This window comes from Ekhidna sp. ABH4_415 (assembly GCF_056161305.1).
In genome coordinates this window covers 345,014-401,683 of sequence record NZ_JBSWYW010000005.1, presented here as the reverse complement: position 1 = coordinate 401,683, position 56,670 = coordinate 345,014, and the positions used below count along the sequence as shown (strand labels likewise).

At 41.8% G+C, this 56,670-nt stretch carries 62 protein-coding genes (2 of these 62 only partly in view); 28 read left to right on the top strand and 34 right to left on the bottom strand.

Annotated features, from left to right (window positions below):
- The 3 genes in view from ACXAH9_RS11170 to ACXAH9_RS11160 are tightly spaced (at most 39 nt apart) and all read right to left on the bottom strand, a layout consistent with a single transcriptional unit that may run on beyond the window.
- Positions 1-133, bottom strand: partial view of a co-chaperone GroES gene (locus ACXAH9_RS11170; protein ID WP_474894941.1) — the start only. It extends 245 nt beyond the left edge of the window; only the first 133 of its 378 coding nucleotides appear in the window; its start codon is at positions 131-133; the stop codon falls past the left edge of the window.
- Between the two features lie 28 nt (positions 134-161).
- On the bottom strand, positions 162-1,511 hold the full coding sequence (locus tag ACXAH9_RS11165; RefSeq protein WP_474894940.1) for a DNA recombination protein RmuC: 1,350 nt from the start codon (positions 1,509-1,511) through the stop codon (positions 162-164).
- 39 nt (positions 1,512-1,550) lie between these two features.
- The gene (locus tag ACXAH9_RS11160; RefSeq protein ID WP_474894939.1) at positions 1,551-2,267 is read right to left on the bottom strand and encodes a pyridoxine 5'-phosphate synthase; all 717 of its coding nucleotides are present in this window, start codon (positions 2,265-2,267) and stop codon (positions 1,551-1,553) included.
- Between the two features lie 50 nt (positions 2,268-2,317).
- Here ACXAH9_RS11160 and ACXAH9_RS11155 point away from each other — a divergent pair, with 50 nt between their 5' ends.
- The 10 genes from ACXAH9_RS11155 (at position 2,318) to ACXAH9_RS11110 (ending at position 11,428) form a co-directional block, all read left to right on the top strand.
- A complete protein-coding gene (locus tag ACXAH9_RS11155) occupies positions 2,318-2,767 on the top strand; it encodes a GatB/YqeY domain-containing protein (RefSeq protein ID WP_474894938.1) in 450 nt (149 codons plus the stop codon).
- Complete coding sequence (locus tag ACXAH9_RS11150; protein ID WP_474894937.1) at positions 2,768-3,337, top strand: CvpA family protein; 570 nt, start codon at positions 2,768-2,770, stop codon at positions 3,335-3,337. It begins immediately after the preceding gene.
- Positions 3,334-4,011: a CBS domain-containing protein gene (locus tag ACXAH9_RS11145; RefSeq protein WP_474894936.1), complete on the top strand. Its 678-nt coding sequence runs from the start codon at positions 3,334-3,336 to the stop codon at positions 4,009-4,011. The genes ACXAH9_RS11150 and ACXAH9_RS11145 overlap by 4 nt, the downstream gene beginning before the upstream one ends.
- A gap of 5 nt (positions 4,012-4,016) precedes the next feature.
- On the top strand, positions 4,017-4,883 hold the full coding sequence (locus ACXAH9_RS11140) for an NAD kinase (protein ID WP_474894935.1): 867 nt from the start codon (positions 4,017-4,019) through the stop codon (positions 4,881-4,883).
- A gap of 157 nt (positions 4,884-5,040) precedes the next feature.
- On the top strand, positions 5,041-6,129 hold the full coding sequence (locus ACXAH9_RS11135; protein WP_474894934.1) for a hypothetical protein: 1,089 nt from the start codon (positions 5,041-5,043) through the stop codon (positions 6,127-6,129).
- A 3-nt stretch (positions 6,130-6,132) separates the two neighbouring features.
- Entirely contained in the window at positions 6,133-6,822 is a 690-nt protein-coding gene (porG, locus tag ACXAH9_RS11130; protein ID WP_474894933.1) for a type IX secretion system protein PorG, read from the top strand.
- 69 nt (positions 6,823-6,891) lie between these two features.
- Positions 6,892-7,626 (top strand): isoprenyl transferase, encoded by a 735-nt coding sequence (locus tag ACXAH9_RS11125; protein WP_474894932.1) that lies wholly within the window; start codon positions 6,892-6,894, stop codon positions 7,624-7,626.
- Complete coding sequence (locus ACXAH9_RS11120; protein ID WP_474894931.1) at positions 7,623-10,274, top strand: BamA/OMP85 family outer membrane protein; 2,652 nt, start codon at positions 7,623-7,625, stop codon at positions 10,272-10,274. Before ACXAH9_RS11125 ends, ACXAH9_RS11120 begins: the two co-directional genes overlap by 4 nt.
- A gap of 25 nt (positions 10,275-10,299) precedes the next feature.
- Entirely contained in the window at positions 10,300-10,833 is a 534-nt protein-coding gene (locus tag ACXAH9_RS11115) for an OmpH/Skp family outer membrane protein (RefSeq protein WP_349565865.1), read from the top strand.
- A 67-nt stretch (positions 10,834-10,900) separates the two neighbouring features.
- On the top strand, positions 10,901-11,428 hold the full coding sequence (locus tag ACXAH9_RS11110) for an OmpH/Skp family outer membrane protein (RefSeq protein ID WP_474894930.1): 528 nt from the start codon (positions 10,901-10,903) through the stop codon (positions 11,426-11,428).
- 49 nt (positions 11,429-11,477) lie between these two features.
- Here ACXAH9_RS11110 and chrA read toward each other — a convergent pair whose 3' ends face one another.
- The 6 genes from chrA to ACXAH9_RS11080 are packed head-to-tail and all read right to left on the bottom strand — an operon-like array spanning position 11,478 to position 17,378.
- Positions 11,478-12,659 carry a chromate efflux transporter gene (gene chrA / locus ACXAH9_RS11105; protein WP_474894929.1) on the bottom strand — a complete coding sequence of 394 codons (1,182 nt, stop codon included), beginning with the start codon at positions 12,657-12,659 and terminating at the stop codon, positions 11,478-11,480.
- Between the two features lie 2 nt (positions 12,660-12,661).
- Positions 12,662-13,624 carry an isopenicillin N synthase family dioxygenase gene (locus ACXAH9_RS11100; protein ID WP_474894928.1) on the bottom strand — a complete coding sequence of 321 codons (963 nt, stop codon included), beginning with the start codon at positions 13,622-13,624 and terminating at the stop codon, positions 12,662-12,664.
- A 50-nt stretch (positions 13,625-13,674) separates the two neighbouring features.
- Positions 13,675-14,352: a DNA repair protein RecO gene (gene recO, locus ACXAH9_RS11095; protein WP_474894927.1), complete on the bottom strand. Its 678-nt coding sequence runs from the start codon at positions 14,350-14,352 to the stop codon at positions 13,675-13,677.
- Positions 14,352-16,520 carry a type IX secretion system anionic LPS delivery protein PorZ gene (gene porZ, locus ACXAH9_RS11090; protein ID WP_474894926.1) on the bottom strand — a complete coding sequence of 723 codons (2,169 nt, stop codon included), beginning with the start codon at positions 16,518-16,520 and terminating at the stop codon, positions 14,352-14,354. The genes recO and porZ overlap by 1 nt, the downstream gene beginning before the upstream one ends.
- Entirely contained in the window at positions 16,471-17,058 is a 588-nt protein-coding gene (locus tag ACXAH9_RS11085) for a thymidine kinase (protein WP_474894925.1), read from the bottom strand. Before ACXAH9_RS11085 ends, porZ begins: the two co-directional genes overlap by 50 nt.
- Positions 17,058-17,378 carry a 2Fe-2S iron-sulfur cluster-binding protein gene (locus tag ACXAH9_RS11080; protein ID WP_474894924.1) on the bottom strand — a complete coding sequence of 107 codons (321 nt, stop codon included), beginning with the start codon at positions 17,376-17,378 and terminating at the stop codon, positions 17,058-17,060. The genes ACXAH9_RS11085 and ACXAH9_RS11080 overlap by 1 nt, the downstream gene beginning before the upstream one ends.
- A gap of 18 nt (positions 17,379-17,396) precedes the next feature.
- On the opposite strand from ACXAH9_RS11080, the gene ACXAH9_RS11075 reads away from it, so the two are divergent.
- Genes ACXAH9_RS11075 through ACXAH9_RS11065 form a run of 3 tightly spaced genes read left to right on the top strand, consistent with a single transcriptional unit; the run spans position 17,397 to position 20,045 of the window.
- On the top strand, positions 17,397-18,677 hold the full coding sequence (locus tag ACXAH9_RS11075) for a hypothetical protein (protein WP_474894923.1): 1,281 nt from the start codon (positions 17,397-17,399) through the stop codon (positions 18,675-18,677).
- A gap of 4 nt (positions 18,678-18,681) precedes the next feature.
- Complete coding sequence (locus tag ACXAH9_RS11070; RefSeq protein ID WP_474894922.1) at positions 18,682-19,236, top strand: RNA polymerase sigma factor; 555 nt, start codon at positions 18,682-18,684, stop codon at positions 19,234-19,236.
- Positions 19,233-20,045, top strand: a complete 813-nt coding sequence (locus ACXAH9_RS11065) for an anti-sigma factor (protein ID WP_474894921.1) — start codon at positions 19,233-19,235, stop codon at positions 20,043-20,045. The genes ACXAH9_RS11070 and ACXAH9_RS11065 overlap by 4 nt, the downstream gene beginning before the upstream one ends.
- A gap of 221 nt (positions 20,046-20,266) precedes the next feature.
- On the opposite strand, the gene ACXAH9_RS11060 is transcribed toward ACXAH9_RS11065, so the two are convergent.
- The 3 genes from ACXAH9_RS11060 to ACXAH9_RS11050 all read right to left on the bottom strand — a co-directional run bounded on the left by ACXAH9_RS11060 (position 20,267) and on the right by ACXAH9_RS11050 (position 24,638).
- Positions 20,267-20,548, bottom strand: coding sequence for a hypothetical protein (locus ACXAH9_RS11060; RefSeq protein ID WP_474894920.1), 282 nt, complete (start codon positions 20,546-20,548; stop codon positions 20,267-20,269).
- A 60-nt stretch (positions 20,549-20,608) separates the two neighbouring features.
- Complete coding sequence (locus ACXAH9_RS11055; protein ID WP_474894919.1) at positions 20,609-24,100, bottom strand: G8 domain-containing protein; 3,492 nt, start codon at positions 24,098-24,100, stop codon at positions 20,609-20,611.
- A 100-nt stretch (positions 24,101-24,200) separates the two neighbouring features.
- On the bottom strand, positions 24,201-24,638 hold the full coding sequence (locus tag ACXAH9_RS11050) for a hypothetical protein (protein WP_474894918.1): 438 nt from the start codon (positions 24,636-24,638) through the stop codon (positions 24,201-24,203).
- 58 nt (positions 24,639-24,696) lie between these two features.
- Here ACXAH9_RS11050 and ACXAH9_RS11045 point away from each other — a divergent pair, with 58 nt between their 5' ends.
- Positions 24,697-24,993: a hypothetical protein gene (locus ACXAH9_RS11045; RefSeq protein WP_474894917.1), complete on the top strand. Its 297-nt coding sequence runs from the start codon at positions 24,697-24,699 to the stop codon at positions 24,991-24,993.
- 173 nt (positions 24,994-25,166) lie between these two features.
- On the opposite strand, the gene ACXAH9_RS11040 is transcribed toward ACXAH9_RS11045, so the two are convergent.
- Positions 25,167-25,754 carry a DUF6992 family protein gene (locus ACXAH9_RS11040; protein WP_474894916.1) on the bottom strand — a complete coding sequence of 196 codons (588 nt, stop codon included), beginning with the start codon at positions 25,752-25,754 and terminating at the stop codon, positions 25,167-25,169.
- A complete protein-coding gene (locus ACXAH9_RS11035) occupies positions 25,747-27,651 on the bottom strand; it encodes an AAA domain-containing protein (RefSeq protein ID WP_474894915.1) in 1,905 nt (634 codons plus the stop codon). Before ACXAH9_RS11035 ends, ACXAH9_RS11040 begins: the two co-directional genes overlap by 8 nt.
- A gap of 42 nt (positions 27,652-27,693) precedes the next feature.
- Here ACXAH9_RS11035 and ACXAH9_RS11030 point away from each other — a divergent pair, with 42 nt between their 5' ends.
- Genes ACXAH9_RS11030 through ACXAH9_RS11020 form a run of 3 tightly spaced genes read left to right on the top strand, consistent with a single transcriptional unit; the run spans position 27,694 to position 29,775 of the window.
- Complete coding sequence (locus ACXAH9_RS11030; protein WP_474894914.1) at positions 27,694-28,947, top strand: NAD(P)/FAD-dependent oxidoreductase; 1,254 nt, start codon at positions 27,694-27,696, stop codon at positions 28,945-28,947.
- Positions 28,944-29,264: a hypothetical protein gene (locus tag ACXAH9_RS11025; protein WP_474894913.1), complete on the top strand. Its 321-nt coding sequence runs from the start codon at positions 28,944-28,946 to the stop codon at positions 29,262-29,264. Before ACXAH9_RS11030 ends, ACXAH9_RS11025 begins: the two co-directional genes overlap by 4 nt.
- Positions 29,265-29,268: 4 nt before the next feature.
- Positions 29,269-29,775, top strand: a complete 507-nt coding sequence (locus ACXAH9_RS11020) for a hypothetical protein (RefSeq protein ID WP_474894912.1) — start codon at positions 29,269-29,271, stop codon at positions 29,773-29,775.
- Between the two features lie 208 nt (positions 29,776-29,983).
- Here the strand turns inward: ACXAH9_RS11020 and ACXAH9_RS11015 are convergent, their stop codons facing one another.
- Entirely contained in the window at positions 29,984-30,448 is a 465-nt protein-coding gene (locus ACXAH9_RS11015; RefSeq protein ID WP_474894911.1) for a heme-binding domain-containing protein, read from the bottom strand.
- A gap of 99 nt (positions 30,449-30,547) precedes the next feature.
- On the opposite strand from ACXAH9_RS11015, the gene ACXAH9_RS11010 reads away from it, so the two are divergent.
- Positions 30,548-30,700 (top strand): hypothetical protein, encoded by a 153-nt coding sequence (locus ACXAH9_RS11010; protein ID WP_474894910.1) that lies wholly within the window; start codon positions 30,548-30,550, stop codon positions 30,698-30,700.
- A 170-nt stretch (positions 30,701-30,870) separates the two neighbouring features.
- On the opposite strand, the gene ACXAH9_RS11005 is transcribed toward ACXAH9_RS11010, so the two are convergent.
- From ACXAH9_RS11005 to ACXAH9_RS10940, 14 genes are all read right to left on the bottom strand, one after another.
- Entirely contained in the window at positions 30,871-31,404 is a 534-nt protein-coding gene (locus tag ACXAH9_RS11005) for a hypothetical protein (RefSeq protein ID WP_474894909.1), read from the bottom strand.
- A gap of 1 nt (position 31,405) precedes the next feature.
- Positions 31,406-31,960, bottom strand: coding sequence for an RNA polymerase sigma factor (locus ACXAH9_RS11000; RefSeq protein WP_474894908.1), 555 nt, complete (start codon positions 31,958-31,960; stop codon positions 31,406-31,408).
- The gene (locus ACXAH9_RS10995) at positions 31,960-33,903 is read right to left on the bottom strand and encodes a formylglycine-generating enzyme family protein (RefSeq protein WP_474894907.1); all 1,944 of its coding nucleotides are present in this window, start codon (positions 33,901-33,903) and stop codon (positions 31,960-31,962) included. Before ACXAH9_RS10995 ends, ACXAH9_RS11000 begins: the two co-directional genes overlap by 1 nt.
- 83 nt (positions 33,904-33,986) lie before the next feature.
- Positions 33,987-34,205, bottom strand: a complete 219-nt coding sequence (locus ACXAH9_RS10990; protein WP_474894906.1) for a hypothetical protein — start codon at positions 34,203-34,205, stop codon at positions 33,987-33,989.
- Entirely contained in the window at positions 34,198-34,515 is a 318-nt protein-coding gene (locus ACXAH9_RS10985; RefSeq protein WP_474894905.1) for a rhodanese-like domain-containing protein, read from the bottom strand. The genes ACXAH9_RS10990 and ACXAH9_RS10985 overlap by 8 nt, the downstream gene beginning before the upstream one ends.
- 194 nt (positions 34,516-34,709) lie before the next feature.
- The gene (locus tag ACXAH9_RS10980; RefSeq protein WP_474894904.1) at positions 34,710-35,831 is read right to left on the bottom strand and encodes a DUF4249 family protein; all 1,122 of its coding nucleotides are present in this window, start codon (positions 35,829-35,831) and stop codon (positions 34,710-34,712) included.
- The gene (locus ACXAH9_RS10975) at positions 35,831-38,245 is read right to left on the bottom strand and encodes a TonB-dependent receptor (RefSeq protein WP_474894903.1); all 2,415 of its coding nucleotides are present in this window, start codon (positions 38,243-38,245) and stop codon (positions 35,831-35,833) included. The genes ACXAH9_RS10980 and ACXAH9_RS10975 overlap by 1 nt, the downstream gene beginning before the upstream one ends.
- A gap of 124 nt (positions 38,246-38,369) precedes the next feature.
- Positions 38,370-38,870 (bottom strand): thiol peroxidase, encoded by a 501-nt coding sequence (gene tpx, locus ACXAH9_RS10970; protein ID WP_474894902.1) that lies wholly within the window; start codon positions 38,868-38,870, stop codon positions 38,370-38,372.
- Positions 38,863-39,429 carry a 5-formyltetrahydrofolate cyclo-ligase gene (locus tag ACXAH9_RS10965; protein WP_474894901.1) on the bottom strand — a complete coding sequence of 189 codons (567 nt, stop codon included), beginning with the start codon at positions 39,427-39,429 and terminating at the stop codon, positions 38,863-38,865. Before ACXAH9_RS10965 ends, tpx begins: the two co-directional genes overlap by 8 nt.
- A 2-nt stretch (positions 39,430-39,431) precedes the next feature.
- Complete coding sequence (locus ACXAH9_RS10960; protein ID WP_474894900.1) at positions 39,432-39,650, bottom strand: hypothetical protein; 219 nt, start codon at positions 39,648-39,650, stop codon at positions 39,432-39,434.
- 7 nt (positions 39,651-39,657) lie between these two features.
- Positions 39,658-39,879, bottom strand: coding sequence for a helix-turn-helix transcriptional regulator (locus ACXAH9_RS10955; protein ID WP_474894899.1), 222 nt, complete (start codon positions 39,877-39,879; stop codon positions 39,658-39,660).
- Position 39,880: 1 nt separating this feature from the next.
- Positions 39,881-40,327, bottom strand: coding sequence for a hypothetical protein (locus ACXAH9_RS10950; protein ID WP_474894898.1), 447 nt, complete (start codon positions 40,325-40,327; stop codon positions 39,881-39,883).
- Between the two features lie 93 nt (positions 40,328-40,420).
- Positions 40,421-42,991: an ABC transporter permease gene (locus tag ACXAH9_RS10945; protein WP_474894897.1), complete on the bottom strand. Its 2,571-nt coding sequence runs from the start codon at positions 42,989-42,991 to the stop codon at positions 40,421-40,423.
- Positions 42,988-43,326, bottom strand: a complete 339-nt coding sequence (locus tag ACXAH9_RS10940; RefSeq protein ID WP_474894896.1) for a PadR family transcriptional regulator — start codon at positions 43,324-43,326, stop codon at positions 42,988-42,990. Before ACXAH9_RS10940 ends, ACXAH9_RS10945 begins: the two co-directional genes overlap by 4 nt.
- Positions 43,327-43,615: 289 nt before the next feature.
- On the opposite strand from ACXAH9_RS10940, the gene ACXAH9_RS10935 reads away from it, so the two are divergent.
- From ACXAH9_RS10935 to ACXAH9_RS10925, 3 genes are read left to right on the top strand one after another with little or no spacing between them, the layout of a single operon-like run.
- A complete protein-coding gene (locus ACXAH9_RS10935; RefSeq protein WP_474894895.1) occupies positions 43,616-43,942 on the top strand; it encodes a PadR family transcriptional regulator in 327 nt (108 codons plus the stop codon).
- Positions 43,939-46,506, top strand: a complete 2,568-nt coding sequence (locus tag ACXAH9_RS10930) for an FtsX-like permease family protein (RefSeq protein WP_474894894.1) — start codon at positions 43,939-43,941, stop codon at positions 46,504-46,506. The genes ACXAH9_RS10935 and ACXAH9_RS10930 overlap by 4 nt, the downstream gene beginning before the upstream one ends.
- Positions 46,503-46,919: a DUF2141 domain-containing protein gene (locus tag ACXAH9_RS10925; protein ID WP_474894893.1), complete on the top strand. Its 417-nt coding sequence runs from the start codon at positions 46,503-46,505 to the stop codon at positions 46,917-46,919. Before ACXAH9_RS10930 ends, ACXAH9_RS10925 begins: the two co-directional genes overlap by 4 nt.
- A gap of 5 nt (positions 46,920-46,924) precedes the next feature.
- On the opposite strand, the gene ACXAH9_RS10920 is transcribed toward ACXAH9_RS10925, so the two are convergent.
- The 5 genes from ACXAH9_RS10920 to ACXAH9_RS10900 all read right to left on the bottom strand — a co-directional run bounded on the left by ACXAH9_RS10920 (position 46,925) and on the right by ACXAH9_RS10900 (position 51,917).
- The gene (locus ACXAH9_RS10920; protein WP_474894892.1) at positions 46,925-47,551 is read right to left on the bottom strand and encodes a hypothetical protein; all 627 of its coding nucleotides are present in this window, start codon (positions 47,549-47,551) and stop codon (positions 46,925-46,927) included.
- An 81-nt stretch (positions 47,552-47,632) separates the two neighbouring features.
- Complete coding sequence (locus ACXAH9_RS10915; protein WP_474894891.1) at positions 47,633-48,163, bottom strand: Crp/Fnr family transcriptional regulator; 531 nt, start codon at positions 48,161-48,163, stop codon at positions 47,633-47,635.
- An 11-nt stretch (positions 48,164-48,174) separates the two neighbouring features.
- Entirely contained in the window at positions 48,175-49,713 is a 1,539-nt protein-coding gene (locus ACXAH9_RS10910; protein ID WP_474894890.1) for a YifB family Mg chelatase-like AAA ATPase, read from the bottom strand.
- Between the two features lie 81 nt (positions 49,714-49,794).
- Positions 49,795-50,166 carry a hypothetical protein gene (locus ACXAH9_RS10905; protein ID WP_474894889.1) on the bottom strand — a complete coding sequence of 124 codons (372 nt, stop codon included), beginning with the start codon at positions 50,164-50,166 and terminating at the stop codon, positions 49,795-49,797.
- 110 nt (positions 50,167-50,276) lie between these two features.
- Positions 50,277-51,917 (bottom strand): hypothetical protein, encoded by a 1,641-nt coding sequence (locus ACXAH9_RS10900; RefSeq protein WP_474894888.1) that lies wholly within the window; start codon positions 51,915-51,917, stop codon positions 50,277-50,279.
- A 97-nt stretch (positions 51,918-52,014) separates the two neighbouring features.
- Between ACXAH9_RS10900 and ACXAH9_RS10895 the strand changes: the two genes are divergently transcribed.
- The 7 genes from ACXAH9_RS10895 to ACXAH9_RS10865 all read left to right on the top strand — a co-directional run.
- Positions 52,015-52,260 (top strand): type B 50S ribosomal protein L31, encoded by a 246-nt coding sequence (locus ACXAH9_RS10895; RefSeq protein WP_349566598.1) that lies wholly within the window; start codon positions 52,015-52,017, stop codon positions 52,258-52,260.
- A gap of 90 nt (positions 52,261-52,350) precedes the next feature.
- Positions 52,351-53,532: a GlmU family protein gene (locus ACXAH9_RS10890; protein ID WP_474894887.1), complete on the top strand. Its 1,182-nt coding sequence runs from the start codon at positions 52,351-52,353 to the stop codon at positions 53,530-53,532.
- A gap of 3 nt (positions 53,533-53,535) precedes the next feature.
- Positions 53,536-54,651 (top strand): DNA polymerase III subunit, encoded by a 1,116-nt coding sequence (locus ACXAH9_RS10885; RefSeq protein WP_474894886.1) that lies wholly within the window; start codon positions 53,536-53,538, stop codon positions 54,649-54,651.
- On the top strand, positions 54,644-55,069 hold the full coding sequence (locus ACXAH9_RS10880) for an ATP-dependent zinc protease family protein (protein ID WP_474894885.1): 426 nt from the start codon (positions 54,644-54,646) through the stop codon (positions 55,067-55,069). The genes ACXAH9_RS10885 and ACXAH9_RS10880 overlap by 8 nt, the downstream gene beginning before the upstream one ends.
- Before the next feature lie 12 nt (positions 55,070-55,081).
- Positions 55,082-55,996: a hydroxymethylbilane synthase gene (hemC, locus tag ACXAH9_RS10875; RefSeq protein WP_474894884.1), complete on the top strand. Its 915-nt coding sequence runs from the start codon at positions 55,082-55,084 to the stop codon at positions 55,994-55,996.
- Positions 55,997-56,072: 76 nt separating this feature from the next.
- Positions 56,073-56,516, top strand: a complete 444-nt coding sequence (locus ACXAH9_RS10870) for a nuclear transport factor 2 family protein (protein WP_474894883.1) — start codon at positions 56,073-56,075, stop codon at positions 56,514-56,516.
- A 64-nt stretch (positions 56,517-56,580) separates the two neighbouring features.
- Positions 56,581-56,670 carry the 5' portion of a peptidylprolyl isomerase gene (locus tag ACXAH9_RS10865; protein ID WP_474894882.1) on the top strand. 765 nt of this gene lie beyond the right edge of the window, so 90 of the gene's 855 nt are visible here — the first part of the coding sequence; it begins with the start codon at positions 56,581-56,583; its stop codon lies beyond the right edge, outside the window.

Here is a 56,670-nt window from a genome sequence, read left to right as displayed (position 1 = left end):
TTTCCTTTTCATGCACACCTGGTGGAAGGTAAATTCCGCTTGACGTTTTTTGTGGCTCTTTAATAGGCTTGATAAGTACACGATCACCTACCACAATGATATTTTTCAGCTTATTGTCTGCAGTCAGTTCCATCTCGCAAAATTAAGGTGCAAAATTACGATTAAAACAGTTTAGGAGTATCCTCATCATCCTTCGCTCCTGCACGACGAAGGAGTTTATCATCCAGCGACTTTGATGTCTTGGAGCCCAGTTCTTTTAGACGCTCTGTTTTTCGTATGAGGTTATCCTTTCCTTCTACCAGTTTGTTCATTGCCTGGCCATATTGCTGCTTCGACTTATCCAGAGACTTGCCTACTTCGATTAAATCATCAACAAAAGCCTTGAATTTATCATAAAGAGCTCCACCCTGTCTTGCGATCTCTAGGGCATTTCTGTTTTGATATTCATGCTTCCATATGCTTGAAACGGTACGAAGTGTAGCCACTAAAGTAGCCGGACTCACAATGATGATACTCTTTTCATGTGCTTCATTATAAAGCTCTCCGCCGTGCTGAACGACTAAAGAAAATGCTGACTCGATAGGGACAAACATCAGCACGTAATCCAGTGAGCCACCATCAAACAACTGGTGATAATTTTTTTCAGCTAGTCCCTTCACATGTGCTTTTACGGAAAGAATGTGCTCTTTCAGATATTGTTCTTTTTTAGACTCGTCCTCCTCATTCATGTATTTCTCATAGGCAATGAGAGACATTTTCGCGTCAATGACCAAGTTTTTATTGTCAGGTAGTTTGATGATCACATCTGGACGTAATCTCCTGCCAGCTTCTGAATGAAGTGTTTCCTGAATAAAGTATTCCCGGTCTTTTTCCAAGCCTGATTTTTCCAGGATTCGCTCAAGGATCACTTCGCCCCAATTACCCTGCATTTTCACGTCTCCCTTCAGCGCTTTGGTCAGGTTCTCAGCCTCTTTGGTCATTCGATCATTTAACTCACGTAATCCAATGATCTGTTCTCTTAAAGCAGTACTTCGCTCAAGACTTTCCTTATTTGTCTGCTCTACCTTCTTCTCAAACTCGGTCAATTTCTGACCAAGTGGATTTAGTAGTTCGTGTAGATTCGTCTTATTTTGATCCGTGAATTTCTTGCTCTTCTCTTCAAAAATTTCATTGGCCAGGTTTTTAAACTCTGTAGTGAATTTTTCCTGCAACTGACCCAACTCTCCTTTTTGCTCCTCGAGACGTGTTTGAAGGTTTTGATAGTTAGCTTTTAAGGTAGAATTCTGATTGTTTAGGTGGATTACTTCTTCACGTTCTCGTCTCAGTTCTTCATTCAACTGTTGTAATTCCTCCGCCAGTTTTTTGGATCGCTCCATTTCCAGCTTAAGCTGAATTTTCAGCTCATCACTTTCCGGAACGCTCCGATTGCCTTTTACTCTATAAACCAACCATCCCATTGGTACACCAATGGCCAGACCCACCACCAAAAAAATCAAGCTCGAAATTTCCATCAATCAAAAATAAGCATTTTACTAAAATGTTTAGCAAAATTAATTGTTCAACTCTCGTAAATACATCTGGATCGTATTTTCCAATCCGTAATAAAGCGCATCACAAACCAGTGCATGTCCAATTGAAACTTCTTCAAGATACGGTATTTGCTGCTTTAAATAGTTAAGATTTTTTAAGTCCAGGTCATGGCCGGCATTCAAACCTAATCCAATCTCATGCGCATGTTTAGATGATCGCACATAATCTGCAATGGCTTGCTTCTTGTCAGCATGATAAGCAGAAGCATACATCTCCGTGTACAATTCCACTCTATCAGTACCGCACTTCTTAGCGCCATCCATCAGCTTATTTTCAGGCTCAATAAAAATAGACGTTCGAACACCCCAGCTCTTTATTTGACTGATTATTTCACTCAGCATTTTTTCATTATTGATCGTATCCCAGCCAGCATTGGATGTTAGTACATTGGGTGGATCGGGTACCAGGGTGGCCTGTGCTGGACGGACTTCTTCAATGATCTTTAAAAAACGCTCGTCAGGATATCCTTCAATGTTAAATTCGGTGGTAACGACATCTTTCAGCTCATAAACATCCTTTTTCGTAATATGCCTTTCATCTGGTCGGGGGTGAACGGTGATGCCCTGAGCACCAAATCGCTCGCAATCTTTAGCTACCTGAACCACATTTGGGTTGTCGCCACCTCTCGCATTTCTTAGGGTAGCGAACTTGTTGATATTTACACTAAGTTGGGTCATAGCTTAAGAATGTTTTTCTTCGCAAAGTTGTTCATTTAAAAACAATGATTATGAGTTTAAAATCCACAATTGAATCAGAAATAAAACAAGCCATGCTCAATAAAGACAAAGATCGTCTGAGAGCATTGCGGGCTATAAAATCTCAGATCCTCCTTGCAGAGACAGAGAAAGGAGGGGGCGGTGAGCTTTCCGAAGATGCAGAAATGAAGCTCCTAACCAAAGCTGCCAAACAGCGAAAAGACTCCATTGAAGTGTTTGAAAAACAAGGGAGAGATGATTTAGCTGCCACAGAAAAATCAGAACTTGCCGTCATCGAAAGCTTTCTACCCAAACAATTATCAGAGGAAGAGGTTGAAGTTGAAGTGAAGAAAGTCATTGATGAAGTAGGAGCATCCGGCCCACAGGATATGGGAAAAGTGATGGGTGCTGCGACAAAAAAATTAGCCGGAAAGGCAGACGGAAAAATGATTTCTACGTTAGCTAAAAAACTATTGAGCTAATTGAGCACCTTCGACATTATCTTATTGGTTTTTCTGGGATTTGGAGCAGTCAAAGGCTACAGGCATGGCTTTATTGTCGAAATTTTTTCATTCCTGGCTTTCTTCATAGGGCTGTTTTTGGCGCTTGAACTTACCGTTCCTGTTTCCACTAGCCTGTTTGGGGATAGTCGCTTTTTCGACATTGCTGCGATCGTTGTTTTTATCGCATTGTTTATCCTTCTGAGCCTTGCAATTAAGGCTGGAGCCAAAGCATTAAAAAATGCGGTTGATATGACCATTTTTGGTTCGGTTGATAATTTGTTAGGAGCGTTCGCCGGATTATTGAAATGGGCTTTTATACTTAGTATAGTTTTTTGGGTTTTTGACTCTGTGGGTTTTGACATTGAAAACAGGTATGCAGACAATGCTATCATTTTTCCGTATATTGTAGGTATAGGCCCCACAGTGTTTGGTTGGCTGAGTGAGGTTATCCCTTTGGTCCGGGATTTGATAGATTCAATGGATAGCCTCCCTAATGGAAAAGACACATATATGTCTGATTTATTAGCATCAAAAAAATTAATGATTTGAATAATAATACGATGATTGCCGAGCAACTCATAAACTATATGGTGCCACCACTTAAGCCGAGCGATGATATCGCACGTGCTAAACAGTGGATGGATGAATTCAGGGTGAAGGAGCTTCCAGTTGTAGAGAATAACGAATTCAAAGGTTTCGTTTCAGAAGATTTGCTTTATGATTCTGAAATCTTGCATCCTGAGGTAAGTGCATACCCGCTCATAGGGCAATCTTGCGTCATCCCGACAACTAGCCATTATTATGATATTCTTAGGGTGCAGAGCGACCACCAGTTAGAGATGGTCGCTGTTGTTTCTGGTGATGAGTTTAAGGGGGTGGTTTTAATCTCAGATATTCTGAAAGAATTCGCCAAAACTGCCATAGTCAATGCTCAGGGAGCCATCGTTACGCTCCAAACCAGCCTAAATGATTATTCCTTATCAGAAATTGCTCGTGTAGTGGAAATGAACGGCTCAACCATATTAGGCGCTAATGTTAAGCCTGATTTGGATGATCCGTCTTTGATAGAAATCGTGCTGCGCATCAACCATCAGGATGTAAACCAAATTGCTACAGGTCTTTCAAAAAGTGGCTATAAAGTCACTTCTTCATTCAACACTGAAGACAATTCATTTGACGAAAAAGATCGTTTCGGTATGCTAATGAAATTTCTCGATCCATGAGGCCAATGAAAAAAATTGTTTTACATGGCCTTCCAGTACAGCAAGATTCCGAAAAATATCTCACACAAATAATAGACAAGCTCAAAAAAGAGGAAGTTGAGATATGGTATACCTCTCTGTTTCACTCCAGAAACAGCAAATTGCTGGAACATGGTCAAAACGTAACAGACGAAATAACTCCTGAGTATGATGCCGTATTTAGTTTGGGGGGAGATGGAACATTTCTGGAATCACTACTTTGGGTAGGTAAGAGCGAGGTTCCAATATTAGGCATTAACATGGGGCGACTTGGTTTTCTGGCTTCAATTGCCAAAGAGTTTATTAAAGAGTCGCTGTTTTTGCTTTTTCAAGGCAAATATGAAATCGAGAGCAGGTCTCTATTGTCACTCGAAAGTGATCTAAACTTATTCAACGGCAAAACTTATGCATTGAATGAGTGCGCCATCCTCCGAAAGGATACCTCTGCCATGATCATGGTAAAATGCTACATCAACGGACAATACCTAAACACCTACTGGGCTGACGGACTGATGGTTGCTACACCAACCGGATCCACTGGCTACTCACTCAGTTGTGGTGGCCCCTTGATGATGCCCGATTCTAAAGATTTTATTATTACTCCGGTGAGTCCTCACAACCTTAACGTGAGGCCTCTCATTGTATCAGATGATTCAGAGTTAAAATTTGAAATTGAGTCTAGAAATCGAAGCTTTTTGATTTCACTTGATTCAAGATCAGAGACTATCGAAAAAGACGTGAATCTTGTAGTAAAAAAGGCACCATTTCAAGCCAAACTCATCAAAATAGAAGGCATTAATTTTCCCGACACCATACGAAATAAGCTGGGATGGGGCTTTGATAAGAGAAATTAAGCCTTCTTGTTCGCCTCTTTTTGTTGAATCCCCCCTTTTTTAGGATGAAATCGCGCATTCTTTCACTAGTTTTATGCGTTAAGAATTAGATAATTAACCGCCTATCTAAAACTTAAGAATTAACAAAAGCATACTTTTGTATTTTAAAGCATCTCATATGAAGCTAAAAAGTCTTTTATTAGTTATCCTTTCAGTGGCCATGCTGGGGCTAGCGGATAATGCCGAAGCGCAAAGAAAAAATAAGTATAAGAAGAGAAGGCAAACCAATAAAAAGGTATCTCATTACAAAGGTGGACTGAGAGGATACGGTCGATTTGAGCCTTACATTTTTGTAGGTGGTAACATCAATGCTGGTAACTATTTCGGTGACTTAGCTCCCGTTAATAAAGCAGCAAGTACAGATGTTTCTTTCACACGGCCGGGATTTGGCCTCTGGGGAGGCTACAAGTTTCACCACTCCATAGCAGTAACTGCCGGGATCAATTGGGTTCGTGTTTTTGGTGATGATTTTGCATCTGACCCAGCGTCTGAGGACGGTTTTGCACGATATGCAAGGAACCTGAGTTTTCGAAATGATATCAAGGAATTCAGAGTAGCATTACAGTTGTTTCTATTTCCAAATTATGGAGGACCTAACCAAAGACTTCCATTCAATGCATACCTTTCATTAGGGGCAGCAGTATTCCACCATCAACCAAAGGGTAAGGTGCCTGATTTTGACTATCAAACAGAAGGCATAAATGCCACAACAGCAGCTCCACAGGCTGGAGAGTGGGTAAACCTGAAACCTCTTGGTACTGAGGGACAAAATCTGGGTATCGTTGAACCGTACAAAAACATAGAGTTTTCTCTTCCTGTAGCCATAGGCGCACAAATTCGTATACCCAACACCCAATTGACCGGAGGACTTGAATTCGGGATAAGGTATTTGTTTACTGACTACATTGATGATGTAAGCACAAACTATGTAGGTCTTGACCAATTTAATGATGACCTGGCAAGAATCATGTCCGACAGGGCCTCTGTCCCAGTGAGCTCAAAAGGAGAAGCTAGGGAATTGACCAATCTTCGCATCATCAACAATCACGGAGAAGGACACAATTATTATATCGAAGGAAACGTTGGAACGGGTATAGATGGGTCAAAAAGAGGAAATCCGGATGACAATGATATGATCTTTGTAACACAGATCAAAGTGTCTTATGTGTTAGGCAGCACCACCCGTCGAAGGGCTAAATACAGGTAAACCTTGCGAAAAGCACTTTCTTTTACACTCCTAATCGCAACACTCTCAGCATCATCTCAATTCATGGAATTTGGTGGTGGTGTAGGCTCAATGAATTATGCCGGTGATCTGGTAAGGGGCTATAGTTTTAGCACGTCTTCGTTAGCTGGTACGGGCTTCTATCGCATGAATTTTTCTGAGATACTTACTGTGAAGCTAGCGCTAACCGTTGGTAAGGTGCGTGGCTCAGAAACGCCTATCGATGCGTTTGCAGAAGAAAGAGGTCACTCATTTAGTTCCACCGTTCTGGAGGCTTCTGCTGTTTTCGAATATCATTTTCTTGATTTTAAAACAGAAGATTCACCTGTAAATTATTCGCCATACATTTTTGGAGGTATTGGCTTTTTCAATTTTAATGATGCGCCGGAAAATGAAGATGTGGGATCTATTCAGCCTGTCTTGCCGATGGGTATTGGATTTAAATACTTATTCCAAAAAAAATATACAATTGGCATAGAAGCAGGAGCAAGGAAAACATTTTTTGATTATTTAGATGGTATTTCTGATAGTGATCAAACCATCAAAGATTACCAGTATGGTAACCCAAAAGACGATGATTGGTACTTTTTTACGGGCATCACATTCAGTATCACACTCTTCAATATACCATGTCCATTCCCATATAGACCCAACCAGTCAATTCTTTCGCGTTAATAGAAGTTAAATCATTGGTTTACATTCCCTTTAAGTAAAAAAAAGTTCATTTTTGTAGCCTTTTTGAAAATGGCGTTGGAGGAACTAGAAAACCAAATATCGAAGACCAATATCCCAGCTCACATCGCAGTGATAATGGATGGTAATGGACGGTGGGCACAAAAGCAGGGAGTGAAGAGAATCTTTGGTCATCAAAATGCCATTGAGGCCGTGAGAAATGTGACTGAAGGATGTGCAGAGTTAGGCGTTGGGTTTTTGACACTATATGCATTTTCAACAGAAAACTGGGATCGCCCAAAATATGAAGTAGATGGGCTTATGAACTTATTGGTTAACACCATAAAGAATGAGCTGCCCACACTTCAAAAAAATAATATTAAACTGTCTACAATAGGAGAAATATCGGGGTTACCAGAAAGTGCGCAGCAAAAGCTAAAAGAGGCTATTGATGTGACCGCTGACAACAACGGGATGCAATTGGTCTTAGCTCTCAATTATAGTGGGAAGTGGGATTTGGTGTTCGCTATGAATAAGATACTGGAAGAAGGGATAACGTCCATCGAACCTTCTGATATAGAAGCGCATCTATCTACCAAAGGCATTCCGGATCCTGACTTGTTAATACGTACGAGCGGAGAAATGAGAATCAGTAATTTCCTTTTGTGGCAAATGGCATATACCGAATTACATTTTACAGATGTACTTTGGCCCGATTTTAGAAAAAAAGATTTATACGAAGCGATTATTTCCTATCAGCAGCGAGAAAGAAGATTTGGAAAGACGAGTGATCAAGTGAAAGCATGAAGAAAGCATTAATTATAGTATTGGCCATTGTGGCTTTTTATGAAGCACAATCACAGGTGGTGTTTGGACGAAATCAGGGGCAGTCGGGTGGTGTTTCGATCAATTATTCCAGCCCGAAGGAGTATGAAATAGCCGATATTGAAGTGAGAGGGGTTCAGTTTCTGGATAATAATGCGCTTATTTCACTTTCCGGATTAAGGGTTGGCGATAAAATCAAAGTTCCCGGAGATGAAATTACCACAGCTATCAAAAAATTGTGGAATCAGGGGATCATCGGTAACGTATCCATTTATGCCTCTAAAGTAGAAGGTGATAAGATTTGGCTTGTGATTGAGCTGACCGAGCGCCCAAGATTAACCAAGTATATAATCGAGGGGGTAAACAAAACGAAACAGGGTGAAATAGAAGAAAAAATCGGACTTATCCGAGGCAAGGTTTTAACAGATGTGGTGATAAAAAACACGGAACTCGCTGTTCAAAGATATATGGAAAGCAAAGGCTTCCTAAATGCTGAGGTGAACGTGGTTCAACAAACAGATACCGTACTTAGAAACAGTGCCTACCTAAAGATTACAATTGATCAAGGTCAAAAAGTCAAAATAAGAAATATTCGATTCGAGGGGAATGAACAGTACACTTCTGCTAAGCTGAGATCAAAACTAAAAGGCACAGGAATGGTACCGAAATTTTCCTTGCCTACCGAAATTATTGAGACTACCGCCAAACTCCTTTGGCCTCCAAACCTGATCGAATTCGTAAAGGATTCAAAAAAAGTATCTAAAGAAGGAGTAAGAGAGTACATGGCTACTCATGTCAACCTAAACTTCTTTAAGAATGCCAAATTTGTGAAGGAGGATTATGAAGCAGATAAAGATCTGCTAATTGGGTTCTACAACTCAAAAGGATACCGAGATGCGGAGATTTTGGCAGACACTACCTACGACATCTCAAACAAATACATGAATATTGATATCTCCGTAGAAGAAGGTGATAAATACTACTTCAGAGATATATCATGGACTGGAAACTACATCTACAATGATGACCAACTTCAGCGAATCTTAGGGATCGAAAAAGGAGATGTTTATGATTTAGATCTTGTAAACAAAAAACTAAACTTCAACCCGAACGGTCCTGATATCAGCTCACTCTACATGGATGATGGTTATCTGTTCTTCAGCATTACACCGGTTGAAGTAGGGGTAACCCAGGACTCCATCGACCTGGAAATGAGAATCTATGAAGGGGCTCAAGCCACGATTGATAAAGTAATTATTAGTGGAAATGATAAAACCAACGATCATGTAATCCTGAGAGAGTTACGAACCCGTCCAGGAGACAAGTTCAGTCGTGCGGAGCTCATTAGAACACAGAGAGAGCTTTCTCAACTTGGGTATTTTGATCCTGAGCAAGTGAATCCTGTTCCAATCCCGGATCCAATAAATGAAACAGTGGATATTGAATGGCAGCTCGTAGAGCGTTCCAATGACCAGATTGAATTATCCGGTGGATGGGGAGGTGCCTTCGGGTTCGTTGGTACTTTTGGAGTAACTTTTAATAACTTCTCAGTAAGAAACATTACTAAGCCGGAACATTGGAGAGGACTTCCCGTAGGAGACGGTCAAAGCCTATCACTCCGTTTCCAGGCAAACGGTAGAACCTTCCAGAGTTACTCATTCAGCTTTGTGGAGCCATGGCTAGGTGGAAGAAAGCCAAATTCATTTGGGCTTAGTTACAGTAAATCAATCCAGCGATCGATAAACCGATTTACAAATGAGACACTTGGATGGCTTAAAGTAACGGGTATTTCTGCATCACTTGGAAGAAGAGTAAAATGGCCAGATGATTTCTTTACCGTTAGCACAGGAATATCTTATCAACGTTATGACCTGTTCCAGTTTGGTAGCCGTTCTCTTGGTTTCCAAACGGGTGATGCGAATAGCTTCACATTTAACACAACGTTTGCAAGAAATTCGGTCAATCAGCCTATGTATCCTCGAAATGGGTCCAGTATTTCATTAGCTGCATCATTCACGCCTCCATACTCCTTATGGAGAGATTTAGATTATGAAAATGCTGCCCCGGAAGAGAGATATAAATGGCTGGAATACCACAAGTGGAACTTTGATAGTAAATACTATTTAACGTTAACAGGAAAACTTGTGCTTGCAGCAAGAGCACACTTTGGATACCTGGGCACCTATAACAGCAAAACAGGTGTGGGGCCATTCGAAAGATTCCAGCTTGGTGGTGATGGACTTACTGGACAGAACTTCCTGCTGGGTACTGATGTGGTTGGGTTAAGAGGCTATCCGAACAACTCGATTACTCCATTTGATAGAGAAAACAACATTGAAGGGGGTACCCTTTTCAATAAGTACGTGATGGAATTGAGATACCCTATTTCATTGGCACAATCGGCTACCATTTATGCCCTTACTTTCGTAGAAGGAGGAAATAACTGGGATCGATTTGCTGAATTCAATCCTTACAACATAAAAAAATCTGCAGGTATAGGCCTTAGAATCTTTATGCCAGCGTTTGGACTTATGGGGATTGACTGGGCATATGGGTTTGATAGGGTGCCTGGCACGCTTGAAAACGCTGGTCCGCAGTTCCACTTCTCCATTGGCCAACAGATTCGCTAATGGGAGTGTCTAAACAATAACGCTTATGAAAAAGATATCGCTACTGCTTTTTGGACTGTTTTTTACCACGATTACATTTGCGCAAAAATTTGGGTATGTAGATACCCAATACATCTTGGAAAAGATGCCTGAGTATAAAGATGCCCAGGCAGAAATTGAGAAGCTGGCAAAAGGATGGGAAACAGAGATTCAGGAGCTTTATCAGCAAGTGGAAGCAATGGAAGTAGAGTTGAAAGCTGAGGAAGTGCTTTTGACAAAAGAGATGTGGGAGGAGAGAAACGCAGAGATTGAACGGAAGTGGAAGGAAGTGAAAGAGTATCAGCAATCCATTTTTGGATTTGATGGCCTGTATTTCTTGAAAAAGAAAGAACTGGTAAAACCAGTTCAGGATCAAGTGTTTGAAGCGGTAGAACGAGTGGCAAAAAATAACAGACTTCAGATCGTATTTGACAAATCTGGTGATCTTGTCATGATATATACAGATCCCATCCATGATTACACTGATTTTGTACTGGAAGATCTTGGTTTGGTAGAAAATCAGAGTGTCGGAAATAATTAAGCATAATAATTGAACCTAAACAACCATAAGGGTGAAAGCCCAACTATAAAACGAAAAGTTAATTGATATGAAAGCTAGAATTTTACTAAGTACTGCCCTTGCTGTAATCGGTTTCGGAGTAATGGCGCAGTTAAAAATAGGCTATACAAATGTAGAGTACGTTTTGAGCCTAATGCCGGAAGCAAAACAAATTGAAAGTGAGCTTGCTGCTTACGACAAGCAATTATCTGCTCAGCTAGAAGCCAAGTATTCTGACTATCAGGCAAAGGTGGCAGACTACCAACAAAATGCTGAGAGCTATACTGATGTTGTAAGAGCTGACAAAGAAAATGAGATCGTAAACCTTCAGACTTCTATTCAGGAGTTTGAACAAAACGCTCAAACCTCAATGATGAATAAGAGAAACCAGCTTCTACAGCCTGCTTTCGAAAAGATTGGAACGGCAATTGAGCAGGTATCCAAGGAGAATGGCTATTCGCATGTTTTCAACATGACTGCAGGAGGACAAAGCATCCTTCTTTACGCTCGTGAAGAAGACAATGTGACTAACCTGGTACTTAAAAAGCTAGGTATTGATCCGCCAGCTGGCAAATAAAGCTCTAGGACCTTATTAAGAGCCCTGTTGGAATTCCTTCAGGGCTTTTTTATGCGATCACAATTCCAAAAATCAATCCACCAACAATAATAAGCGGGGTGGGGACCTTTGTGAAATGCATCATTCCTACAGTGCCAAAAAGAAGAATAAAATTGATAACCTTCTGTTCCATTGGCATAAAAAGAAGAAACGCTGCGGCGATCACCATCCCGGCACTTACAGCAGTAATCCCTTCTAGTGAGGCCTTCACGATTCGATATTTTTTAAGCTGCTCCCAGAATCTGATAATAAAGAATATCAGAAATGTGCCTGGCAAAAAGATGCCCGCAGCTGCCATGCCTGCCCCAAATAGCTGCCCACCTATGCCTAAGTCTCTAGCACTCAATGCGCCAACATACGCACTAAAAGAAAACACCGGTCCCGGGATGGCCTGAACAAAACCATATCCTGATATAAATTCCTGTGAAGTGAGGTATCCCTTAAACTCAACAAACTCTGTATAAAGAAGCGGAACAAGCACCTGCCCTCCTCCAAAAATCAAACTTCCATTTCGATAGAAGTTCTCAAATAGCTTAATGGGTTGATATTGTGTAACACCCCCCAATACCGCAGCAGCGACCAGGACAGAAATCCATAGGATCAGGTTCGCCCATTTGATATTGATTCGCTCCTTTTCTTCGATCGGTTGACGTTTGTACTTCCATGTGGTGGCAAGCCCACCCAAAATGATCAAGACCGGAAACGCATATGGAGACTTCAAGGCAAAAGAGGCAAACGCAGAAAAAACCATCAACCCAACACCAATTTTCGTATTTACTACCTTGATAGCAATCTTATAAGATGAATATGCGACAATCCCAACTGCAATTGGTTCGATGAAACGCAAAAAACCTAGAGAAATGTCCATTTCTTCCGCTGTGACCATGAAAATACCCAAAGCTGTCATTATGCAAAAGGCCGGAAACATCCACACCAAAAGAGTTAGGTAAGCCAGGTTTGGCCCTCCTATTTTATAGCCAAGTGCGGTAATTGTTTGAGTAGACGTGGGACCCGGGAGAATCTGGCACAGCGCATACAATTCAATCAAATCCTCCTCTGTCAGATATCCTCTTTTAGAAACCAAAAGATCGAGGAACATCCCAAAATGCCCCTGCGGTCCTCCAAATGCAGTTAAGGACAGCACAGACACGTCTTTTAAGAAAATAATATTTCTAACTCGCCTTATCGACATCCTTAGGCCTTAAGACCGATTTCTTTCAATCGTTCATCCAGGAACTCGCCTGCTGTAATATCCTCGAAAGCTTTTGGATGTTCATCGTCGATGCAGTTTTCCAGACAGGTCAGGTCCATTTCAGACACAGGGTGCATAAAAAATGGTATAGAGAACCTGGAGGTATGCATCAATTCTCTTGGAGGATTCACTACCCGGTGAATGGTCGATTTCAATTTTCCATTGGTGTGACGCTCTAGCATATCCCCAACATTCACAACGATTTGCTCTGGAAGTGCCGTGATTGGAATCCACTTTCCATCTCTTCTTAGTACCTGCAAACCATCTGCGCTCGCACCCATGAGGAGTGTGATCAAATTAATGTCGCCATGCTCTGCAGCACGTACGGCATCAGGAGGAAGTGAATCAGGATCTTCAATCGGGAAATAATGAATCGGACGTAAAATACTGTTTCCCTCCTTCACCTTATCGTTAAAATAGTTTTCTGGAAGATCGAGGTATAGAGCGATAGCTCTAAGCATATGCACACCAGCCTGTAGCAAAGTGAGATAGGCCTCTGAGGTGTATTTTTCAAACTCCGGCACTTCTTCTGGCCAAATATTGTCCGGGTAGTCTTCTCTTTGGTTTTTTGGTGGCTGCCCTACATGATAAAATTCCTTGAGGTCTCCGGTATTTCTTCCTTTTGCTTTCTCTCTCCCCTTGCTTATATAGCCTCGCTGACCCGCCAGCTCCACTATTTCATATTTCTTTTTTACATCGTCAGGAAGTCGGAAAAACTTCTCAACTGATTCATAAAGGTTTTTAGTTAGCTCATCCGAAAGTCCGTGGTTTTTTATTGACACAAATCCAATGTTTGTGTACGCTTCTCCAAGCTTCGCTACAAATGCTTTCTTCTGCTCCGGTGTTCCATCGGTAAAATCCGCTAAATCCAGTGATGGTATCTCATCAAATAATATCTCCGTCATGTGTTAGGTCAAATTATGACTTACAATTTAATAATAAAATCTACTGAAAATCAATTCAGGATACTTCGCAACACTTTTAGCGACTTAGGTTTATGAATGTGTGCATGATGCTCGTAATAGTTAAGAATCTCGTCCAACACCTCGTTTCTCGACTCACGTGACATCCCGATTTTAGTTCCGTATGGCTCTTTCATTAATACCTCCATGCGCCCATGAACCTCCGATGAGGGTGCGAGGCGATCTGTAGAGCTGAACAGGTTATCAATTTCATCAATGGCGTATCCAAGAAAAGGACCCACCTTCAAAAGAAACTGCAAATGAAAGTTCGCTACCCCTAATTCTAAAGCATCCAGTACCTTGATTGACTCCTCCGCAAAAGTATAAAGATGTGGATTAGGTGATTGTTCTGACTGAAGCAACTTGGAGAAAACTTCCGTCAAAAAAAGTGTGATTGAACTCTTGATTGGGTCGTGATGAATATAGTGGAGGGGATGATAGCTCTTAAACTCAGATATTCGCTGAAGGTCACGTGTCTCTTTAACATAAAGCACCAAATCCAGTAAAGAAAACGGTTGAAAATAGCCAATGCTCTTTTTTGTCTTTTGACTCCTGATAGCGTTTACAATATAGGATCCGTATCCATTTTCTTCTGTAAACACCCTGGCGATGATAGATGTATCGCCATATTTCATGTAGCTCAAAACGATTCCTTTTGACTTGACTATCATCAGCGGACCACTGCTATTTTACCCACATATGTCTCCTCACCATCTGAAGTAGCACTAAAGAACAAATAGATCCCTGTAGCCACTTTACCTCCGCGAATATCCATTAAGTCCCAGGAGGCGGCCCCTCCATTTGCTTCGACCTCTGCCACCAGGTTCCCATTAATATCTGTCACCTTTACATTGACATTTCTGGCTAATCCTGTAAGACCCACAAGTCCCTGGTATTCTGGCCGTACCGGATTCGGAAAAATATTCACATTGCTATGTCGCGGTAAGCCGAAGGATGAAGCACTTCGATAAGAAACCATGCCCCGATCTGTATAGATGAAAACCTCCCCATTACTTCTGCTGTATTCTAGCCCCAGCACTTTATTCGATGGAAGTGGGCTGTTCGATTCATTAAATACTGCCACCTGCTCAGAGGTATTTTCATCATATATCCAGAGGCCGCTATTGGTGCCAAACCAGATTCGATTTCCACCATCTGTCATTACTGCATTGATGAACTCTCCTTCGAATAAAATTCGATTTTCAAAAGTGGGGAGGACGGCCTCTGAATCAGAGAATATAAAAGAGGCGCTTGGAAATACAGCCGGTCCCTGAGCTGTACCCACCCATGCATTGTCTTCGGTACTGATGTTAATATCAGTAAATGCTGACGGCAACCCATCCGAGGTTGAAATGACGTCAGTATTTCCCTCTCCTGACTCAAAAACGGTGATTGTTCCAGACGAAGATCCCAGCCAGGCCACTCCAGTTTCGGACAGATCGATGCTTATAAATTCATTATCAAAGACTAACGAAGCTGAATAAGATGTCCAGTTGCTTTCACCATCTAGTGTGTGAATAGGATTGGAGTTTGCAAAGCTGGAAACCCACAAGTGTTCTCCTGCAGTCAATGAGGTGATAATCGTATCCGCCTCTGTTGTACTGCCTGGGATATCGGCAATGATTGTTTCTGTGCTTTCTTCAATGAGTCCATCACCAATAGATGCATAATAATAGTTGCCATTAAACCGGGATACATCTGAAACATTCGTAAACCCTGAAATAGATCGCACATCCCATTGTCCCTCGGAGAAAACAGAATATTCGGACTGCTGCTCAGATCCGTCGTAAGTAGACGCGGAAGGAGCATGAAATCCAAACAACTCGTCGGAGACAACTCGAAAATTGGAGAAGGAATCAGAGACAGGTCCATCCGGAGAAAAGGTATTTCCAGAAGGGTCAATCAAACCTTGCAACCCATCTGCGAGATAGAAACTCCCATTTATTTGAACAATGTCATTCAAATCGGTCGCAGAGGATGTGGTCAGTGTTTCAAATGCAACCCCACTCCATTGGTGCAGCGTGCCATTTGCCGCCACAGTGATAAGCATTTCGTTAACGCTAAAAAGCTGATCGGCTCCCGAAGGTAATTCTGCTCCGGTATCAGTCCAGGCACTGGTGAGCACCAACAGGTTGCTTCCGGAAGTGGCATAAATCTCATCATCGACCATTATCAGGTTGGTGTAGCCAGCACTTCCAGCATGTCTGTTCCAATTGCTAAAGTCAAGGAGATTCTTCGCAAGACTTCCTGACTGAATGCCTTCACTTGTACGGATAAACAACGAGTCATTTCTTGCAAGGATTTGAAGTACCGCCACTTCTACACCGGCAGCTCCAATGTTGACGAAGTTTTCAACTATTTCTGCTTCGTTCGTATTCACCACAATCACCCCAATGTCGGTAGCCAGATAGGTTTGGCCATTTACGAATGTGATGTCATTGATGCTTTTATCGACATCCAGAGAACTATTCGCTAAATCTTCAATGGTCAGAATCTGATCTTCGAATACAAAATCGATATAGCCCGCACGATAACCAATAACCAATACATTGGCCACTTCATCATAGGCCATAGCCGATACTCCCACATCCGCCAGTCCATCTATCTTGGAGAGCTTTCGCGTCTCCCCACTTTCAATGTCTCGGGAAAACAGGCCATTTTCAGCAGAGCAAAAAATCTTTTCGGGAGTGACTGCAAGGTGCTGTGCATTACTAAAGCTAAAATGCGTTCGCCAGGTGCCCACCGCAATATCCTGCGCAGGAGCCAACCATCCGGCAAAAAGCATCAGACTACTTAGGGCCCACAGCTTCAAAGAAGCAAGATCTGCAGAGTGCTTCATAAATATCCTTTTCTCCTAAAACTATCGTTTTTTTGGATTTAGTACGTCGATGGGAATAAGATGCCACATTACCACACTTCATACAGACCGCATGAACCTTGGTGATGTACTCGGCTATGGCCATTAAGGAATCCATTGGCTTAAATGGCACGCCTTTAAAATCCATATCAAGTCCGGCCACAATCACACGCTTTCCCTGATTGGCAAGATCATTAGCCACTTTCACTATCTCCTCATCAAAGAACTGAGCCTCATCTATGCCCACCACCTCACAGTCACCAGCTCGCAGCAGTATGTCATTTGCAAAATTTACCGGAGTGGATGGGATGGACGAATCTTTGTGAGAAACGATCTTGACCTTATCGTATCGCTTATCAACTGCCGGCTTAAAGATCTCCACATGTTGATTAGCCAGCATCGCTCGATTCAACCTTCGGATCAGTTCTTCTGTTTTACCGGAAAACATCGATCCGCAGACCACTTCTATCCATCCGGCTCTTCGAAGCGTTCCTTTTCCTATATGTGGTTCTACAAACATTATTCAGAGTAAGTCAAATGTGGCAGTTGTGTTTCTTTGGGCACCTTCACAGCAATATCTCCTGAAAGGTGAACCTGGCAGGTGAGACGCTCATCGTCTCGCAATTTATTCAATTTCGCAAATTGCAGCTCAGGTCGGGTAGGTGGTGTCAGATGCTCCATTCCCTCGACTATTTTTGCTTTGCAGGTGGTACACCTGCCCTTTCCTCCGCAGGCATGCATCCAGTCTGTGGCAGTAAGCAAAATATCTAGCAAACTTTCCCTTTTATCCTCACAATGAATAGATTTACTTTGTAGGTTAACGATTTTTACCGTGGGCATCCTTATCAACATTCAAGAATGCAAAAGAAACTAAACGAAGACTTTATTGACGGCTATTGTGAGAAATTTGCATCCAAAGTGACTGCCGAATTTTTCAAAGATGGCAAAGACGTTATCACCGGAAAGGAAATACTGAAAGTCACCCCATCCAAGCAGGTCAATTTTTTTGTCATCAAACTACTCTTCCGTTACTGGCAGGAGGAAACAAAGAAGCTGGAAAGCCCCTTCTTCAACTACAAACACGAAGAAGTTCGCCAGGCAATGATCCAGTTTATGAATGTGCTTTCCCAGCACATCGAAATAAACAAGGAAAAGTTTGAGACCCTGCTCAATCATGCGGTGAAAGACACTATCTATCTGGCCGCTATGCCGCAGGCGTATGTAGAGATAGATCTGGATAGTCGTGGAGTAGAAAAGATTGCGGATAAATCGGTCGAAGGCACGGTGAAATACCTGAAGATTCACAAAAAAGAAATCCAAAATTTCCTATCTGATATGAAAGGCCTCACCATTGATGATGTGATTGATGAGTTGCCTGAAGAGTTTGATGATTTTGACACTACTGAAGCGGTTGAGGAAGAATGTAAGCTGTTGTCCTCTGTATTGGATATCACTGCAGAAAAGGTTTTTTCAGATGATCCTGCAATAGATGAGGATGAATTTGACGAGGACGACCTGTTTGCCCCGGGCGAAGAAGACCTGGTAAGTGATCGCCCATCTCCTTTCAAAAAAACCGCTCCCGACTCGCAAAAAGAAAGTGAGGGAGTAGAAATGAATACCGATGATGAGGCCATGAGTGAGGAAAACATTGAAGATGAGCCGTCGAAAGATGCTGAGATCATAGTAGAAGATAAAAAGGAGACTGAAGAAAAGCCATCTGAAAAAGAAGAAGAACCGAAAGCTAAGGAACAGATGGAAGAGGAGGAAGAAGAGCCCAAGAAGGTACAACCTCCTGTGATGCTGGAGGACGATGATAAAGAAGATGACTTCCCTGAAGAGACGATCAATAAGCAGTTTGAGAAGGAAGAGGAAAGCCTGGCAGAGCATCATGAAAAAACACCAAAAGAAGGCGGAATCCTTGAGCTGATCTCATTGAACCATCGGTACATGTTCATTAAAGAGCTTTTCCGCAACGACAAAAACGAATTCGAGAATGCGCTTTACGAATTGGAACAGTACGATTCATTTGACGACTCGGTCGAATTCCTTGTTCAGGGCTATGCCAAGCACAACGAATGGGACATGCAGTCTGATGAGGTGAAGGAATTCTTAAAGGTGCTTTTCAGAAGGTTTAGATAATTACGTGAGTCTGCCCAATCAACAAATCGATCAGGATCAACTGGTTGCACGCTTGCGGGCGAAAGAGGCAGACGCATTCAGCTACCTGTATGACAACTACTCGGCAGCTATATATGGATCGATCTCCCGCATTATAAATGATGAAGATGTGGCTCAGGAGGTATTACAAGATGCCTTTATGAAATTTTGGGATAAGATTGACCAATACAATGCTAAAAAAGGCCGTTTCTTTACCTGGATGGTAAATATCAGCCGCAACCTTGCGATCGATAAATTGCGATCGAAAGAAATGAAGAAGGTCGGGAAAACCGATAATATAGAAACCTACGTAACTGGTATTGAGCGATCGAAATTAAATCACCTGAATGTTGATGGCATTGGCTTGAAAGAGACGCTTGCCACACTCCGAGAAGAAGAACGATTCATTCTCGAGATGGCATATTACAAAGGCTATACCCAATCAGAAATATCAGATGAATTTGATATCCCTTTGGGGACGGTGAAAACACGCCTTCGAATGGGATTGAAGAATTTGAGAAAAATATTGCAGGTAGAGTGAACATAGAAGAATACATATCGTCAGGCATACTGGAAACCTATGTGATGGAACAGCTCTCCCAGGCTGAGCGTACAGAGGTGGAGCAGGCTGCCGCCGATCACCCGGAAATACGGGAGGAAATCGAGAAGATCGAGCTTTCTATAGAAACACTTGCCTTTGCTACCGCAGTGAGGCCACCGGATGGAGTAAAAGACAAACTCATGCAGCAAATTGATGGTGATGAAAAAAGCGAAAAGGGAGGCAGGGTAGTATCCATACAACCAGACAAAAGCCTGGGGATTCTGAAGTTTGCAGCAGCTGCCTCCATACTGGTGGCACTAACCTCTGCAGTGATGGCCTATACCTACTGGAAAAAGTGGCAGAGCGCTGAAAATCAGCTGGCTGATATGATCGCACAAAATGCCCAGTTTGCTGAAAACTATAACCAGGTGAATCAGCAGCTGGATGACATTCAAAATGCTGTGGCGATCATGAACAATACCGCCTACCAGCGGGTGGTGATGGCCGGAACAGAAAATGCTCCTCAGGCTCAGGCAACTGTGTACTGGAATGAGGCAACTGCAGATGTGTATCTCAGCATTCAAAACTTAAAAGAACTATCTCAGGATCAACAGTATCAGCTTTGGGCAATCATTGATGGCAAACCAGTAGATGCCGGGGTATTTGACCCGAACAATGGCAACTTCCTTGTTCAAATGAAAAACATCACTTCGGGTGCAGCGGCCTTCGCTGTAACCATCGAGCCTCGTGGTGGTAGCGAAAACCCTTCGTTTGAGACTATGCAGGTAGTGGGAAATGTGACGACATAGTCGCCTTTTATTATTTCCCCAAGCTTATTCATTTGAAAATGTATTCATTTCGTGTAAGTCTGTTTAGACTGACACCTTCCGAAAAGTTTGAAACTTTCAGGAGTCTTAGAAATAAAACCGAACCACTCTTGAGTTGGGCTGGGGCTGCAGTCTCATATGACTAGTGCTAAAGTAATAGACGCTAACTCCCTCCTAAAGGGGGTTAGGGGGTGATTCTAATATTACCTCCTACACGAATGCTGCTCTGCGCTAACTGATTTGGTATTTTTGTTGAGGGTCAGCCAATCTGTGGATTTATTACACTCGTGGCATAGCGGAACTATGCGCCAGGTATTATCCCCGGATTTGCGTTTTACATGTGCACCTACTTTGGCCGGATTGGTGCAGTTCTTTGTGCGACAGGTACCAACATCCTCTTTGGTGGTGCGCTCCCAATGCTTCAGCCACGAGCTGCAGCATTCGCATGCTCTTGCATGATTTTTATGTATCACTTTTACTTCCATAGCTAGAGTAAGATAATCAGTATAAAAAATGAAATACCAATCCTTCCAACGATGTTATCCTTACCTGATCACTACAAGACCTGAAAATTGTTGTTTCTCATCACTAACTACCACCTGATAAATTCCCTGGTCCAGTGCAAGTTCCTTATTTATAAGGACATGTGACCACTTCCCCGCTGTGGCGTTTTCTTTTTTGCTATACAAGACACGTCCATCAAGCGCATAGATATTAATCTCAACCGGGCCTCCTTTTTCCAGATCAGCAGTAAGCGTAAACCGGTCCTCACTAGGGTTGGGAAATAAGTGAAGTCGATTTGATGAATGAGACAGACTCTGTACACCTAGCACCTCAGGTATTGTTGCGCCGTAAAGGTCAAAAATTGAAAGTGAAATCTCATTGATGTTCACTTCGTACTCATCTATGGCAGGAGCTAAAGACAAGGAAGACTCATAAAAGCGCAGTTCTAAACCGATGATCATATCCCTATCTTCTTTGGGTAACTCATAAATCGGAATAGACACCACACCCCCTACGGGTATATATGTTCCCAAATCAATCTCAGTAACAGCCAATTGCAGAACAACATTTACGGCTCGTGCATCGAGTTTAAGATTTAAAAATTTATAATGCGTCCACGGTTGCTCGTATAGTTCCGTAGTATACCTCACATAGTCATCTGTTGCATCTCCATCAGTGACAAGGTTAAACCCAATTAGATTATCACAGGGAGAACCGCCGCAAAAGCTTGGATCTCGAGCACTTACATAAAGTTCTGGTGTATCCATGCCTTCACCTCGCAGTGTACTTCGATCATACACGTCTGCCTCAAAGTCAGCAATGATCACTTCTTCGGTTGCACCAGACCCTGATGCACAGTGTGATGGCATACATAGTATCATCGTTGGGCTTTTGTACTGATGGTCTAATCCATTCAGATCCACATCATCAAAAAACTCAGTGGCTTTATGATGAACATAAAGAATGTTATCATGAATAAAATACTGTTCATTGGGATTGGTCACCAAGTCCCAAATATCACTGGCATATGGAACAGAAGTACCGTCTTCATAAACAAGATTCACTTCACTGGGAATGTGCGTAAAAGCAGAGATCACACGATGATCTTGTCGTGCCCATTGGAGATAAAATGGCATTCGATGTGGTGTTCTGTGAAACTGCCAGATATACATTTCCGTCCGATGGGCCATATCATTGTTGGTGAAAACCACTGGCTGCATGATATGATCCTCTCTGCCAGCATCCAGTACCATTGTTGGATAATTATCTCGTTCAAATTCCTGAGGCATGCCGAGATATCGAATACCGTATACTCCTGTGCGTTCTGCTGTTCCCCAATCAGGCCTCATGTACATAGTGCCTACATCCAGATCATGAGTAATCACAGCATCCCAATCGGCTACCAGCATATCCGTAGATTCAAACTGTGCATTATATGCCCGATCTCTCATAGCCATTGGATCATCGTCGTAATCCTGGCTCCATTGCAAAAGAGGCACCAGTCTTGAATTGGGTACCCCGGTGACGGTTCCATCAAAATCAATCAGTCCTGAAGCAAAGTTGTTATCCACATGAGTATAAAAATCAAAGTCCACTTTTGACGCGTCGGGTGTGCCTGCCGCCCAGGTGATCCCTCTAGACCAGTGAGCCGGACTTTTTCGATGCGCTCCAAAGATGCCAAAGCCCACCGTGTTTTCATGATCAAAGCCCGCAAAGTGTACATTATCCAACCCTGATGGCCCATCATAGAGAATATGACCATGTAGCCGGTTCCTCCTTTCGGTATGATCCAACTCCAACACTGGAAGTGAGTAGGATACCGACATGTCATGTTGGTTCTTTCTGGGTACACCTACATTTGCTGATTGACCAACAATGAGTGAGTTTCTCAAGATTTGATTAAAAGAGAAAAAAGCATTGGAATGGCTGTTTGCCAGTCGGCAATTTTCAAAGTACATGGTGCCCGCACGGGTCCAAATGCCTCGAGAACCTGCCTTAAATGAAGTAAACTCCTCTACCTGCAGGATAGTCCCTGGTGGAAGGGGTGGCCGGTATTCTTTATAGTCTGTGAACTCTTCGCCAACGTCTACCTGACCGTTCTCGTTTTCATCGTGCCAGAAAACCACAGCATCTATGGCCAGATTGGTAAAGTTATTGGAGTGACCTCTGTTGTTTCGGAATTCCCGAATGGGAAGGTCCCCAGGTACAAGGGTGTTAGTCGGATCGCCAATTACATATTCCAATGCCAGCATCCAAAAGCCTGAGCCCTCCGAACCAGCTGCAGCGTTATTAATGAAGGTGTTGTCCGGGTTGGTGATCCAAAATGTTGCAGGGAAATGCCTCGAATGATCATCGTCCTCCAACCGGTCATGTCTTTGCACCCGCTCATCCCACTCTGGCTTCCGTGTCAAGACACCCAGGTTGTGATCGAATATATTGCCTCGCTCACTTCCTGCTTCCATAAAAAAGCCATGACCAATGTGATCATATGCCACTATGTCCTGAATGAGTGCATTGCTCGTGTGATGAACAGTCATTACCCGATTAAAAGAATGATGCACGCTGCTATTTTTGAAGTATTGTCCGGTAACATCGTGTGCATGATGCCAATGAAAAGGATACCTTCCAAGCAATCCTTTTTGACCCATGTGATATAACTCTACCCCTGAGATATATGCGCTGGATCCCATATCTTTTACTATAATGTGACCGCCAAAACCTGATTCATCGGCTTCTTCTCCTCTGATTAGAATGTTATGTGTCAGTAAGCCCACCTCTGCTCTTTCGTCCAGTTCGAGGGTACCTCCATGAAAATACTGCATCTCACCATAGTGTAGGGTATCTAATGGCACATCAAGGTGAATTGTTCTGCCTGCTCCGGTTACTTCGGTAATGGTCCTTATCTCCGCTTGCAATGCACTGTAATCAGTAGAAGCGATAATAATTTCATCGCCTACTCTCCAATCGGTGGCATCCACCAGCTGAATATTTGTTGATCCGGCATCTGCTGTGGCCGATAGTTGCGTCCAGGAAAGCCTTTCTTCCCCATGCATAATAATAGACCCTTCTTCAATAGCACCAATAAACTTGGATCCTATGGAGTGAATATCAAGTACAGGGTCATTTCCGCGAAGCGTGATTACTCCTTTGGCGGTGTATGGATCAGCTTCTGTACCCCAAATTAGCTTTGCTCCATTACCCCAGACTAGAATATAATTGGTAGTCAAATAGATGTCCTGATCATTCTTAGCAATTAGCTCACCATGTACAATGATGGATTCTACCTCTACGTCCTGATCAATATAAATTATCACTTCAGCAGGAATTTCTACCTCATCACCCACATCGGGTATGGTACTTCCTACCCATGAATCGGGATCTGACCAGACCGGATTGGTTGGATTATTCTTTGCAATGATTTGTGCCCCTGAAAGACTTGGGACAAATAGAACCAAAATAGCTAAAGCAAAGAAACTTGTCTGTATGGTGCGAAAACTGTTACAACGAACCTCCGCAGATATGGTGAGTCTCATCGGGACATTAAAATAAATATTATGAAATCTAAACTTGATAAAGTACAATAAATATAACCAATTATCTGATAGATAAGAAGCGCATAGGTGTCACACCCGCCTAATACTTCAGAAGTTCTACCAACACCCGATTGTATTTGTAAATGTTAATCAGTCTGAGGTTTAGGTGAATGCGGGGGTTCTTATAATCTTTTTTTAGGTAAGATATCATCAGGTAGAGGTGCTCGATAAGCTCACCGATACTAAACCCAACAATAGGCTTAACTTTAAGGCGAGTGGCAAGTTCCTCTTCCACTTTTTTTCGGGAGAGCAGTGTGTATGGAATCTCCAGTTTCACCGCGGCAGATAGCTCTTCGATCTCACGCATCTGAAGAATTTCTATTCTTCTGGCATCATCTATTTCTTTAATCTTGACATCCTGAAGAAACTTATCATTGGGCTTGAGTTCAGTACGAAGTGCACGCTTCAGTGCTGCACGCTTTTGCTTGAGCGCCGCTGCATCGTTGGCTACATCATAGATCTCTTTGATTACGGACATAGGTGGGTTCTGAAATTAGTGCGGAAAAGTACTAAACACTGGTTTATTCCTGGTGATTTTGAAGGAGTACAAAACACATGAAAACAATAATTCATTTTATTATTGCAGCCCCATGCTCAAATTCTTCAAAAAGAAACCAAAAGAAAAACAGCCTCCTCAGCTATTGGACATGGATGGAAATCCCATCATGGAAGGGGATGAGGTAATGGCTCAGCGATATGAGCTTGGTAAGTGTAAGGTTGAGCTTGAAGGGCTCCAGTTTTCCTATGTTTCTAAAGAGTCAGGTAAAAAGGTTAGTTACGTCAAAATGATTGATGCGATTACTGGTCATCAAAAAGTGAAGAAAGCTAAGTAGCTCCAATCATCAATGCCGATAGCCTTTCCAGGTACCTCCGTATCGATAAAAAGAACCCTTTTGATGGACACGCAAACATTGCTCGCACACAAAGATCCACTCTTTCCCTTTTTGTGTTTGTATGCGGTACATCACGTCATGATCTTGCTGACAGGTCGCACAGGTCTTAGTTTTCATATTTTCCAGATGAGGCTCATTCCGGCAGGCGTAAACGACAGCTGATCTACGTACTTGAAAAGTATGAACCCATGACTTTTCTGAATCAGGTAAAATGCTACGTCGAATGCGAAAAGAAATCCCCCCTGCAAAATCAAAGATTGACCAAACCCTTTGAATCGATCCGCGTTTTTGGTTGCGTTTTTTGATCGCTCTTTCAAAAGGAATCCACCAGCGACGTAAGCAAGGTCAAGCCCGGCATTGAAAAGTAGGATTTTCTCAATGGAATGCTGCTCCAGCAACGTCTCGCTTAAGCTTAAACCTAAAGCATTTCCAGTAGCAGCAGAATAGTACCCGAACCCAGCTAGTATTAGGTTAACGCCATTCCAGTAGCCATTCATTTGATGGAAGTATTTATCATGACCTGAAGCGCGACTTGCTAAAATCGGACTTAGGGCAATATTTGTAATCGCCCAAGAACCCAGAGCCAACATTCCTTTTCTTGTCAGGTCAAGCCTCTCCACATTAAAGGAATCAAGCTGTTGGGCATTCGCCAGGTAGAACGTAGCAAATACAGTTAGAAAGAAGAACAATCTTTTATACATAATTCATCAATTCAGGGTACTCGTAAACGGAAGCGTAATGCCCTTCAGTTTGGACATATTCTATGAGGTCTTTGAAGAATGGATCAACGCCTAGGGTGCTGGAATCTCCGACCAGGACCAGTCGGTACCGAGCACGGGTCATGGCCACATTAAGCCTTCGGTATTCTTTGAGAAATCCAATGATACCGTCAGGATTTGACCGAACCAATGAAATATAGATTACGTCTCGTTCCTGTCCCTGAAAAGCGTCTACACTATTCACATCTATATCCTCACGATGAGATGCCAACCTTTCCGATCGATTGATGCGATGCTTCAATACCTCCACTTGAGCTTTGTAAGGTGCAATCACCCCGATTGACAGACCCTCCAGTTTGTCCTGCTCCATGAGGTAAACCAATGCATCAGCTTCTTCTTCGTTGTATGTGCTTAGAGTCTCCTGTTTCATTTTTTCCCCAAACCCGGCTCCTGCTGTATCGACCATACTTACCACTTGGTCAAACAGCTGTGGACGCTGTAGGATGCTAGCATCAGCCTTTAATTTGCCCTGATAAAATCGCTTGCTTGAAAACCCCATGATTGTTGGGTGCATCCGGTATTGAACCTCAAGCATGACCACTCCTTCCGGTTGAGCCCTAAGACCCTTAGCAAAAAGTGTATCCTCAAGACCTTCTTTAGCTGCTTCAAATGATTTTATTGTTGGGGGTAGCTGAAAATGATCGCCCGACATGACCACCTGTTGCGCTCTGGTTATTGGGATCCAGGCGGCTCCTTCCAGAGCCTGGGAAGATTCGTCTATAAAGACCGTTTTAAAGAGTCGGTCTTTTATCAAGGATTGACTGCTCCCCGTCAAAGTACAGGCGATCACTTGCGCCTGATCCACCAGGTTTTCGGAGATGTAATTCTCTAAGTGCCTGGATTCACTTTTTAAGGCGCGGGCCTCCTTATACAGCAGGTCACGTTGCTTCTTCTCCTGCCGGCCAAAAGATCGCTTGTATTTACCGGCCAGGTTTCTGTATTCCTCGGACTGCTTTCGCATTTCTCTCAGCCTATTGAAGTCCGGGTGCTTGCTGATCTTTACATCAAGGCTGTTTTCTACCACGTCTGGTGTGAGTCGTGCCGGGTGACCAATCCTAAGCACATTTAAATCCTCACCAATCAATTTTTCTACTAACAAATCCACAGCAGCATTGCTTGGCGCGCATACAAGCACTTGCTTCTCCGTTCGTACAGCCTCCTTGATGCATTTTACCAGTGTGGTTGTTTTGCCTGTCCCGGGAGGACCATGCACAAACGCCACATCTTGAGAATCAATCACCTTAGAGTAGGCTTCATTCTGAACAGCATTCAGCGTCGGAAGCTCATAATTATGACCTGAATTGAAATTCGCTTTTTTGATACCACAGAAAATATCCCTCAACTCTGCCAGCCGATCGTTTTTGGCATTCATCACCAGGTTCAGGGCTCTGTTCATCTCACGATAGGTCCCATCATCGAATAGCAGGTTGATGCCAAGCTTATCTTCCTTTATCCAGTCAGGTAGGAAAGATTGATTGAGCACAATACGCATGGTATCTTCCTTCAGGTAGCTCACCACGCCCCCTAACGTTTTATCCTTTTCCTCAGTCCCGGAAAAAATACCAACCACAGCACCCACCTGAAAGGCATGCTTTTGATCCTGATTTTTGGTCTTTCGCACCTCTACGGTGATCCGCTCCCCGGTACTTATGAAGTCACTGACGATCTTAATTGGATACCAAGTCACTCCGTTTTTTTCACGCTCCTCGATTGAGGTGTTCATCATTCGCTCCTGATACAAAGCGTAATCTGCTTTTTTTTCTTTCTTCAGCAGGTTGAGCTGATGCTCAAAGGAATCGATGATTTGTTCTGGAGTCATACAGGAAAGTAAACACAAAACTCTGGAATTGGTTGATAAGAAATGAAAGACGCGAAAATACACATCGTTGGAGCTGGCATAAGTGGATTAATAGCTGCAAGGAATTTGGAGAAGATGGGCTATGCTCCAATTATTCTGGAAAGCAGCACTCGCTCTGGTGGTAGAGTACAAACAGACATTATCAATGGTTATCAACTGGATCGTGGATTTCAGGTGCTTTTGGATGCATATCCTATGGCCAAAAAATATCTTGATTACGGGCAACTGGACCTTCAGAAGCTAAGTGCAGGAGCGCTCATTTTTAGCAATGGCAAATCATCGCTTTTTGGAGATCCGATGCGTGATGCCTCCTTTTTATTGTCTACTGTATTTAGCAAGTCCGCTACATTCAAAGACAAAACAAAAATTTTCAAGCTGAAGCGGGATCTGGGTAAACGAGATCTGGAAGCTGTTTTTGACGACAATGAAGAAACCACTTTAGCACATCTTCAAGGTCTTGGATTTAGTGATAGAGTCATTCAAAACTTCTTCCGACCGTTTTTCAGCGGTATTTTTCTGGAACCAGACCTGCATACCTCTAACCGTATGTTCAGCTATGTGTACAAACTCTTTGGTAAGGGAGATGCGGTTATTCCCAAAGGGGGAATTGGCGCTATCAGCGAACAGCTAGCCGCTGCTTTGGAAAATACTACTGTCCAGTACAATCAAAAGGTAAATGAGGTCAAGAATAATGAGATCACTTTAACAGACGGAACCACTGTAAAATCTGATTTTGTGATTGTTGCAACTGATCCTTCTGAACTCATTTCAAATTATGCTTCCACCCTTGACTGGAAAACGTGCGACAATTTATACTTCACGGCAAAAAGACGGGTGATCCAAAAGCCAATCATCGGTCTAAATGCTACCACAGGCGCTTTGGTTAATAATATCTTTTATCCTTCCAGCATCGAGACAAATACAACCGGGCCGGAGGAATTATTATCAGTCACTGTCGTGCAGGAGCATCAATATTCAAAAGAGGAATTGATAAGCATCGTAAAGCATGAGTTATCTACCGATTTTGGCATAAACGATCTCACATTCTTGAAGCACTACCGAATCGACAGAGCTCTGCCTAAACTAAATGATCTGCAATACTCAAGAGACGACCGGGAAATGCTGCTGATGGATCACATAGCGCTCGCGGGAGATCATCACTTAAACGGATCGCTCAATGCCGCAATGGTTTCAGGCGAAGCTGCCGCTCGCGTTGCAAATCAAGTGTTAGAAGACTCATTAATTACTTTCGGATGATTAAGCAAAAAAGCATAACCCTATTGTTCATGGCCATACTGGCATTCTTAGTCTTGGGCAATCCATCGGAGAAGAAGTTCTTACAAACTGTCGCTGACGATTTCGGAACGATTCATCATGGTGCCAAGATCTCCTCAGAGCAACTTGCGGTGATAGGTTCAAGCCGCTATCAATCCTTTTTCCTGTTTAGTACCTACGAATATGCTTTTGGCACGATCAAGGTAAATTACTACGGTGTAGGTTTTATGACCTTCTTCCAGGGAAGTAACACGGGCAAGCAGCATTATAAATCAGATAAAAAAACACTACAATCTTAATACCATGAGTCAATTACTACAACCTCTCCCTCCAGGGTACAAAGCACACAGCTATTCTTTTGAAGTCGCCATGCCTCATGCTGCAGAGCATGTATGGACATGGCTCAATGACCCAAAGACCTTTACGGATACACAGGTTTGGCCTTACAAAGTAGAATTCTACAGCCCCGACCCTGACACCATTCCAAATGGATTTCATGAAGAAGTACTTACCAATCACACAGGTCCATTCATAAACTTTGCAGGAAAGCTTTCCAGCATTAAACCCGACTATCGCGACCTGCAATATTTCTATGGAAGCTATGCCCTATCCTTTCGGTGGATTCGTCCATATCGATTGGAATTTTGGACGGAAGAAAAAGATGGAAAAACCAGGCTCACTTGTACCATTAGTTCTTATGTGAAGCCCTGGATTTACAATTTCTGGGATCGCGCCCAGCGTTTGTTTTGGAGAAGATTTAAATCCTGGTCTAAAAAAAGCGTATCTAAAATCGCCTTAAAAGTTGCTTGAGTCCTTTCTGGTCCGGGGACAGAAAATTTCACAAGTAAGTGTTTAAGTAACAAAAATTGATGATCAAAGATCACCTTAATAGCGACATTTTCCTCTAAATGGAAGATATCTCTTTCCTCAGCTCTTGAATATCCTGTAAATAAATCTGCTCCAATACTTCCACATAGGGTGGACTTGCTGAAATCCTAACAGCTATTTCTATGCTGATTTAATTCTCCCTGGCAGCCTCAACCATGCCCAGTGCCCAGTCACTGATTAGCTGTCGCTGTTCATCGGTAAGCTGTGCTTCAGTGTGCACAGGAGTATAGGATTCTAATGGCATCTCACCTTCCAGGGTTTCTTCACTGATTTCTTCCAGCTTATGCAGCTTGCGCTTCATGGAGAAGGTTGCCCACTCTGAAAAATTCAGCTCTTCACGACCATGCTCTACATGCTCGAAAATCCACCATGACAATGGAGTGATATAGGTATACCACGGATAGTTTGTCTCCATCGAGTGACAATCGTAGCAGGCATTTCGTAGCAAAGTAGCTACCTCCCCATCAATCACCTCATGAGCCATGATATCGTTAGGGTTTTCAGCTCTTACTTCCGGAGGGGTTCCTCTGAAAAACTGAAGAATAATGACAGCACCAAGCAAAACAAGAAGGGCAGGTTTGATATATTTTTTCATCTGAATTCGAAAATTATGCTTTTGAAGGGCTGCAAATTAAAAATATAGGGTCATTAAACTTTCACTACTTCTAGTGATTCTGATGCTTTAACGCCAACAATGCTAATCCCTTACAATCAACTTATATCTATAACCTCTTACATTAATATGGGGTTGCGACTGGACGCTTACAACAACTACATAAACAAGAATGAAAATCAGGAAACGACTTTTGATATGCTGGACGCATCCTTGAGCTATCGCAAAAAGTAGAGTCCTTGGGAGTTTAAGGTTCAGGAGTTGAATTTACTAGACACGCTAATGGTTTAAAGCGATAGTTTCAGTGATAATTTGATTAGTACGTTTTCCTATACAATCCAGCAGCGGTATGGATTGTTAACGGTGATGTATGATTTGTGAAACAAAGACCTCTTAGGAGCTCTTTACTCTCCTCTAATCACCAAATTCATGATTTCCGTTTGATCAGAAAGTGTTGTCTTCTCTACTGCTTTTTTAACTGACTTAACATCTTCAGGGATGGTATTTTCAGTGATGTAGACCTTTTGAGGAATACGGATTATGCGTTCCACTACCAGCGTATCAATTTGCTTCACATGGATAGTATCATATACCATCACTTCAACTATTTGGGCTTCCGGAATTTCAACTTCCTTGGGCTTGCTGAAAATGAAAAAGAAGAATAACAATAGCGGTATCAACATGGCATAAGCTGGAATACGTGTTTGTAATAAAGAAAAAGGGTTAAATGACGACTTGGGTCTCATCTCATGCATCAGTGAACGCTTTACATCCCTGCCCACTTTCAACTTCTCATCCCTAAGCCCTACTATGCTCAATCTCAACTCCTCGTAATTTTCTTTCGAGAGTTCTTGATCCACTAAAGCTCGCTCGGATTTACTGAGCTCATCATAGCTCTTATTCTTTAGTAAAGATTCAATTTTTTCAAAATGCTCCATCTTAGTATTTGATTGAGGTTTTAATTTTTTCTTTCGTATAAAAAATGCGGGATTTAACAGTTCCAACTGATATCTCAAGCAAGTCCGCTATCTCCTGCACAGGAAGTTCTTGTTGATATCTCAAAAGAAAAATCATCTTTTTTTCTTCACCCATACCATCAAGAATTTCATGAATTTGATCCGTCAGGACTACTTCATCCATACTGAGATCATGACCTTCTTCGTACGATGACTCTTGTTGATACATTTCCCGGTAGGCGTTTTCAAAGTTTCGTTTTCGGTAGGCATTTTTACACATGTTGGAAGCGATACGAAACAGCCAGGGCTTCACAAGGTAGTCTTCATTATACTGTTCCGGTTTATTAATAAGCTTTGAAAATAAATCATGTACAAAATCTTCCGCCATTTGTCTATCCGCCCAAAGCATTCGATAAAAGAATGCACATAATCGGTCGGCATAGCGATTGTAAAGGATCGAAAAGGCTTGATGATCCTGGTGCTTTACCAGGACCATTAGCTCTTCATCAGATTTGTTTTTATGCTTAGTGAAGAACATTATTCTTCGATTATTTCCATAAATAAGCGGAATCCAACACCAAGATCTCTTCCCTCATATTTATTTACGCTAGTAACAGTACACTCCTCCGCTAGATGCCTCCAGCTCCCCCCCATGGCTACTCCCTCCTCGTTGGTCATCTCAGCCACATTTCCTACTACGTCATAGAGACCGAAGTTATTTGAAAAATAAGTGGCTACCGGAGAAGTGAAGGTATGGCCGTCTCCTTTGATCCCTGCCGCGCATGTAACCTCCTCAGGCACTTTCACATTTGCCAGGTAGCAATCCTTTTCATTCGTAATGCTATTGCGCATTTCCCACTCATAGTACCATGGATAGGATACTTTTTCCTTACTCATATCATAGATGTTCTTTTCATTAGTGACTCTGCTCCAAGCTTCAACCTTGTTTTCATCCAGTTCCCATGAGGTGAATTTTGGAAAACCAACTGCAGCCATTGTCCACTCATTTTTACTTGGCAATCTGAAACGCACCTTTTTGTATTTCCTTTTGGGGTGGGAATTGTATTGAACGGTGAGCCATTCACAGTAATCATTCGCTACTTCGAAAGAGATATCCATCACCGGATAATCAAAATAACTTCCCTCTGGGCGTTTCTTTTCCTCCACTTGGGCGTTTGTAGGGCTGTAGTGGTAGCTGCTTAATAATGCTCTAGTAACCTCATCATATTCAGAGAGGTCAATCAGTCCTTTTTCGTATAACTCCTCATATCCATTTGTTCGGAGGTACTCCATGTAGAACCAGAACTCCCGATTGCTCAGCTCAATTTCAGAAGCATAGATACCATCCTTTATCTTCATCATGTGCTTATCCAACGCTTTGATGTCAAAATCCACCACCTTAAAGGTAGGAGGAGACTTTTTAGCATTGAGGAGTAACTCCACCCTTGCTCTTATTTGAGATTTTTCTGCTAGTCCTAAGATTTGAGCTTTGAGTTCATTTGATTTTTCCTGATCGTCTAGTTGATCATAAAAATCTTTTAATAGCATTAACGGCACAATGTAATTTGATGACAGTACCCGTCCTGTTGCTGTTTGAGGCTCTCCGTTGAAGTCAATGGATAGGTAATCCAACAGAAACTTTTCTTCAACATTTTTTCTCAGAACCTCAAAGTGATCAAACGAATCAGAACCATAAGTTGAAGCAAGTCCTACTACATAGAGTCGGTTTTCTATTGCTGAAAGTTGTTCTCTTGGTAATGTAAGCGCATAATAAATGTCCCAATCATTAACCGTAAGTAAACTTCCGACTGATGCGTTGAGCCCCTTACTGTCCAGAATCGCTGCGAGGTAATCCTCTCTTTGACGGGCAAGTTCAAGGTTAATGACCGTTACGTCCTTGCGGACATTCATTACGTCTTGAAGTATCCATATCGGAATGGTGGTATGAAGCGCATCGGTGAGTAGGATGCCTCCTTCATTGACAGACATTAATAAATTATAGTTGTAATTGAGCGTGCTGGAGTGAATTAGGCCGGAGTTGAATAAGTCTTTTGACCATTTATGACGGTCTCCGCTTCGCTTAAGTTCGGAAAGGATAAGCTGGTCTTCAAGAGCGAAGTTATCCTCTGTATTCAGAGATATGGCTTTTTCCAGATTTACAATGCTTTCAGCATTCCACCTTGCTATCTTAAAGGCCAGGTAATGACTTAGGTAACTATTTGGAAATAGCTCGCTTACTTTGCTGTGAATTGAACGCAGCTTTTCATTGCTTTGATTGCTAAACTCTGCGGATCGAAAATAGTGAATCCATGCTAATTTGTCCGCGGGATTATCTTCTAGATACGCTTCCCAAGATTGCATGGTCTGATTATACCAACTTTTAGTTCGTAGCTCAGTTATTTTTAGAGGTACACAGGGAGGTTCGTTTGCCTCCGTTCTTAGTACTATGAAAACCAGAAAAAGTGTTAGGTATCTCTTCATATCAAGTGTATTTCGTTAATCAATTTATAACGCCATACACTTGAATAGCTTGGAGGTTCAGCTTACCCTCAATTTTTTTCTCATTATTTGCTCTTCATTGCCTTGTTGGCAATAAGATAAATCAAATAAACCCATGGTGCTCCATGGAGCAGAAGATCAAACCAATCCATCGGTTGCATACCGTCTGCACCTCCAAGCACCCATTTAATCTTTCCCCAAATGTGTGGCTCTGGAAAGTAGGGTGCTAGTCCTAAAGTAAGCACAAGAATAATTGGAATAGCCAATGATGATTTCTTATTCATCTATTCGGTTGTGTTGATTCCAGGCTCCAATACCTCCGGTGAGGTTATATAAACTTCCAAATCCCATACTAGCCATCATTGCGGATGCCTGTCCACTTCTGTTGCCACTTCGACAGTAAATAAGGTAGGCTTTTGACTTGTCTAACCCTTCAATTTTCTCCATAAACGATGGATCAAACATATTGATCATCACATGTCCAGGAATTTCTCCTTCCACCAATTCCTGTGGAGATCTTACATCTAAAACGACATGATCAGGTTTAGACATCAATCGTTTAAACTCCTGAACATCTATATTCTTAAAGCTCATTTTTTTAGTTCAAAGTTGGATGAATCATTCGAGCTTGAATGTAACAAATGTTACTATGCCACTTAATTAGAAAACCCCGATCACTTTCATGACCGGGGCATCTATCACCAACCAGCTATAAATCGTCACCACGATTTAAATTGTAGTGATACATACGAGCTTTTGATAGATGTTGGATTTCAGAATTGATAAACTTATTTAATCTCTCGAATTTGGCCCTCAGCTTTGAGTCGATTTCCAGCACTCGATACAGCTGCAATATTGAAGAATCCAGCAACTAGATTACTGTTATTTTCTGCTATTATGTTGGTAGAAACATTCGCGAGAGGAGTTGCGAATAGGGCTCCAAACCCACCTTCTCTTCCCGATTCAATAATCACCTGATTCAGGAAGAAGTAGGCCTCATTTGAGATGGAATGAATTTCCACATACACGGAATCTCCTTGCAGATACAAGGCAGTGTCACCCAAGGGTATAAATCGATCGTCATTGAGAGGAAGAGATTTTAGGTAGTCGGGGACTCGGTTGCTTGCAAATACTCCTTCTAATTCAAACAAGACGTTTTCCCCATCTATGATCCCATATTTGGAACTGTCTGCTTTATAGATCAGCGTATCACCATAAACCAACAGTGTATCCGGTAAGGAATATGGTGATAGAATTTCCTCGTCACGTGATTCATCAATTGGGCTTATCAAATCCCTGATAGGCTGGATAAATTGTACGCCATCATTATCTGCGTCAGGCGAAAACGCCGCATCATACGCGATATTGATCTCATCTATATTTCCAAGAAACTGTCCATTTTTCCATGCTTTGATCCAGTAAGTATCATCTTGTCCCTTCAGGTCTGTTGCGAAAACTTCCCCAAATATGAGATTATCAAAAAATGAATTCCCTTCCTCGAGGCGGAAGCTTATACTATCAACGGGAGGCACGTCATTCAGTGTTGTTCTTGAGGTGTAGATGTCTCCATTTAGTTCCACTCGCAATTCATATTGATTGCCAATAATGCCCAGTGTTGCTCCATTTCCACCTCTCCAGGTATATCTTTCTTCTTCCTCTTCGAATGAGTAGAGGGTGTTGCTATTAAGGTCTCTTACAGTCACGGAAGCACCCGGTACTTTGCTTGGAGTCTGCGAGTCAAAATAAGATTGGGATCGTGTGATATTAATGTGTTGTATAGAATCTGTGTTAGTCAGCCAGGCATCAATCACCAACACATTCAGTGAAGAATCAAGCGTAGGATCTACTTCTGTTTCACATGAGAAAAACACTCCACCAATTAACAGTATATATAAAAGTTTATGTCTCATTAGAATTTGAAATTGTATGTGATTGCTGGTAAAACAAAAAACAGAATGGATGTCTGAGAAGCAGTGGTCTGTATGCGTTCTGACGGCAGCACCAGGTTATTTAGGTTGTTGTATCCAACCCTTTGTTCGTCCTGAGTAAAGTTGATCGCAAAAGCATTTTTACGATTGTAGAGATTATACACGGAAAGCACCAGGCTGCTCGATCTCGGCTTGCCTTTCTTACTGACCCAATTGTAATTGATGGTGTAAGAAATATCCAAGCGGTGATAATCCGGTATCCGGACATTGTTTCTGCTTCCGTCATTGACCGGTATTATATATCCTGCCACCTGAATTCGATCGGTTGGATAGGTAGTAGGTGTTCCCGTGATATAGCTAAAGGTGGCAGACAAATTCTTGCGATCGTTCAATTGGTAGTTAGAAACCAACTTAAGATTGTGCGTTTGGTCGAATCGGGTCGGGTACCATCTTCCTTCATTAAATTCATTGTTTAGGCCTGTATTGATCCCATCAATTTTTAACTCAGACCTACTCAGTGTATAACTCAGCCATCCGGTCAATCGGCCCTTATTTTTCTTAATGTAAAGCTCTAACCCATAGGCTCTGCCAATTCCAGAAAGCACATCGGCTTCCAGCAGTTCGTTGATAAACAAGTCCGCCCCATCAATATAGTCTACCTGATTTCGGGTCCACTTAAAGTACGCCTCAACAGATGTCTCAAATTGATTGTTTTTAAAGTTTCTGAAGTATCCCAGCGCCACCTGATCTCCCTGTTGCGGTTGAATGTTATTCGTACTTGGCTGCCATACGTCGATCGGCGTAGCAGCCACTGTATTAGAAATCAAATGAATGTATTGATTCATTCGGTTGTAGCTAGCCTTGATTGAAGAAACATCATTCAGCTGATACCGAACTGAAAGTCGCGGCTCCAGGTTACCAAATTTTGCTATTGACGATCCGGACGATATGTTGGTTGTATCCCTAACCGGCTTCCTGATTCCAGCCAGAGTGTCTCCAAACGAATATCGCTCTCCTGGCCCCATGTGATTGAAATAAGAATATCTAAGCCCATATTCCACATTCCATTTATCTCCGATCTTTTGCTTATTGCTAACATAAATGCCTCCTTCAAGTGCTTTCTTCTTATCGAGCGTTAAGTCAATTGCTTCACCTGATGTAAATCCAATCGCATTGGCTGGGAAGAAGGTGTAATGCAGGATTTCTCCCCCAAAGGTGATCTCATTCTTTTGATCAGGAAAGTAGGTAAAATAGGGTTTGAAGTTTAGCGTGCGAATCTTCGAGCTCCAATCAAACTGATCATCATCTGTGTTGCCAAACTCAAAAGCGTAATCATAATTGCTGTAGAAGGCTGTGAAATTGCTAAAGAAACGATCATTGAACAGGTGGTTCCACCGAACAGAGGCCGTCTGGTTTCCCCAATTAAAACCCTGTAATTCATCGAACTTGAAGACATCCCTGCCAAAATACCCTGAAGCATAAATGCGGTTTTTTGAGTCGATGTTGTAGTTGGCCTTTGCTGTAAGGTCATAGAAATACAATCCGGCTCCATCGTCCAGCACATCCGTAAATAATTTGATTGGCACATCAGCATAAGACCTCCGGCCCGCTAAAATGAATGATGCTTTATCTTTTTTAATAGGACCTTCGAGTGTCAGTCGGCTAAATACCGTTCCAATGCCTCCTGAAATATCAAATTCTTTAATATTTCCCTCTTTCATGCGGATGTCCAGAATAGAAGATAGCCGGCCCCCATAGTTTGCTGGAATTCCGCCCTTGTAAAGCTTAATGTCTTTCACCGCATCCGGATTAAATACTGAGAAAAACCCAAACAGGTGTGAGCTTTGGTAAACCGGAGCTTCATCCAGAAGCACCAGATTTTGACCAACGGATCCTCCACGAACATTAAAGCCTGAGGCTCCCTCACCAACCGTACTAACCCCTGGTAGTAGTTGAATACTTTTCAGTATATCTAACTCTCCTGCAAAAACCGGAATTTTACTGATGGTCTTAATGTCAAGTTCTGCAACGCTCATCTCTGTGCTGGTCACATTTTCATCTTCCGGCTCAGCGGTGACCACTACCTCCTCAAGCTGGGTTTGCTCCTCGGCAAGCTCCACATCGATTCGTGTATTTTCAGAGAGAGAGACTTGCTTCTTCTGAGTGATGAATCCCAGGTATCGATATGTGACGGTGTAATTACCCGGTGGGAGTGTGATTGCATAAAAACCATAAACATTGGTGATGTTCCCGGTACCAAGCTCTTCGATTAATACCGTCGCACCTATAAGTGCTTCCCCATTAGCCGCATCTTTAACATACCCATTGATGGTATACTTTTCCTGTGCTGTCAGAAAAAATGGAATGACAGCTAAAAACAGCAGTAAATTTTTCAAAATGGTGATCTTCTTTTAAGTGATTGACCTCTCGAAAGACGCACCAACCTTAAAATAGTTTCGTCTAAACTTCTTAATAACAACTCCTTAATGAAGAAAGATGGCAAATGGTTGCACCGACCGCCTAAATGGCTGCTAAAGCTTTATCATAATTAGGTTCTTGACCAACCTCCGGTACAAGCTCAGTGTATTTCACTTTGCCCTCCTCATCAATCACGACCACAGCACGGGCATTGAGGCCTTTAAATGCTCCATCGGTAATTTCAACCCCGTAGTTTTTTCCAAAATCTCCACCATCACGGAAGTTGGTAAGATTGTCCAGGTTGTCAATGCCCTCCGCATCGCAATACCTTTTCAAAGCAAAAGGCAAATCTTTAGAAACACATACAATGCGTGTGTTACCAAGCTTGGATGCTTCCTGATTAAACTTTTTGGTAGACATGGCACAAACACCTGTGTCAATGCTGGGGTAGATGTTTAAAATGACGTTCTGACCGTGATAACTTGCCAACGTTTTTTCCTGCATGTCTTTACTTACTAATGTAAAGTCTGGTGCCTGGCTTCCGATATCAGGGAGATCGCCAATGGTATTTGTTTCATTTCCGCCTAGTGTGATTTTAGCCATAACTGTAGGTTTTAAAAGGTGTAATTAAATAGTCTAAAGGAATATCCCATTCTTCTCTTTGTAGAATCTCATCTACCGGAGGAGATAAAGATAACCCCACTTTCAGTGCTTTTGTTTCTTTGAGAAGCCGATCGTAGTAGCCGCCCCCATAACCAATTCGATATCCAACCTTATCGCTTACCAGTAGAGGTACCAGTATAAGATCCAGATCTTCAATGGTAGCCTCTTCAGCATTGGAAGGCTCAGGAATACCCATTTTATTTTCAACAAGCTCAGTCTGAGCATTGAGATAATAGTGACGCATTTGCTTGAACATAAAGTCCGTTTTGGAAACCACTAGCTCAATATTCTCTAACCACCATTTTTTGAATAGTTGCTTGACATCAGGTTCATTGTTCTTCTGAATAGATAAAAATGTATGTATTTTTTTAAGATTCCTCTTCGTAATAAAGCCTGCCAATGACTCGCACAACTGTTCGTTTCTTTGCTCATACAGTACACCTCCCATCAGCATTCGATACTGCAATATGATTTTCCGAAAAGTAGATTTGGTAATCATCACTAACCAGGTAATTCTTCACAATTGATCCCTTTCGATCGCAAAAGTTTAATCATCTCCGCTTCCTGTGAATCCACTTTCGTTTCCACTTTGAGCACTTTATCTACATCATCCAGATCTATTGACCAGCGGGTGATGTCATGGTTTTGCTGCAAGACAGGCTTCACTTTGTTCAGCTGCCTTTTTGTCCTAATGTCCGTTTTTAAAATGAATAATTTCATAGCGATTCTATTTTTTATTTGGATCGAATGAGAATACCTCCTCCAGTGGCCTGTCAAATACATGAGCGATTTTGAAGGCCAGCTCCAGCGACGGAGAATACTTCCCTTTTTCAATAGCCACGATGGTTTGTCTGGTGACTTTTACTTCTTCAGCAAGTTGCTGCTGGGTCATCTCCTCTTTCTCGAATCGAAGCTTCCGAATGTTGTTCTGAATACCGTGTGTGCTCATATCAAACCCCTTTTCTGTGGTAGTAGAATCGGGACAGGTTGTCAAAAATTTCCGATCCAATTCCCGCGAGGATTAAAGCTACGAACATAAACTTAGGTGGGTAACCAAAAGCGAGAACCAGCAATGCCGTAACGAAACCCATACCAAAGATGAAATAAGAATTCCTGGTTGATTTCAATTCAATCAATTTGTCTCGTTCATCCTCAAATCCAGCCGTTTTCTCTTTCGTAAGGATATAATTGATTATCGCAAAGGCAATCAATACCACAATTTTAGTAACGATGGAAATCGGGATGGCGATGAGAATGGCTTTTGACCAAAACTGAAGCTGCTCATCAGTGTTCATTATTTGGGCGTCAAAACGCTCAAACACGGACCAGTAATAAATGCCCAATACCACTATGGTACTCAGCATACTTACAATACTTTTTCTTTCGTAGTAATCCATTTTTGAGTATAGTGTATGATAATTTTTACTAATTGTATAGTATTACGGACACTAAGTTAAAAATGTTTTACTAAATGTAAAATATATTTTACATCATTCGTATCTCAGGCTCTTGACAGGATTCTGTGCAGCTATCATGCGTACCTGCCATAGGATGGCCATCAGAGCGAGTAAACAAACCAAAAGACCTGCTAGTACGAATATCCACCAACCTATATTCAACCGATAAGCAAATTGTTCGATCCATCGATTAGTAACATGCCAGGCAAAAGGAACAGCTATCAGAAAAGCGACTAGTATCGTTCTAAGTAGAGAAAATGACATTAATCTGAAAATATTCATGTTCGTGGCTCCATTTACCTTGCGAATACCAAACTCTTTACTTCTTCGTCTTGATTCGTACACCGAGAAAGTAAAAAGAGATAGGGAGGACAAAAGAAGAGCCACAGCTGTTAAGACTACATAAACCTTTCCCAGAGCCTTTTCCTTTTCATACTGCATAGTAATTTGGTGATCAAGCAGATCATAATCGAATGCCTTATTAGGGTTGACCTCTTTAAACACTTTTTCCAGGAAGGAAATACCGGCCTGTTGTTCTCCATCTTTAAACCGCACCAGAAAATTCTCATCCGGATATTTTACATTCTGTAGCACTAACGGCTCAATTTTTTTGGAAAGGTGTTCAAAATGATAATCCTCAATAACTCCAATTATCTCAAACTTAGATTCTGTTCTTCCACTGGTGTTACTCATTAGCATTGTGGTATTGATATCATCAATGTCCCATAATCTTTTAGCTGATTCATTAATGACAACCTTGTGATCCCCTGGCTTGTCAATTGAATCTGAAAAGAACCTTCCTTCTTTTAGCCTTATGCCCAACACATTCAAGTAGTCCGGACCTGCAACCATAACTTTCCGACTTTCATATTGCTCGCCTTGACCAGCTTTCTTCCAGGAAGACAAAAATGACCCGGAATTGACAGGCAAATCACCTTGAGCACTGGCGACAATCCTGGGATTAGTTTCTAACTGATTTTTGACAAACTCATAGCTTTTGACTTGGTCTTGATTGTTGGAAATCTCGAAAAAATTGACGCTAACAATATCCTGATGGGTGTAGCCTGTTTCTCTATTGGCCATAAACCTGTATTGCATAAAAACCACCGCTGTACATATCAATAGTACAACTGATACTGCGTATTGAACAACAGTGATACTTCTTTGCATTCTGGGAATTCGAAACAAATCACCAGATCTGAAGACTGTTTCTTTGAGTTTCAACCCATAAATCTGTATGGCTGAGAGGAGTACTGAAACTCCAACGATCATTCCTGTGACTAACGTGATGCTGATTGCGCTAAAAAAGAACTGAGAATTAATTTCAAGATTAAATACGATCTGATAGAAAGGAAAGAGTAGCTGATAAGCAAGGATCGTAAGCCCACTCGCCAAAAGCAGAAAAACTGACCGCTGGATAATTATTTCGGCACACAGGGTTCGTTTTGATCCTCCAATCATTTGCTTAATTCCCAACTTTTCTGCTCCAGAAAGTAGGTGGGTCGATTGCAGATTATTAAAGCCAAGAAATGTGATCAAAATAATTATTGACGCAATAAAAATCATTGTATTAACTATATTCCTATCGCCCATTTTTCCAAACAAGGCAACATCCAGTGGTTGATCGAAATATTGGCTGGAGATTGGTATAAAACTTATTATGCTCTCCGGAAATCTTGGATTGGTTTCCCTTCCTGCTGTCTTTACCTTCTCATTAAAAGCCTCATGATCAAACGTTTCATCTACTAAAATAAGATCCATGGGAATCCGCCTCCAAAAGCGTTGGGAATGGGTAGGAATAATAAAATCAAAATCGATTGAGCTGTTGGAAGGGATATTTTCTGTAACAGCAGCTACCGTGTACAACCCCTCTCTATCACAACTCACCTGAACTGTTTTGCCGATGGGGTTGACTTCTCCAAATACCCGATTAGCAAAATTTCCAGATAGGACAATATGGGATGGATCATGAAGAAGTCCATCTTGATCACCAAGCATGATCTGAAAATCAAAAAACTCGAAGAATGAACTATCAGCAACAAGTCCTTTGCCTCCAAACTCACGTTGTTCACTTGATAGTTTTATCTCATCTTTCTCATATATATGGATAAGTAGTTTTTTTTCAACCTCCGGGTATTGATTATAATCTAGTCTGAATAATTTATGAGGGCTAAGTGGAGCAACATCTGCCTGGGGATCGGATTGTATCGCACCCATATAAATCCGATCAAACTTAGAGTGAAAAGCATCCATCCTGAGTTCATTCGCAACCCAGCTGAATATCAGCTGAAAACTTAGGGTTCCTAACACAAGAGTGATCAAACTTGGAATAACAATTACTCTGTTTTTGAAAAGTGCTCTTAAGGCGGTTATTAGATATAGTTTGATCATACCGAAATAATTGAGTTTTTGAGTTCCAGAAATATTTTTGATGAGGATAGGCCTTACCAAATGCAACGCTTGGCACACATAAATCATAGATCGCTTCCAGGAAGAATGATCTTTTAGTTCCTCATAGAATTCATCCATGTCTCCCAGAATCTCTTCTTGCAGATGACCTTTTACAAGCGATTTGACAAGTTTGTCTGCTAGTCTTTTTATCATTTCAAATATGATTTAGTGGAAAGTTCAGGAATTTGTTGCCATAGATTCACCTTCACATCCCGGCTCTGCTGTAGGGCTTTCTTACCTGCTGCCGTGATGGTAAACATACGTTTTCTCCTACCCCCTCGAACATCAGAGGCTCCTCCCATTTCAGACTTTACCAACCCTTTACTTTCCAGTCTGTTGACAGTGCCATGAACTGCACCAATGGTCACATTTCTTTTGGCTTCCTCCTTTAACGCCTTTCTGATGGCCAGCCCGTAGGCGTCCTCCTTAAGCATGACAATGAGCAGAAGGATGAGTTCTTCTAACTCGCCAAGATGATCTTTCGACATGATATATTCTATTTAATAGAACAAATATACGTCCGAATTTATAATTAGTTATACTAAATAGAATAAATAAAATATTATCATGATTTACACTTCGAAATAGATGTAATTCAAATTCATCGCTTTCAAATTATTTAGTCTTCATTTGTGAAACAAATAAATTTTCTATACGTTTGGTCTTCATAAATGAAACAAATAAGCGTGCCGCTTTACCCATTCATTTGAGTAGTGGGAAAACTTTGACTAAAGCTTTGAAAACAATTAATTGACTCTTAGCTAAATGCTTAAAATTATGAAAGGAACAAACCTCGGAGAATTTCAAGAAATCGTTTTGCTATCAGTCCTTATTCTGGATGATCAGGCATACGGCCTAAAAATTCAAAAAGAAATTAGCCAGCGATTAAAACGGCATCTAAGTCGGGGAGCGCTACATGCTGCCCTTACCAGATTGGAAGAAAAGGGATTTCTAGAATCACATGTAGGCGGTGCTACCGCTGAGCGTGGGGGGCGTAGAAAAAGATACTACACACTTACACCAAGTGGTAAAGAATCTTTGAGACAGGCAAAAGAGCTACGAGAAGAAATGTGGAGTATGGTAACAAAATTTAGCTTGGAATGAAAAAGCCGCAACTACCCAAAGGATATAATAAACTTTTTGAGTGGTTCTGCGATCCGGAATTGTTTGAGGAGTTGCAAGGAGATCTAGAAGAGGCCTTCCATGAGAATGTTCAGGAAATCGGGTATAAAAAAGCCAGATCCAGATACCGCAAGGAAGTGCTACGTATGATTCGGCCTTCGGTAATAAAAAACTTCAATCTCAAACTAGCAACGTCTATGAGCCTACCACGAAACTATCTTAAAACCTCGTTGAGAGCCATTAAGCTTCACCCATTCTATGTTTTCGCTAATGTATTGGGATTAGCCCTTGCACTATCTATCTGTACGATTGGCTACTTCAATTATCGATACAATGAGACGTTCAATACCCACTTCAAAGAAGCACCTCTTCTTTACAAAGTACATGGTGAACGATTGGATAAAAATGCACTTGGTATGTCTCCAATTGCGCTTGCACCTGCCTTACAAGCATATGATATCCCAGCATTTCGTTATGCAGTGCAGAGCTTGTCAGTAAAAGAAGGAAAGCGTTTATTCAGTTCACGAATCGCTTTCTCAGATCCTGAATTTTTTAAGTTTTTCCCATTGTCTGGCTTAGATGACCAACCGATAAAATCACCGACAGGCAATGAAATAATAATCTCTGAGCGCATGGCACTGAAGCTATTCAATGAAGTCTATCCCATTGGTCGCCTTGTGAAAATTGTATTTCCTAACCAAAAGGAAAAGTCATTCATCATCTCAGATGTTTTTGAAATACCCCCCACCAATACCAGCTTTTCGCAATCAGCTTTTCTTCCTATGGAACAGTATATCACTGTTTTTGACCTCAATGAAAATGACTGGACCAAAGAAATAGATGCAACTTTTGTATATGCTCAACAATCCGATCTTGGTCGCATACAAGATCAGCTAAGTACATTATTAGCCATACGGAATGAAAAAAATTCTTCTACAGAAGTATCTAAATTTAGATTAGACAACATTCTAGAATGGCCAAAAATAGAGCCGTATCTGCATAAGGGAGATTTTGTACATCATCTTCACCCATCTTCTGTAGCCGGGATCGCCGGTGCAGCTATTTCGATTTTACTTCTGGCATGTTTCAATTTCATTAACACCAGTATTGCCCTATCCGGAAAACGCCTCAAGGAAATAGCGGTAAGAAAAATTATGGGCGGAAATCGTAAGAGCACCATTTCTCAATTCATGATCGAAAATACATTCATGATCTCAATGGCCGTTGTGCTCTCATTTGGACTGTCATACTTGCTCATTCCAGGTTATAATGCACTGTTTGAACGAGAGTTAATACAACTGGAGAATGTCCCTACCTCAACGATCTTGCAATTTTCAATCGTACTTATCTTGCTGGTCACCTTGCTTTCTGCAGCTTATCCATCTCTCCATGTTTCAAAGTTCTCCCCACTTTTAATTTTCAGAAACAAGGTGGTTTTATCTGGCAAAAACAGAATGATGGCCATTTTGCTCACCTTTCAGTTTGCGCTCTGCTTTTATAACATTTTCGGAGTTTTACTCAATGTGGATAATTCGTACTACCAAAACTCACTTGATCGAGGCTATGATGTCGACAAGGTGGTCAATATTCCCCTGTACCGGCCAGAGCAGCACCAAATACTCGCAGATTTCCTCTCGCAAAACCCTAACATCAGCATGGTTGCTGGTACATCTAATCTTGTCGGATTCTCCAATGAATCCAAGACGATAAGTTATGAAGGAATGAATCATCAGGTTGCTGTTATCGAGGGAGGTGTGAATTATCCTCAAACATTAGGTCTTAGGTTAAATAAAGGGTTGCTATTCAAAGAACTGGGCCAGAACAGTGACAAGGTCATCATTAATTCCATGCTGGAGAAACAATTGGGTAATCAGGTGCTCAATAAATCGATTACCATTCAAGGTGTTAAGTACTCGATAATTGGTGTAGTTGATGATTTCAATCTAAGAAACATCATGATGGACAATAAGATCACTCCGGCATTGATTAGATATGCCCCTGAGAAAATTTACCGGTATTCTTCTGTCCGGATGGTAGGAGATCCCCACACTATTCATTCCGAGGTGGAAAAGGTTTGGTACGAGGCATTCCCTCAAGAGCTCTATCTGGGCTTTTTGCAAAGTGATGTACTTGAAAGTGTTAGAGGGACCAATTCTATAATGATTAAAATCAACGTTATCATGGCTCTAATTACCATTCTTATTTCTATTCTGGGGCTCTATACCCTCATTTCATTGAAAGCCCAACGAAGTAGCAAAGAATTTGGGGTAAGGAAAGTGCTGGGTGCTTCCAGAAGTGTGATTGTTCACTTATTAGGAAAGGACCTCTATTGGATGGTGGGAATTGCAGCCATCGTTGGGTTAACCGCAAGTACGATTATTCTAAATACCGTTTTCGACATCATCTATGCTTATCATATCGATCCGACCATGGATCATTTTATTAAAACTGTTGTCATCGTATTGATAATTGTGGTTTTGACTGTAGGTGGTAAGGTTTATCAAACAAGCAAAATCAATCCTGCCAAACAATTAAGATCAGAATGATGAAAGCATTAATTACCGTACTTCTGATTGCATTGGGTTACACGGCAATCGGCCAAAATGATTTGATGGTCAAAATTGAAGGCATTGAAAAGATCAAAGGACAACTGGAAATATGTGTCTATGAAGCGGGCAATGGTTTCATGAACAGTTCCAAGGCTCTGGAATGCGTCTGGATAAAAGTCAATTCAAAACAGGCCTCTTATATCTTTAAAGATTTGAAGCCCGGCAAATATGCCGTGATTGTCATCCAGGATCTTAACAATAACAAATCCCTGGACACTAATTTCTTTCGCATCCCAAATGAGCCTTACGGATTCTCAACCAATCCATCCACCACTTTCGGGCCTCCAGATTTTGATGGGGCAAGCTTTACCATTAAAAATGATTTGGAGATTAGCATTGAGTTGAAGTGATGCTCCTATCTCTTAATCAGAGACACTCCAATCCCTATAACCCAAATTACCCAACCAAAAATGAACATTCGGAATCCGTGAAGGTCCACAAAGACATAACCGATAATCAGCGACCCAATAGCAATGGCAGATATGACTAATCCCAACCACCCCAATACGGAAGGGAAAGCGTCTGTCTTCAGAATGCGAATAGACCATAGTGTCGTTGAAATGCAAACTGCCCCTATAAAAATGAAATCAAACGCATGATTGAAGCTACTTATCAACCTAAAAAACGGCTTTAATGAATCAATCGTTTGTTGAGAGGCGCCTTCATACCTTGCTACAAAATCCATTAAAATCAGCCCATTTACAGCAGCTGCAAACATGACTGCAACCAATCCAAAAAGCATAAAAAGAAAAGAAAGTTTATCTAGCGAATTGCCTCCCAGTTTATCGGTTAGTCCCCAAAAACCGTAAGCAACAAATGGTAACGACAATATGGCTATAGCATGTGATACCCGGCCAATGGTAACGATGCTCAATAGATGATTAAAGTTCCCGCCTACAGGGTGTAGCACCATCGTTACAATCATGAAAAAACAACCGATAATCAGGGAGAGGCCTGATGCTTTGTATTGATTAGACTCCATGTTTCTTTTTCCCAAACATAGGTTGACAATACCAAAACCACACTTGATCGAAATCAAGAAATGACTACTTCATGCGATTTCTCACCTGCTTAGCGTTTCAGGCGTCATTCCCAAATAAGAAGCGATATACTTAAGAGGGAAGCTTTGAATAATTTGTGGGCTCTGCTGCATCAAGTGCATGTATTTTTCTTCTGGGCTTCCTCGAAAATTGGTGGTTTTATTGACTGATTCAATGATTTTACCAAGCGCAAAATATGCAGGCGAGGCTCCTATCAATTCGTGCAAATCGTGAATATTGATTTGATAGACTTTACTTTCTTCAAAAGCTTCAATTTTTACGTTGGAGGGTTTTTGCCCTGTGAAACTTTCATGATTTAATACCCATGTATATAGTGGGAAAAGGTTTGTTATGACCTCCTCCATCTCTTCGTTGACATAGTATTCTATAAAACTACCCTTATCAACAAACACCCATGTACGGTTGATTTCATCTTTTGAAAGCAATAATTCTCCCTTATTATAGGATACTTCCTGAACCCTAGCGAGAAATCCGGATAACTCTTCGTCGGTCAACTTAGCATAAGAGGAAATGGATTTAACTATATTTTCCATACTTTCGACCTTTACCCTGCCCAGCCTTCTCGATCCAGGCTTCTGTATTGAATGGCTTCAGCCAGGTGCTCGATGGCTATTTCATCTTTACCCGCTAAATCGGCGATAGTTCTGGAAACGCGTAAGATTCGGTCATAAGCCCTTGCTGATAGCCCTAAGCGTTCCATAGCTGTTTTTAACAGCGTCTTTCCTGCTTCGTTAATTTGGCAAACATCTTTGACCATGTTCGAGCTCATCATGGCGTTGTTGAATACTCCCGATTGATCCTTAAATCGGGCTTCCTGAATTTCTCGGGCTTTAATCACTCGCTCACGGATTTCAGAGCTGGATTCCGTTTTGCGAGTTTCTGTCATCTGATCAAAGGAAACCGGGGTGACTTCTACATGCAAGTCTATCCGATCGAGAAGAGGCCCACTGATCTTGTTGAGGTATCGTTGAACTACACCAGGTGCACACACGCATTCTTTTTCGGGATGATTGTAATAGCCACATGGACAAGGGTTCATACTGGCAATAAGCATAAAATTGGACGGGTAATCCAGTGAGATTTTGGCTCTTGAAATGGTCACTTTCCGCTCTTCCAACGGCTGACGCATTACTTCCAATACCGAGCGTTGAAACTCCGGTAATTCATCCAGGAATAAAACGCCATTGTTTGCCAGAGATATTTCTCCCGGTTGAGGGATACCTCCACCACCTACCAGTGCTGCGTCAGAAATGGTATGGTGTGGTTGGCGGAAAGGCCTTTGCGCTATTAGCTTTCCCTCTGTTCCAAGCTTACCAGCCACTGAATGGATTTTTGTGGTTTCCAATGCCTCATGCAAAGTAAGAGGGGGTAGAATGGAGGGCAGTCTTTTTGCCAACATTGTTTTCCCCGCTCCTGGAGGGCCAATCATGATCACATTGTGTCCACCAGCAGCAGCAATCTCCATAGCGCGCTTGATGTTTTCTTGCCCCTGAACATCTGAAAAGTCAGAGGCATAGTTGTCCAAATCGGCGTAAAAAACATCTCGAGTATCGTACTGTAAGGGTTGAATAATTTCCTCACCCTCCAAATGCAGAATCGCATCTTTGATATTTTCTACCCCTATGATATCTAAACCATCTACGATGGCTGCTTCATTGGCATTTTCCTTTGGTAGAATAAAACCTTTGAATCCATTCTTTCGAGCTTCTATGGCTATGGGCAAAGCGCCTTTAATTGGTCGTAGTTCTCCGTCCAAGGCCAATTCACCCATTATCACAAAATCCTCCAAACTATCAGCAATGATCTGTTCAGAAGCTTTCAATATGCCCAAGGCAATAGGTAAATCATAAGCAGAGCCTTCTTTTCGAATATCTGCAGGAGCCAGGTTCACCACTACCTTTTGCCTAGGCATTCGATATCCAAAATTCTTTATTGCTGACTCTACCCGCTGCTCACTTTCTTTCACAGCAGAATCCGGCAGGCCAACCATAAAAAATTTGGTGCCCTGACCAACATTGACCTCAACGGTGATTTTGTAAGCATCTACGCCATAGACGGCACTACCATAGGTTTTAGCAAGCATAGAAAGGTTGGTTCTCTATTAAGCACCTAAATATAGGAATTACAGCAGAACCTAACTGTTTTGTGAGTGAAGGATGTCTATTTAATCCTCATCTTCATCAGCATCCTCGTCTCCTTTGTCTACGTCTTCGAATGAAATCTCTTCAGCAATAGCAGTTGCTTCCTGAGATTTATCATAAAGCTTCGCCTTAAGCTCAGTTACTTCACTTTCCAGGTTACCTATGTCATTTTTTAGCTTGTGAATTCTCATCTGCTGCATGATGTATTCTATTGCCATCAAAATGGACACAAATAGAAAAATCATCATCACATACTTGGGAAATTTGATATAAGATGAAAGCTTAATCTTAGAAAGATATTGCTCTGTGTTCATCAAAATATCCACTGAGAAATACAAAATGACCAGGAAGATCGTAATGTAAATAGCGTGAAAAATGAGCTTAAACCTTTTCATATATTACTTGAGTAGGGCTGAAAGTTATGAAACTTTTGAAGTTTTGAAACAAGGATATTTTTCAAAAAAGCTGAATTGCATATATAACCACATGAAATTTAAAAACCCTTTTAGAATAAATACTCTCGACTTGGTACGTTCCACCTCATTGTTAATCCAAACACAGAAGTTGAGGTATTGATCAAACCGTTAGAATCCTGTTCCTTTCTGAGAGTAATATCTGCATCCACAAACAGATTGTGTTTCCACATGTAGGAAGCACGAAAAAAAGCCATCATCAGATCTGTCTGATTTCCTTGTAAATGCGTGTTTCCATATTCGAGGCTACCCCCATTGCCATCAGGTCTTCTTATGGTATAATCTTTCAAAATATCTCTTCCAAAATTCACATCTCCGACATCATTTCCATAAGTGGCCATCATAACCATTCCCTCAAAATTCCATTGATCGTTTAGCCGGTAATTCACTCGTCCAATGTATTCGGTAAAATTGGCGCCAAGTGGATGGGCCAGCGCCAAATTGTAGTGACTATAACTAGTAAAACCATCCTCATGAGCATACATATATGGACGCACCCGATTGATCTCTCCCTGGATAATGGCATTTTTAAACCCAAATGGGTCCACATATTTAGCTCCCAGTTGAAACCCCTGCTTGTTTCCCCACCAACCATTGCCGGCTGCCACTTCGCTGACTATCATTTCATCAATTACAAGCTGGCCATAAAGTGAGACACGATTTTTAATGTTCCATTTAAAATCTAAACCAATGAGTGCATTGTCTTCACTACCGTTTTGCTGCTCCACTGCCCGATAAAAGATGATTGGATTCAGGTATTCAACTTTTAACCCTCCAGTGGAATCCCCATACATCACTGATTCAAACAGCCCAATGTGTAGATTCGGCTTAATCTTCATGTTTAGGTGATGAAAGGCCATGTACTTTTTCTGAAACCCTCCGGTACCTTCAAGGCCAAAAGTTCCTCCTCTCACACCGGCTATCAGCTCTCCAAAAATGTTTGTGTAGTCAAAAATTTTAGTGTTAGTGTTGATTCTGAGATAAGGATAGTTGTTGGAATAGTTTGAAAGTATTAACGATCGAACGCCATTGCCAACAAAGTGCTTACCAAATCCGAGTTGAGCAGATATGCTTTTGCTGAATCCAAAATCCACATACCCCTGGGCTCTGAAGAAATCCACTCCGGTGGTTGCATATTGTTTCCAAAAACCCTCATACGGAACAACGAGTGTGCTATCCCGAATATCATTTACATAAACAGGGTACCTGGCCTGGTTCTCCGTAAGTATGGTATAGAAAGCAACTTTTTTATCTATCCTTCCCCGAATTTCAGCACCACGACTGTTCACGAAAGTAGTGCCCAGAGCATCATTCGTCTTTCCATAAGAAAATTGCAATACAGGATTGACGTGCAAATCGAGCTTTTCATCCTCGTAGTAAAAAAGATCAGCAGGATACTGAAAAAAACGACCTAGAATAGGAACCCGTGACATTGTGGTATCATTGGTGTATTCACGAAGTTCCTTATTCATATAAAGACCTCCTTGATTACCGAGAAGGTTAAACACGGAACCTCTCGAAATCGGCTTTATAGTGGTGGTGAAGCCATCCTCAGATCGTATCTCCTCCAACTCTATAACCTTATAAGCGGGATGGCCTAATGTGAAATCTGTAGATTGCGCCCATAAAATATTGGCAATGAGCAGACTAAGGATCCAGAGTGTTTGTCTCATAAATTCAAACATATTCCATTTTAGTTGAACAAATGGGTTTGAAGAAGATAAAATAATGTCTATCTTTGCCATCCTTTTTGAAAAAGAGACGAGAGAAATGAAAAAAGACATACATCCTGAGTACAACGACGTTGTTTTTCTTGATACCACAAGTGATTTCAAATTCTTGACGAAATCAACAATGACGTCTAAGGAAACGATCAAATGGGAAGACGGAAACGAATACCCTGTGATCAAAGTTGAGGTGAGCTCAGCATCACACCCATTCTACACCGGTAAGAAAATTTTTCTGGATACTGCTGGTCGAGTGGAAAAATTCAACAAGAAGTACAAGAAGAAGTAATTCAGTACGAAAAAGAAATTTCAAAAGTCTTCGGGGTTTACCTGAAGACTTTTTTTATGCCCTTTTGCCAAAACAAACTAAGTTTGATTCATGCAAATCACCTTCATTGACACAGAAGAGAGTTGGAAGCAAATGCTCCCCCTTTCTTATACAAGGCCCGTGGCTGATGTGCGCGTCGGGATTTTGAAATTGCATGAAAAGTGGAGCAGCAATCTATCTGCAGAGAAAGTGTTCTTTCGCTCAGAGGATTACCTCAGCCCACTCTTTGAAGCACCTACACAAAAGACCCTGACTGTACTGGGAAACGTACTTCCCACTCGTGCGCTCATCGAGCAAATAAAAAATTTAAAAGTGGATCAGGTACTTGTGCACGATGATCAGGTCATTGCAGGATATTTCGATGCAAACGAGCCTTTTGTACACGGTCAGAGGAAGGTCATCTCCTCAAAAGATATTAAGCAGGTGATCCACCCGTGGGACATCTTCCGATCAAATGGTGAGGCGATAAAGTATGACTTTGAGCTTATTACAAAAAAACGAACATCCCAATTACTTGACGACCCACACACCAAAACTTATGGTGACCAAATTTTTATAGAAGAGGGTGCCAGGGTTCGTGCCGCTGTTCTCAATGCTGAGAGTGGGCCTATCTACATAGGTAAACATGCAGAAGTTCACGAGGGCGCACTCATTCGAGGGCCGTTTGCGCTTTGCGATCATTCCACGATAAATATGGGCGCCAAAATCAAAGGGGACACAACAGTTGGTCCACATTGCAAAGTAGGTGGAGAGGTTTCCAATTCGGTGATGTTAGGCTATTCGAACAAAGGCCATGAAGGGTTTCTCGGTAACTCGGTGATAGGAGAATGGTGCAACCTGGGTGCGGACACCAATAACTCCAACTTGAAGAACAATTATGCCAATGTGAAAATGTGGGATTTCGCTTCTGGCAGATTTAAAGACACAGGGCTTCAGTTTTGCGGACTGATCATGGGTGATCATTCAAAATGTGGTATCAATACCATGTTTAATACCGGCACTACAGTTGGAGTGTCAGCCAATATTTTTGGTGATGGATTTCCACGAACAATCATTCCCTCCTTTGCCTGGGGTGGTGCTTCCGGCTTTACTACTTATCAGACACGAAAGGCTTTCGAAACGGCAGAGTTGGTTATGAAACGAAGAAACAAAGCACTCACCGAGGTGGACAAAGCGATGCTTTCACATATCTTTGAGATCACCGCCGAAAATCGGGTTTGGGAGAAGAAATAATCCATGCAATTTTCAGAGATACCAGGTCTTGTAGAGTTAAAAAAACAGCTTATTTCAGCGCATAAGCGGGGGAAAGTAGCTCATGCCCTGCTTTTCGCTGGCAGGCCTGGAACTGCCGTACTACCAATGGCATTAGGCTATGCCAGCTATCTCATGTGTGAGAATAAATCCGAGGAAGATAGCTGCGGTACTTGTCCGAACTGCGTGAGAATCAAGAAGCTTGTCCACCCTGATATACACCTTCATTTTCCAAAAATATCGGCCGCTGAAAATAAATATGAAAAGGTGTTGGCAGAAGCTCTCCCCCGATTCAGGGAGTTTGTGGCTGAATCGCCATTTGGAGACCTGGAAGCATGGACCAGAAAGTATGGTCAGGAAAACAAAAACATTTTGATCAGTCGCGAGGACAGCAGACAGATGTTGAAGAACGTGAGTATGCGCTCTGTCGAAGGTGGCTTTAAGATTTTGCTCATCTGGGTGCCTGAACTAATGAACCCAAGCTCTGCCAATGCAATTCTTAAAATTCTGGAAGAGCCTCCTGAAAAGACTCTCTACCTACTTGTTTCCTACAACTATGACAACCTACTCGCGACAATCACATCCAGAACCCAGCTGGTAAACGTTTCTCCAAATACATTTGAAGAAGTACAAAAATACCTGGAGGAAAAAGGAATAGAAAAAACAAAAGCAGGGCAAGCATCAAAGCTCTCTGAAGGAAAAATTGGGCTGGCACTCCATGTCGCAGAAGCAGGCGAGACTCACGAGTACGAAGATTTTCAAAAGTGGATGCTGGAGTGCTGGAATAAAAACCTGACCGGACTGGTTCATCGAAGTGAGGAGTTTTCTAAGTCCGGAAAAGCAGCACAGAAAACTACATTGAATTTTGCAATCGCACTGATTCGAAATGCGGTTGTTCATGCCTCCGGACAAACGCCCCCTGTTCAAAGTGAGGCTGAAGGTGCATTTATTGGAAAGTTCGCTGATAAACTGGGTCTGGAGAAACTGGAAAATGTTTATGCATTGGCCAACGAAGTACTGAATCACCTTGAAAGAAACTCGAACCCTCGGATAACTCACTTAAATTTATCCTTGGATATCACTAGGATATTGAATGGCTAAAAGGGAAAAGCAGGTAATCGGACGATTAGACGTCATTGATCTCCCGGATCTAGGGGTTGTGGACATTCATGCCAAAATCGATACAGGAGCTTATCGGTCTTCGCTGCATTGCAAGAAAGTGCATGAAGAAGATGGAGTACTGTTTTTTACCTTGCACACAGATACAGGCTATAAAGAGTATGCAACCAAAGACTGGACACAGAAAATCGTCAGAAGCTCTAACGGGAAAGCCCAAAAAAGATATGTGATCAAAACCCGTATGCGGCTGTTTGGCAGAAACTATATGGCTTCCATCTCTCTTACCGATCGAAGTGAAATGAAAAATCCGCTTCTAATAGGGAGAAAGATTTTGACCAATAAATTCATTGTGGATGTCTCACAAAAAAATCTATCCTACAATCAAAAGAAGAAGAACTGAATGGAGCGTCCGGTGATAAAAATAGGTACAAGGAAAAGCAAGCTTGCCATGTGGCAAGCCAATTATGTTGCAGACCTGTTGGATGCAGGCGGTTTTCAACCTAAGCTGGTGCCAATTGAAACCAAAGGGGACAAAATCCAAAATGTGGCTCTTTCCAAGATCGGTAGCAAAGGGGTATTTACCGAAGAGCTGGAATCAATGCTTCGAAGAGGGCAGATAGATATCGCCGTTCATAGTGCCAAAGACCTTCAGTCCAAATTACCAGAAGGGTTCAGTGTTCTCTCATTCTGCGAAAGGGAGTCTCCAGACGATGTGATCGTCTCTGATAAGGAAATAGACCTCAACGATCCAAAGCTGATCCTTGGTACCTCCAGTACACGAAGGATTGCCATGTTGAAACACTATTATCCTCATATAACTACTGTGGATGTGCGAGGTAATCTTCAGACCAGGCTTGAAAAAATGAAATCCGGCATCATGGACGGGTTGGTATTGGCCTATGCGGGAGTGCGAAGAATGAATTATGATGATATGGTCAAATACTGGTTCGATACGGATCGGTTCATTCCGCCTGTAGGTCAGGGGTCAGTAGCTATTGAGATTCATGATAACATGGATTCAGAGGTAGCTTCCAGAATAAAGATGGCAACCAACCACCCTTTAACTGAAAAAATGCTGTTGACCGAACGAGCTTTCCTTCGTCGCATGGATGGAGGATGTAGCATTCCGGTTTTTGGTCATGCCGAAATAGAGCAGGATGGCCAAATCACGCTAAAAGGAGGCATTGCCAGTCTGGATGGTAAAGAGTTGATCCAGCGCACCATGCATGGCAGTGATCCGGAAGAATTGGGAACTTCACTTGCTGATGAAATTCTTCAAAGTGGGGGAAAGAAAGTGCTCAATGATATCAAATCTGCATTGAGTTAATGACTTGTTAACAAGCACATATTTGTAACTAAAAGTCCTTGTGTTGCTTCATTTTTGAAAAAACCTAAACATCAAAATGAAATTAAAACTAGCACTACTTCTTAGTCTTCTATCCTTTACAGGGTTCGCTCAAATGACACACCAGGATTCTTTGAATAGTGTGGTTAACGAATATTTCCGACTCAATGTTAAAGTTTTTCAAAGTGGATCATCGCAATCGGATATAGACTCCCTCTTCAGTCTGTTCAGTGAGGACTTCACATATTTACATCCGAAATATGGAGGGAAATACTCGAGAAAGGACCTCTATGATGGTTATATCAATAATCAGAAAAACGGCAGGTATAATGGCAGGGTTGCAGACATAAAAGTGACCAATCTTATTTCAGGCCTAAATGCTGTCTCCGTTGAAAAAAGGTTCGTGACCAGAAAAGATGACACTCTTTCTGAAGGGGAGTCACAAATGACCCTGTTTGAATTCAGAGATGGTAAAATCTATCGTATTCATGAATTTTGGTAAATCCTAAGCTTCTTGAAGTCTGACTCTCCTTTGATACTTTTACGGCTCAGAAAAAAGAAGCAAAATGAAAAAAATAGTTATCAGCTTATTGATCGTTGCGGTATTTGCAGCATGTGGAGATAAAAACAAGGACTATCTAGTCAAAATCAAGACC

What these genes read in the sequence shown, in the direction of transcription:
- ACXAH9_RS11165 (WP_474894940.1), bottom strand. Translation starts at nt 1,511, where the DNA reads ATGGAAATTTCGAGCTTGATTTTTTTGGTGGTGGGTCTGGCCATTGGT.
- ACXAH9_RS11160 (WP_474894939.1), bottom strand. Translation starts at nt 2,267, where the DNA reads ATGACCCAACTTAGTGTAAATATCAACAAGTTCGCTACCCTAAGAAAT.
- ACXAH9_RS11155 (WP_474894938.1), top strand. Translation starts at nt 2,318, where the DNA reads ATGAGTTTAAAATCCACAATTGAATCAGAAATAAAACAAGCCATGCTC.
- ACXAH9_RS11140 (WP_474894935.1), top strand. Translation starts at nt 4,017, where the DNA reads ATGAAAAAAATTGTTTTACATGGCCTTCCAGTACAGCAAGATTCCGAA.
- ACXAH9_RS11135 (WP_474894934.1), top strand. Translation starts at nt 5,041, where the DNA reads ATGAAGCTAAAAAGTCTTTTATTAGTTATCCTTTCAGTGGCCATGCTG.
- ACXAH9_RS11125 (WP_474894932.1), top strand. Translation starts at nt 6,892, where the DNA reads ATGGCGTTGGAGGAACTAGAAAACCAAATATCGAAGACCAATATCCCA.
- ACXAH9_RS11120 (WP_474894931.1), top strand. Translation starts at nt 7,623, where the DNA reads ATGAAGAAAGCATTAATTATAGTATTGGCCATTGTGGCTTTTTATGAA.
- ACXAH9_RS11115 (WP_349565865.1), top strand. Translation starts at nt 10,300, where the DNA reads ATGAAAAAGATATCGCTACTGCTTTTTGGACTGTTTTTTACCACGATT.
- ACXAH9_RS11110 (WP_474894930.1), top strand. Translation starts at nt 10,901, where the DNA reads ATGAAAGCTAGAATTTTACTAAGTACTGCCCTTGCTGTAATCGGTTTC.
- chrA (WP_474894929.1), bottom strand. Translation starts at nt 12,659, where the DNA reads ATGTCGATAAGGCGAGTTAGAAATATTATTTTCTTAAAAGACGTGTCT.
- ACXAH9_RS11100 (WP_474894928.1), bottom strand. Translation starts at nt 13,624, where the DNA reads ATGACGGAGATATTATTTGATGAGATACCATCACTGGATTTAGCGGAT.
- recO (WP_474894927.1), bottom strand. Translation starts at nt 14,352, where the DNA reads ATGATAGTCAAGTCAAAAGGAATCGTTTTGAGCTACATGAAATATGGC.
- porZ (WP_474894926.1), bottom strand. Translation starts at nt 16,520, where the DNA reads ATGAAGCACTCTGCAGATCTTGCTTCTTTGAAGCTGTGGGCCCTAAGT.
- ACXAH9_RS11085 (WP_474894925.1), bottom strand. Translation starts at nt 17,058, where the DNA reads ATGTTTGTAGAACCACATATAGGAAAAGGAACGCTTCGAAGAGCCGGA.
- ACXAH9_RS11080 (WP_474894924.1), bottom strand. Translation starts at nt 17,378, where the DNA reads ATGCCCACGGTAAAAATCGTTAACCTACAAAGTAAATCTATTCATTGT.
- ACXAH9_RS11075 (WP_474894923.1), top strand. Translation starts at nt 17,397, where the DNA reads ATGCAAAAGAAACTAAACGAAGACTTTATTGACGGCTATTGTGAGAAA.
- ACXAH9_RS11060 (WP_474894920.1), bottom strand. Translation starts at nt 20,548, where the DNA reads ATGGAAGTAAAAGTGATACATAAAAATCATGCAAGAGCATGCGAATGC.
- ACXAH9_RS11055 (WP_474894919.1), bottom strand. Translation starts at nt 24,100, where the DNA reads ATGAGACTCACCATATCTGCGGAGGTTCGTTGTAACAGTTTTCGCACC.
- ACXAH9_RS11050 (WP_474894918.1), bottom strand. Translation starts at nt 24,638, where the DNA reads ATGTCCGTAATCAAAGAGATCTATGATGTAGCCAACGATGCAGCGGCG.
- ACXAH9_RS11040 (WP_474894916.1), bottom strand. Translation starts at nt 25,754, where the DNA reads ATGTATAAAAGATTGTTCTTCTTTCTAACTGTATTTGCTACGTTCTAC.
- ACXAH9_RS11035 (WP_474894915.1), bottom strand. Translation starts at nt 27,651, where the DNA reads ATGACTCCAGAACAAATCATCGATTCCTTTGAGCATCAGCTCAACCTG.
- ACXAH9_RS11030 (WP_474894914.1), top strand. Translation starts at nt 27,694, where the DNA reads ATGAAAGACGCGAAAATACACATCGTTGGAGCTGGCATAAGTGGATTA.
- ACXAH9_RS11025 (WP_474894913.1), top strand. Translation starts at nt 28,944, where the DNA reads ATGATTAAGCAAAAAAGCATAACCCTATTGTTCATGGCCATACTGGCA.
- ACXAH9_RS11020 (WP_474894912.1), top strand. Translation starts at nt 29,269, where the DNA reads ATGAGTCAATTACTACAACCTCTCCCTCCAGGGTACAAAGCACACAGC.
- ACXAH9_RS11015 (WP_474894911.1), bottom strand. Translation starts at nt 30,448, where the DNA reads ATGAAAAAATATATCAAACCTGCCCTTCTTGTTTTGCTTGGTGCTGTC.
- ACXAH9_RS11010 (WP_474894910.1), top strand. Translation starts at nt 30,548, where the DNA reads ATGCTAATCCCTTACAATCAACTTATATCTATAACCTCTTACATTAAT.
- ACXAH9_RS11005 (WP_474894909.1), bottom strand. Translation starts at nt 31,404, where the DNA reads ATGGAGCATTTTGAAAAAATTGAATCTTTACTAAAGAATAAGAGCTAT.
- ACXAH9_RS11000 (WP_474894908.1), bottom strand. Translation starts at nt 31,960, where the DNA reads ATGTTCTTCACTAAGCATAAAAACAAATCTGATGAAGAGCTAATGGTC.
- ACXAH9_RS10995 (WP_474894907.1), bottom strand. Translation starts at nt 33,903, where the DNA reads ATGAAGAGATACCTAACACTTTTTCTGGTTTTCATAGTACTAAGAACG.
- ACXAH9_RS10990 (WP_474894906.1), bottom strand. Translation starts at nt 34,205, where the DNA reads ATGAATAAGAAATCATCATTGGCTATTCCAATTATTCTTGTGCTTACT.
- ACXAH9_RS10985 (WP_474894905.1), bottom strand. Translation starts at nt 34,515, where the DNA reads ATGAGCTTTAAGAATATAGATGTTCAGGAGTTTAAACGATTGATGTCT.
- ACXAH9_RS10980 (WP_474894904.1), bottom strand. Translation starts at nt 35,831, where the DNA reads ATGAGACATAAACTTTTATATATACTGTTAATTGGTGGAGTGTTTTTC.
- tpx (WP_474894902.1), bottom strand. Translation starts at nt 38,870, where the DNA reads ATGGCTAAAATCACACTAGGCGGAAATGAAACAAATACCATTGGCGAT.
- ACXAH9_RS10965 (WP_474894901.1), bottom strand. Translation starts at nt 39,429, where the DNA reads ATGATTACCAAATCTACTTTTCGGAAAATCATATTGCAGTATCGAATG.
- ACXAH9_RS10960 (WP_474894900.1), bottom strand. Translation starts at nt 39,650, where the DNA reads ATGAAATTATTCATTTTAAAAACGGACATTAGGACAAAAAGGCAGCTG.
- ACXAH9_RS10955 (WP_474894899.1), bottom strand. Translation starts at nt 39,879, where the DNA reads ATGAGCACACACGGTATTCAGAACAACATTCGGAAGCTTCGATTCGAG.
- ACXAH9_RS10950 (WP_474894898.1), bottom strand. Translation starts at nt 40,327, where the DNA reads ATGGATTACTACGAAAGAAAAAGTATTGTAAGTATGCTGAGTACCATA.
- ACXAH9_RS10945 (WP_474894897.1), bottom strand. Translation starts at nt 42,991, where the DNA reads ATGATAAAAAGACTAGCAGACAAACTTGTCAAATCGCTTGTAAAAGGT.
- ACXAH9_RS10940 (WP_474894896.1), bottom strand. Translation starts at nt 43,326, where the DNA reads ATGTCGAAAGATCATCTTGGCGAGTTAGAAGAACTCATCCTTCTGCTC.
- ACXAH9_RS10935 (WP_474894895.1), top strand. Translation starts at nt 43,616, where the DNA reads ATGAAAGGAACAAACCTCGGAGAATTTCAAGAAATCGTTTTGCTATCA.
- ACXAH9_RS10930 (WP_474894894.1), top strand. Translation starts at nt 43,939, where the DNA reads ATGAAAAAGCCGCAACTACCCAAAGGATATAATAAACTTTTTGAGTGG.
- ACXAH9_RS10925 (WP_474894893.1), top strand. Translation starts at nt 46,503, where the DNA reads ATGATGAAAGCATTAATTACCGTACTTCTGATTGCATTGGGTTACACG.
- ACXAH9_RS10920 (WP_474894892.1), bottom strand. Translation starts at nt 47,551, where the DNA reads ATGGAGTCTAATCAATACAAAGCATCAGGCCTCTCCCTGATTATCGGT.
- ACXAH9_RS10915 (WP_474894891.1), bottom strand. Translation starts at nt 48,163, where the DNA reads ATGGAAAATATAGTTAAATCCATTTCCTCTTATGCTAAGTTGACCGAC.
- ACXAH9_RS10910 (WP_474894890.1), bottom strand. Translation starts at nt 49,713, where the DNA reads ATGCTTGCTAAAACCTATGGTAGTGCCGTCTATGGCGTAGATGCTTAC.
- ACXAH9_RS10905 (WP_474894889.1), bottom strand. Translation starts at nt 50,166, where the DNA reads ATGAAAAGGTTTAAGCTCATTTTTCACGCTATTTACATTACGATCTTC.
- ACXAH9_RS10900 (WP_474894888.1), bottom strand. Translation starts at nt 51,917, where the DNA reads ATGAGACAAACACTCTGGATCCTTAGTCTGCTCATTGCCAATATTTTA.
- ACXAH9_RS10895 (WP_349566598.1), top strand. Translation starts at nt 52,015, where the DNA reads ATGAAAAAAGACATACATCCTGAGTACAACGACGTTGTTTTTCTTGAT.
- ACXAH9_RS10890 (WP_474894887.1), top strand. Translation starts at nt 52,351, where the DNA reads ATGCAAATCACCTTCATTGACACAGAAGAGAGTTGGAAGCAAATGCTC.
- ACXAH9_RS10885 (WP_474894886.1), top strand. Translation starts at nt 53,536, where the DNA reads ATGCAATTTTCAGAGATACCAGGTCTTGTAGAGTTAAAAAAACAGCTT.
- ACXAH9_RS10880 (WP_474894885.1), top strand. Translation starts at nt 54,644, where the DNA reads ATGGCTAAAAGGGAAAAGCAGGTAATCGGACGATTAGACGTCATTGAT.
- ACXAH9_RS10870 (WP_474894883.1), top strand. Translation starts at nt 56,073, where the DNA reads ATGAAATTAAAACTAGCACTACTTCTTAGTCTTCTATCCTTTACAGGG.